Below are 57,671 nucleotides of genomic sequence, written 5' to 3'. Positions count from 1 at the left end.
CACGCCTGTACGAGACCGTAGATCCCCCGTACCTTGTCGAAGATCCAGGTCGTCACGCCGAGTCGACGCGCCTCGTCGGTCGCAGCAGTAAGTCGTGCGAACGTCTCGCCTAAGCTGAAGCCGTAGCTGAAGTGACGTGTTGCCACCTCACCAGGCAGTATTCGCGCACTTGCCGCGTTGCGCCCTGTCTCGATACCCATGATTTTTGCCATCTGCCCGGGCGTCAATCCTGCCTTGGCGCCGGCAACGTACGCTTCGGTCGTGACCGCCAGCAGCGTTGCGAACAGCGACGCATGGATGTTCAGCATCAGATGTGCGGCGCCGGCCGCCGAGCCGATCTGGTAGGCGTCGCGGCACAGATTCACCATTACGTGGCCTGCGGCCTGAATGGCTAACGTGTCCCCTCCCATGATGACCACGCCATCACCTGCCGTAATCTCGCGGTGCGTGCCGGTATGCAGCGCGTCGCAATAGGGGATCTCCGGACCAAGCAGCGCCTTCATCCTGGCGGCCTTGCTCATGGCCATCGCACACATGTTTACAACTGCGGCACCATCATGAGCAGCCTCTACGACGTCGACCGCAATCGACTCTTCAGATTGTTCCTCCGCTACGCCAAGAAGCGTCACGGTGATCCGGGAGGCGTACGGCAATCCCAAACGGATCATGTGTGGATCTTCATCGTCCTGCTGGCTGCTGTATCCTGACGCGACCAGTCTGTCGGCCAGTTCGCGGACATCCGCGAGCGCGCAGATCAACACCAGCGGTCGATGCGCGGGTTCAGCAAATGAGATCCGGCAGGACGGCTCCTCATTGGGGCTGGAAACCTCGATGCCGGCCCACGGTTCGAGGTATGTGATCAGGGAGGTGCCATCGCGGTCGTATCCTCCCTGCGTGGATGCGAACTTCCAGATCTGCTGGACGGTCTGCGCCACCCACATTGGAACGCCGCGACTCTGCGCTTCCTCAACGGACAGACTGATGTCCTTCGCCGTGATCGCCATCCGTGCGCCGAAATCGAAGCGGCGGGGCAACACCGAACGCGCGAACTTGTTCCGCGAGGCACTGGAACTCGCGTCTCCCGAATTGATAATCTCGAGCATGTGTCGCGGCGCAAGTCCACCTTTGACGCCCAGAATAAACGCCTCGCACGTTGACGCCATTCCCGTCGCAGACAGCAGGTTGTTCAGCAATTTAAGGGTCTGCGCCTTGCCCGACTCCTCACCAAGATAGAGCACCGTGGCACTGGCTAGCGTCGCCATGACTGCAGCGACCTTTTCGTATGCCACGCGGGGCCCCGAGCACATGATTCCCAATGTGCCGTTACCTGCGGTCGTGACGTTTCCAGTGATCGGCGAATCGAGCAGCGCAATATTACGGGCCGCGAGTTTTTCCGCGACTTCACTGGCGAAATTCGCTCCCGTCGTTGAAAAATCGACCACGACGCGAACCGCAGAACCACCGGCAACACCGGCTTCACCGAAGACGACATCGCGGATGGCCGGCAACGAAGGCAGACACAGCAGGACAATACTGCATTGATCTGCCACTTCCCTGGGCGAGGCCACCGCCCGCGCGCCGTACCCGACGACCGAATCGACGGCGGAACGGTTGAAGTCGTTGACGACCAGCCTGTAGCCCTGACGGGCAAGGTGGCGCGCCATTGGCGCTCCCATGGCGCCAAGCCCAATGAACCCGATCGACGTGCTGAGATCGAATTCTGCTTTCAGTTCTGCCGTGTCCATGCACTGTTTACCGTGGTTAATTTATGCCCCGGAACCGGGATGATGATCAAATCGAGGTGTCCTGACGTTCCCGTAGCGCAGCGGCCGGCACGCCGACCAGAATGATCACGCCTCCAGCGAGCGCGATTGCCGCAATGGTGTACAACCCGATCGCAATGCTGTGGGTATTCGTCATGAGCCATCCGAGCCATGTTGGCGTGAGCAGCGAACCTGCCTGTCCGAGGCTGCTCATTAACGCTATACCCGCTGCGACCGATGCAGCCGAAAAATATGCGGGCGGAATCGTCCAGAACATCGTGCTACCTGCGTAGTAGGCGATGCCGAGCAACGAGAGGCATCCGATCGTGAGCACGGGGTTGCCGCCCACCTGAGGCAGTAGCACGAGGCCAACTGCTCCGATCAAAATCGAGAAGAAGTAGTGCCAGCGTCTTTCCACGTGCTTGTCGGAATGCCGCGCGATCAAAATCATCCCGATTGCTCCGAAGATCGACGGGATCGATGAAAGCAGCGCCACATGCAGGATGTCTTTCACTCCTGCCCGATGAATGATGGTGGGAATCCAGTAATTCATCACGATGCCAAGCATTGGCGTAACCAGAGAAGCGAGAACAACCACGTAGACCCTTGGATCTCGAAGAACCGCGAGCAGCCCCTGATGACCCGTCGCCCCCTTGAAATTCCTGTCTGCCTGGATGTTGTCGATCAGGATCTGCCTTTCTGTCTCGGTCAGCCACTTCGCGTCCTTTGGCTTGTCGTCGAGATAGAAGTATGCAATGACGCCGAGCAGCACCGCCGGCAGCCCCTCAAGCAGGAAAAGCCACTGCCAGTCACGCAGTCCCGCCACATTGTTGAAGCTGTGAAGGATCCATCCGGCGATGGGGCCGCCGATGATTCCCGAAACGGCGATCGAAAGCAGGAACCGCGAAGTGATCCGCGCGCGTCGGGCCGACGGGAACCAGTAGGTCAGGTAAAGAAGAAGCCCTGGGTAGAAACCAGCCTCGGCAGCACCGAGAAGAATACGCGCAAGGTAAAACTGGGTGGTGTTATGGATGAACATCATCGAACACGTCACTGCGCCCCAGAGAACCATGATGCGGGTCATGGTGAGCCTTGCCCCGATCTTCTCGAGCATCAGATTGCTAGGCACCTCGAAAAGCACGTAGCCAATCGAAAACAGACCGACCCCCAACCCGTAAGCAGCGTCGGAAAGTGCGAGATCCTGGGAGAGCGACATCTTCGCGAAGCCAAGGTTGACCCGGTCAAGGTAATTCACGACCCAGCACAGAAAAAGAAACGGCACGAGTCTGAACGCAACCTTGCGATATGTATGCTGAATCTGCTGGTCGGTTACCACCGAACTGCCTGCGATGCCTTCGCCCCACTTGTCGATGGGCGGCTGCACTGAATGGTTCATGGGTGTCTCCTTCAACCGTCCTACGCGGCTGAGTCGTTTTTGTGCGAACTATCAGCTTCGGGCGCTACAGGCCCTGAAGCCGTCATTCAACCATTGCCTGCATGCTTTTCGTGCCTGCGGTGCGGCTAACAACCGCTACAGGTGTTGCGTGCGGGTTGCGCCCAGCCACTGAACGACACAGACGCCTCTCTCTGAAGACCTAGACCTCCACCATATCGAAATCGGCCTTACCTACCGAGCACTCGGGGCAAACCCAATCGGCCGGCACGTCTTCCCAACGCGTACCCGGCGCAATGCCTTCCGACGGCAGACCTTCTGCCTCATCGTAAATGAAGCCACACAATGCGCATTGCCAGATCCTGAATTCCGCCTGCGGTTGGGGCGCAGCAATTTCCGTCGTCACTTCTTTCACCTGTTCAATCATGATCCTCTCCATGACAGCGCGCCAGCGCTGACAGCCACATACGGACGCCTGGCCATCAGGTGTCGCCTGATCAGCAGCCTCCGGCTCAGGCAGCCGCACCGATGGAGCCGGAAAAATCCGGGTGACAACGACCTGCGGCGACCCTCACTACGCGCGAGTACGTCATTCCACGATTCTGGTCCGTTTCGCAGAAGAACTTTCAAGCGTGAAGCGATGGTATCATGGTTCTGACTGACAGCATTGATTCCACTGATCGGAACTTAAGGGCAGCAAGATACAGTCATCGATTCCCCGAGCATTCCAGGCGACAAGGCGGCTTGACGCGGCGGACGCATCATTGAGACAGGAGACGTAACGTATGACCATCAGAGGTAAGGCTTATATCGTCGGTGCCTACGAGCACCCGTTGCGCAAGGCCCCCCATCACTCGGTTGCCCAGCTTCACGCTGAAGTCGCGAAGGGCGCGATCGAGGACGCCGGTCTTACACGCGACGACATCGACGGTTTTTTTTGCGCGGGCGACGCTCCTGGCGCAAACCCGTGGTCGCTCTCGGACTATCTGAATCTGACAAGGTTGCGCCACATCGATTCGACCGACATGGGCGGCTGCTCATACCTCATCCACGTGGCGCACGCCGCACAGGCAATCGCGGCCGGCAAGTGCAATGTCGCGCTCGTGACGCTTGCGGGCCGGCCCAACTCCGAAGGAAGCGCTGGAACACAGGTGCGCAACCGGGGCACCAATCTTCCCGACGCTCCGTTCGAAATTCCATACAGTCCCGTACCTCTTAACCTGTATGCAATGGCGGCAAAGCGCCATATGCATGAATTCGGGACGACAAATGAACAGCTGGCATGGGTCAAGGTGGCCGCTTCCCATCACGCGCAATACAACGAGCATGCGATGCTGCGTTCCGTTGTGTCCGTCGAGGACGTCCTGGCGTCGCCAATGATCTCGGACCCACTTCACCGGCTTGATTCGTGCGTCGTCAGCGACGGCGGCGGCGCTATCGTCATTGCACGGCCTGAGATAGCAAAGTCGCTTTCACGCCCGCGCGTTCGAGTGCTGGGATGCGGTGAGTCGGCAAAGCACCTGACGGGTGGGGACATTGACCTGACCTACACGACAGCCGCTTGGACGGGGCCACGCGCCTTTGAAGAGGCCGGAGTGACGCCGGCAGACATCCAGTACGCGTCTATCTACGACAGCTTCACCATCACGGTGATCCTGCAACTCGAGGACCTCGGGTTTTGCCCGAAGGGCGAAGGCGGCAGGTTCGTCGCCGACGGCAACCTGATCTCCGGTACGGGGAAGCTTCCCTTCAACACCGACGGGGGCGGCCTGTGTAATAACCACCCGTCGAATCGCGGCGGAATGACGAAAATTATCGAAGCAGTAAGACAGTTGCGCGCTGAAGCCCACCCGTCGGTACAGGTCCCGAACTGCACGCTTGCTCTGGCCACCGGCATCGGCGGCGCCATTGGAAGTCGCCATGGCGGCGCAACCGTGATCCTTGAAAGGGAGTGACCCGCATGACTTCATCCGTCGCAGAACGCGTGATCAAAGATCCCGCTATGAATCCCGGTGACGAGCCTTATTTCGAGGCCGCCGACAAAGGACAGTTGCTGCTCAAGTTCTGCACCAGCTGCAGCCGGCCTCATCACTATCCCCGGTCCCTGTGCCCCTTCTGCTGGAGCACCGATCTGTCGTGGAAGACAGCCGCTGGAACCGGCGAAATTTACTCGTACAGCGTCATGCGGCGAGGCGCCGGGGCGCCCTATTGCATTGCTTATGTCGAGCTGGACGACGGTCCGAAGATGCTCACCAATATCGTCGACACCGACTATGACGCGATTGCAATTGGCCTGCGGGTTCGGGTGGTTTTCAGGAGATCTGAAAGCGGCATCGCCGTCCCGATGTTCACGCCGGTCTGACACGCAATCTTCGGTCGGGCAAGCTGTCACGCAAGAGTGTCAACGACGGCGAACCCGCCTGTTACGCCGCAATCAGGAGCTTTAAAAAATGGGCGTCATTTCGCTTTTCAGCGCCGTCGACGACACCCTGACTCGCTACGATGTCGACGTCGCTTGCGCAACGCTAACCCGGCGGGAAAGTATCCGGACCGCTGCAAAAGTCCAGTATGCCTGGCCCCATCCAGGCGGCGCGTATCTTTACGTGGCGACCAGCGCCGCGGGGCCTCGCGTACCCTCGGACTTCAACCACGTGAGTGCGTACCGGATCGGCGGCGACGGGGCGCTGACCATTCACGGCCCATCACGCCCACTTGATCGACGCGCTGTCCATATCTGCATAGATCCGCAGGGAAAGTACCTGCTGAGCGCGCACAACTTTCCACGCAGCGGTCTGACCATTCATGCGCTGCTGGAAGACGGCAGCATCGGCGAGCCCGTCACTCAGAACAATGCCCTTGACTGCGGAGCCTATCCGCATCAGGTTCGCGTGCTGCCGTCGGCACAGGCAGCGTTGATCGTTGACCGGGGCAACCACGCCGGGCCGGACAAGCCAGAAGATCCTGGTGCGTTGAGGCTGTTCCCGCTTTCGCACGGTGTCCTCTCGTCGGGCGACGTGATCGCACCGGATGGAGGCTACGGTTTCGGCCCAAGACACGCCGACTTTCATCCGACGCAGCCATGGATGTATGTTTCGGACGAGCGCACCAACCAGCTTTACATGTTCCGGATGTCGGACAGTGTCATCGAGAGTGAGCCGACATATCGTTGCAGCCTGCTTGAAGCGCCCGACCACGTAGACGCCCGGCAACTGGGTGGTCCCATCCACGTCCATCCCTCGGGTCGATACGTGTACGTGGCAAACCGCGCCGACCGGACTGAGGAAGTCGACGGCCAGAAGGTTTTTGCAGGCGGCGAGAATAGTATCGCCGTGTTCAGGATCGACTCATCCACGGGCGAACCAACGCTTGTGGAGCATGCCCACACGCGAAGCATTCACGTTCGTACTTTTGCGTGCGATCCGACAGGCAGACTGTTGGTGACGGCAAGCGTCAAGCCGCTCGCGGTGAACGTCGAGGGCGAAATCAAGCCAATCGCGGCGGCTCTCACGGTATTCCGGGTGCGTGACGATGGCTCGCTCGAGTACGTCCGTCAATACCCGGTAGACACGCATGACGGTCAACTGCAGTACTGGATGGGCATTGTCGCGGCACCCTGACGGAAGAAGCGAAGGCAGCTTCCGCGCTGCCTTCGGCCGCCTTCAGATACGGTTCAGAATCCGGCCGCCGTCGACGAGCAATGACACGCCCGTAACGAAGGACGCTTCGTCGGACGCGAGGTAGAGGGCGGCATTCGCGACGTCCCATGCAGTGCCCTGGCGGCCGAGCGGAACTTTGGCATCCCGTTCCGCCAGGACCTGTTCCCGGCTTTGATTCCACTCGCGAGCTCGCGTATCTACCGCCATCGGGGTGGCAATCAACCCAGGCAGGATGCAGTTGGCGCGGATGCCATGTGAGGCGTTCTGCAGCGCAAGCTGCTCCGTGAACGCGATAACGCCTGCCTTGGTCGCCTTGTAAGCGACATAGGGATACTTTCCAGGTCCAGCCGCCGAAGAGACGTTGACGATCACCCCTGATCGCTGCTCGCGCATGATCGCCACCGCATGTTTGCACGCGAACACGGTACCGCGCAGGTTGATGCGGCAGATGTTGTCAAACCGCTCTTCTGTGATGTCCATCAGGTCGGCATCGCCGCCGCCGAGACTGACGCCAACGTTATTGTGCAGTATGTCGACCGCTCCCCACTTTTGTCTGGCGCCATGAATGGCCCTCGCGAGTTGCTCCTCGTGCGCGACGTCAGCGGCGATCGCATCTGCCTCGAAGCCCTCTTTCCTGATGATTCGCGCGGTCTCTTCCGCTGATTCCACCGATCTGTCGACGGCCAGCACGCGCGCGCCTTCCCTCGCGAAACGCATCGCGACCGCCCGTCCGTTACCCACGCCTTCACCCGGACTCTGCCCTGCCCCGATAACAACCGCCACCTTGCCGGCAAGGCGGGCGCGTGAGGTCCAGCCATCAGTATCAGCCACCGCTGTCTCCTTCGAGTTCTAAGTCTCAACGAAACGGGTCGCGCGAAAACAGACCCGCACAAGCTGCATTTGCGTACATCGCCGCGTCGACAGATGCTATCATGGGTTCCTATAATCAATACTGATTCCACTGATCAAAACTTTGGCAATGATTGCCGGCGCGTTTTTTGGGTTTCCCTGGTTGGCTGCTTGCGCTAGCCTACCAACGGGGGCCGTTTAGTAAGGCGGCGGGTAAAACATAAGGAGGCGGAATGACACGGCTTGCATCCATTCTGATAGGCGGCGACTGTGGTCCCACCCATGGGCCAGAGCAAGGGTTCCCCATCGAAGGCTACACGGAGCTGGTAGCGCCCGTCCTGCGGGAGGCCGATTTCCGCTTCGTGAACTGCATGCGGACATACTCCACACGTGGCGTGAAATCGGACCACGCGCCTCAGGTCTGTCAGCCGATCGAAATGTCGACACTTTTTACGAGCGGACTGTTCGACGCGGTAACGATGGCGAACAATCACAGTCTCGACGCCGGTCCGCAAGCGATGCTCGACACACGACAGCTTTTCCTCGAAAACGGCCTGCAGGTTACCGGTGCGGGACGCGATCTGGACGAGGCCCGTCAGCCAGCCATTGTCGAAAAAGCTGGCGTGCGTGTCGGCTATCTCGGCTACACGTCGGTAGCCACCGCCGGAACCGACGCAGGCAAAGGAAAACCCGGGGTGGTCAACATCCGGGTCAAGACGACTTACGAGCCGCGTGGACCCCACCAGCCGGTTCGGGTATGGACCTCACCAAATCCTCAGGATCTTGCGCAGCTCACGGAGGACATCGCGGCTCTGCGCAAACAGGTCGATGTGGTGATCCTTGCGTATCACGCCGGCGCAATACGTCTGCCGAGAATCGTTTCCGACTATCAGGTCGACGTCGCCCACGCAGCGATCGACGCTGGCGCCGATCTTGTCGTCGGGCACGCCCCGCATATCCCCAAGGCCATCGAGGTGTACAGGGGCAAGGTCATCTTCTACAGCCTCGGTGTGTTCGCGATGACCAAGTCGTTTGCCGCCCCCGCCTGGACAAACGAGCCCGCCTGGGCGCAAGGGGCCGTACGCAACTTCATGGACCTCGACCCGGACTATCCCCTGATGCCATACGGCAAGGACTGCACCCTTGCCCTGCTCGCAAAAGCGTACGTTTCCTCGCAGGGAGTCGCGAAGGTCTCGTTTCTTCCGGTCAGATTCGACGGCCGCTATCGCCCAGAGGCGCTTCGCGCAGGCGATCCGCGGTTCGAGGAAGTCGTCGAGTACATGGAATGGGCATCGGAAGACATGCCCCATCGATTCGAGATCGAGGGCGATGAAGTCGTAGTCACCGCGCAGTGAAGCAACGGCAACGGCAACGGCAACCGTTCCATCATCAAAATAAAGGGTAGTTCATCATGGATTTGGGCATCAAGGGTAAAACCGCTCTGGTCACCGCGTCGAGCGGCGGCATGGGTCGCAACATTGCTCACGCGCTCGCGGCAGAGGGAGCAAACGTGGTCCTTTTCGCACGCTCCGAGGACAAACTGGCGGCGGTCGCGAACGAGATCACCCGGGAGCACGGGGTGAGGGCTGTCACGAAAGCTGGAGATATGCGCATAGGCAGCGACGTCGCCGCGCTCGTCGAAGTGGTGAAAGCGGAGTTTGGCGGACTGGACATTGTCGTACTGAACACAGCTCGCCCACCAAACCCTATTCGGGAGACGACCGAGGAGGTAGATATGGCGCGTTGGGACGAGGCATATCAGAATCAACTTGCAGGTGTGTTGCAGGTGGTCAGCCAGACTATTCCGTTGATCACCACGCGCGGATGGGGCCGGGTAATTGCGATCACTTCGGCATCGGTGAAAGCGCCCATGGCTCACCATAGCCTCTCGACGGTCTTCCGGGCCGGTGTAACCGCTTATATGAAGCATCTCGCCAACGAGGTTGGCTCAAGCGGCGTCACGGTCAACTGTGTCGCGCCCGCCCTGATCGAAACCCCGCATCGCGCCGGTTCCGCCGCCTACACTCCCGATCAGGCCGAGGCGCGCAAGAAGTTGACGCCTCTTGGCCGTATGGGCACGCAAGGCGAACTTGCGGGTGTGGTGACTTTTCTGGCGTCGGTACAGGCGGGATTCATCACCGGTGCGACGATCCCGGTTGAAGGCGGCATGCTGGCATCGTTGTTCTGAACCCGTGCCAGTCCCCCCTTATTCTGCGTGCCCCCCAAACTGACGCGAGATATTCACAGCGGCTTCGACTACGAGCTTGATGAAATTCTTCTCATGCATCTCCATGCGTACGGTGGGGGCACCAACGGACAGGCAATAATGGACCTGTTCGTCAACTCCTATGATCGGTGCTGAGATTGCCGAAATACCCATCAGCCGCTCACCGTGCGAGACAGCGTAGCCACGCTCACGGATGCGTTGGAGATCTTCGAGAAACGCCGTCTTGCTCTGCTTGGTGGCTTTCGTCGCGGCTGGTAGCAGCGGCGTCAGATCCGCCTTTGACATATACGCCATCAGCACCTTGGAGCCCGAGCCCGCCTGCAGCGGTATCTGTTCTCCTGCCTGCACCACTGCTCTCAGCGGGGCTGTGACAGTCGATATGGAATCGATGCATACACGGTTGCGGCCGCTCACCGTATGGAGGGAAACAGTTTCTTTCGTCGTTTCCGCGAGTTCCAACATGAACGGACGGGCGATTTCGCGAATACCCAAGGTGCCGCGCACGAGACCGGCAAGCCTCGTGAACCGGAACGACAGACAGTACTGCTGGTCTTCCAGTCGAACCAGATAGCCGGCTCGCTCCAGACTCTGCACAATCCGGAAAGTGGTGGACTTGGGCAGGTCAATGCGTTCGGAGATTTCCTGAAGAGACAGGCTGCTCCTCTCAACGCTAAAACTTTCGAAAACAGCCAGAATACGTTCAACCGAGCGCATCATTTCGTAACGTTCCGTACGGGGTCAAAGACAGGCGTATGGTACATCAGCCACGGTCGCGCCAAGCAATCGGCCTTCTGTAACTTTGGCGCACCGGGAGATCGGTATCCATACAGGAACCCGGTACCCGGCCCTTCCGCACGCACTACAGCCGGCGGAAATCGAAAGCCCCGCATCAGCGGGGCTTTGGCATCATTCCTCGGTCAGCGGAGCATGAGATAACGGAGGCACAGCCACCTCCGGCGCCCCACCCTTCGAGCGCTTGCGCTTGTGCTCACGCCAGGCGAAGTAGCACTGCCCGACGACCAGCACCAGGCAGATCGCCATGAACGCCGCACTGATGGGCCGTTGCGCGAAAATCACGAGGTCGCCGCGCGACAGCAGCAGTGCACGCCGAAAATTTTCCTCGACCATGGGGCCGAGAACGTATCCAAGGAGGATGGTGGCGACTGGGAAATCCAGTGCGAGCAAGACCGCCCCAATAATCCCAAACACCAGCACCTCGCCGACTTCGAAAAGGCTGTTGTTCGTACTGAAGACGCCGACCGCGATGAAAAAGAGCGCAGACGGATACATCAGGCGATAGGGTACCTGCAGGAGTTTTACCCAGACTCCAATCAGCGGAACGTTCAGTAGCACCAGAAGCACATTGCCGATCCAGAAACTCGCTATCAGCCCCCAGAAGAGATCGGCATGCTGCGTGATCAATTGGGGACCCGGCTGGAATCCCTGAATCAGCAAGGCGCCAAGCAGCAGGGCCATTACCGCATCGCCCGGAATACCGAGCGTCATGGTCGGGATGAAATCAACCTGGGTCTTTGCGTGAGTAGACGCTTCAGGACTGGCCACGCCTTCAATGGCACCCTGGCCAAACCGATCTGGTCGCCTGGATATCTTCTTTTCGAGCGCGTACGCAAGGAAAGTGGTGATGGTTGGGCCGGTCCCCGGCATTGCACCAAACAGGGTCCCCACGATTGTGCCCCGGACCATCGGCCAGAAGGCCTGCTTCAGTTCGCCGCGTGTCGGCCGCATGTCTCGAAGACGGACCTTGGTCTGCGTCCCCACGAAACTGATCCGGTTGACGTTGATCAGAAAGTCGGCAACCCCGAACAGCCCCATGGACAGCGCGACGAGTTCAACCTTGTCTGAAAGCTCGGCGAAGCCGAAGGTGAAACGTTCTACGCCGCTGTTGACGTCGGTGCCAACGATCCCAAGGAGCAGCCCAAAGACCGTCATTGCGATTCCTTTCAGCTTTGATCCCCGCGACATGGTCGCGCCGGCGATCAGGCCCAGCATCATGATCGAAACGATCTCGGTCGGACCGAAATCGAACGCGATCTTGACGAGCCAGGGCGAAAGAAAAATCATCACCACGATGCCCACGGATGCGGCGAAGAATGAAGACACCATCGTAATGCCCAGCGCAGCGCCTCCGCGCCCCTGTTTCGTCATTGGATACCCATCGATACAGGTCACCGCGTGCGGTGGATGCGATGGCAGGTTCAGCAGGATCGCACCCAGCGCGCCGCCATACTGCGACCCATAAAAGATCCCGGCAAGCATGAGAAGCGCCGGAACAGGGTGCATTGAATACGTCAGAGGCATAAGCATTGAGATTGCCGAGAGCGCTCCCATGCCAGGAAGCACGCCGATCAGATTGCCAACCAGCACACCGACAAACGACCAGAGCAGGTTCTGCGGCATCGCTGCGACGCTGAACCCATACATGAGATCCTGCAGCGTTTGCGCGATCATACGGCACCCCACTTGAACAACGGCAACTGGATCTGCAGCGCCCACCAGAACACGACTACGGCGATTGTGACCATCGCCAGTGCCAGCAGGCCTGCTGACTTGAGGTTGTTACCCCGATCGCCGAGCGCCGATATAAACACCACCGCAAATGTGCCCGCGACGAGTCCGAGATACTTCGTCAGCACGACAAACGCGACCATGCCCAAGCCAATCAGAATCCACGCCTTCCATTCCGGTCGCAGCGCCTTGTTGGCAGCGGGCTTCTCGGACACGGCCTCAGCATGCACCGAGAGATAGCCCTGAACGGCAATGCCGCAACCAACCAGGGCGAGAATCAGGCCCAGAAAGAACGGAAAAAACCCCGGCCCCATCTGAACCAGCGTACCGATGTGGTAGGCAACGGAATGCGTTAGCACTGCGATTCCTACGATGATCAGCAGTGTGCCGCCGATCAGATCCTTATGTAACAGTTTTCTGTTCACGGTGTCTCCTCCTATGAACGTCAATAACACCCAGTTCTCTCCGCCAGGCAATGATCTGCTCCTGACATGTCGCTGCGTTACCGATGGCGAGGACTTTCTTTGGATAGACTGATGATGTCCACTATCCACCAGCGGCAGCATTTCGCGCGGTCGCCCGGCCTGAAGGCCGGAACTTTGCTTCAGCTTCCTACTTGTGCCATTACTCCTCGACCATTAACGAAGACGGTTTTCGCTTCTCGATCGCCCACCTCAGCAACGCGGCGGATCGATAGATGCCGTGGGCAAACTTCCCATAGGGAAGCGTAATAAAAAGCGCCATCACCACACCCAGATGCACGGCCAGCAGCACTGGCATCGCACCCGTTTCCCGGAGGCCCAGGAGTACCAGCCCTGTGATACCGGCCAGCCAGAGCAACGCAATGAAACCGCGGTCCATCCCCTTCTGCGATGCATCGCCGTGTAGCGGATGGCGCCTGAGATTCAGGATAAACAGCCCACTGCATCCCACGACGAGACTCGTCCCCCCGAGAGACCCCAAAAACACAGGAAGACTGGTCAGGCCGTAAGGTGCTTCCAGGGCAAAGAGATAGTGATAAAGCGTAGCGACGCAAGTCGATGCAAAACAGAGCATGAAGCCGTAGAACGTCAGATGATGAAACCGTCTCCGGGAAAGCGAATAGGTGTCGCTCTCGTTGTTACAGCCCTCGCCGTGTCCACCACCGAGGTATCTGAGCGTCAACACCGATCCCGCTGCTTCTGCCGCTGCATCGACCGAAAGCCCACCCGGACTTTCATTTTTCCAGAATCTGCGCACACCAATCGACAGCGCGACGATGGCGAGAAGAAACACGGACCCGAAGATAAGAGCGAGAAGATTGTGGGGGAACACGCTGTAGAAGTTTGCGCTACCGGGTTGCGGTCTGCCTGCGATCGCGGCGAGGGCGAGAAACAGTGCAAGCCCGCCGGCCAGCGCCAGCGCGACCGTCGTGCCGTTTTTCCTGTACAACGCTCCGAACGACGCGGGCCACGCATACTCCGTATAGGTGTTCAATCGCACCTTCGCCATCGCCTGCGGGACGTTGACAGCGAATTCGTGCGGTGGTGCGTATTGGCAAGCGTGCAGGCATGCGCCACAGTTGTGGCAAAGGTTCGCGAGGAAATGCACGTCCGCCCTGCCGAATTCGAGCCGTCGCGTCATTGCCGGAAATACCGCACAGAACCCTTCGCAATACCGGCAGGCGTTACAGATCTGCATGATGCGGCTGACTTCCTTCTCAGCCTGAGTCATGTCGGTCCGGGCGACGACTTCGTTTGCCGCGAGCGCTGCAGCCTCGCGGGTCAATGCTTCAAGCGACTGCATGATTGATAGCTTCCCTGTAGTGCTGCGCCGCTGCCGCGGCCTGAGTGCCGGCGATCCGGCCAAAGGCAGTTCCAATCGACATCCCCACGCCCGCCGTGTAACCCTTGCCCAGGATGTTGCCGGCCATCATCTCTCCCGCAACGAACAGGTTCCGGGATGGCTCGCCGCCGAAATGAACGGCAGCATTCGAATTCACCTTCAGGCCGAGATAGGTGAACGTGATGCCGGGACGCAGCGCATATGCGTAGAACGGCGACCGGTCCAATGGCTGAGCCCAGTGCGTTTTGGGCGGGGTTAAGCCTTCGGTGTGGCAGTCGTCAAGCACCGCATGATTGAACGTACCGGGCTGGCATGACCGGTTATACGTCTCGATCGTCTCCAGAAATTCGTCCTCGTCGAGGCCGAGTGCCAATGCGAGCTCACGCAGCGAATTCGCTTTGGTACCCGGGAACACTGGCGGCATGAACCGACCGATCGCTTTGGAGTCGATGATCGAATAGGCTATCTGCCCAGGTTGCTGCGCAACCAGGCGGCCCCAGATCGCATAACGCTTGGGCCAGAAATCCTCGCCTTCGTCATAGAACCGCTTGCCGTCGCGGTTGAGCACCACGCCCAGCGAGACACAGTCGACGCGCGTGCAGATTCCGCCGTCGTAGAGCGGCGCGCGCGCATCGATTGCCACGCAATGCGACTGGGACGGGTCACCGATAGCATCCGCGCCAGCATCGATCATGAACTTGAGCAAAGTGCCCTGATTGAACCGGGTGCCGCGGATCAAAAAATTGTCAGCCACCCAGACACCGTTCACCTGTCCCCACGCTTCGCGCAGCCACTCGCGATTCGATTCAAAGCCACCCGCTGCAAGGACACAACTCTTCGCTTCGATGCGCTCATTGCCGATCCTTGCGGCGACAAACCGGCTGCCGTCGAGCTCGATCGAATCGACGGGTGCGTTATACCGGACAGTGACACCGATCGCCTCGGCGCTCCGGTAATAGGCGTTGACCAGCGCTTTTCCCCCGCCCATGAAGAATGCGTTGGTACGGGCTACGTGAAGAGCGCCGGAAAGGGGAGGCTGGAAGTGCACGCCGTGCTTTCGCATCCAGTCGCGGCAACTGGACGATGCGCGAATTGCAATACGAGCCAGCTCCTCGTTCGTGTTGCCGCCCGTTACCTTGAGAAGGTCCTGCCAGAATTCTTCTTCGGGATACGCGTCGACGAGCACGTCCTGTGGTGCGTCATGCATGCAGCGCAGGTTGCGCGTATGTTGCGAATTGCCGCCGCGCCACTCCCGTGGAGCCGCTTCAAGCAGAAGTACACTGGCACCCGCTTCCCGCGCCATTATTGCGGCGCAGAGTGCGGCGTTGCCTCCTCCGATTATGAGAACGTCTACCATAATATTTGTCCTATTCTGAGAGGCCATGCTACGGGCGCATTGGAGTCATCGCCACCAGCCTTCAGACAACACGTGTTCAATTTTTTTGAAGACCCAAATCCGGTCCTCGTGCGCGAATTCCACACGCGCGACTAGTCGCTGCCGCCCGCTTGCTGCAATTGCAAAGTGAACGACGGCCCGCGCCGGGCAGGCGGCAAAACGCTCCATGAGCCGTCCACATGTCGAAACAGGAAGAGTGCGATTTCGCTATCCGGATCTTTTTCGCGGACACAAACACACCTCGCGCCCCATCTCACGCCGGGGGCCCTCGTCACGACGATCCGATCCTGGCACGCCGGTCCGAACCACTTGTCGATGTTCCATCTCAACGAGCGCACGATCTCTTGCATGGTCTGATCTGGTCGAAGTCTGCTTCTGGCCTGGCTGCGAATCTCATGCGAGGGCCGGTCGAACGGGGTACTGAAGGAGCGTCATCGCCCTTTGAATTCGCCCTTACGCTTCTCCTTGTACGCCGTGATCGCTTCACGGTAGTCAGCGGTCGACTGGACCACCGCCATGAGAGCCGAGGTCGTCTCGAGGCTTGTGCGAAGATCCGTACGCATTGACTGGTACATTAGTTTCTTGATGTCGCGCGTCTGAACAGGTGGCCCTTCCGCCAGACGGGTGGCAAATGCCAAGGTCTCGTCCTGGAGGCTTTCGTCCGGCGTCACGCGGTTGACGATACCGAGCCTGTGCGCCTCGTCGGCGTTGACGAAGTCGCCAGTCCATAGCAGTTCCAGCGCCCTGGCGGGGCCAACCAGTCTAGGCAGGAAATAGCAGCCGCCGTTGCCCGGGATCAGGCCAACACGGATATAGGCCTCCGCGAACCGGGCCGATTGGGCGGCAAAGCGGATGTCACACATCAGCGACAGGTCCATACCCGCGCCAACGGCCGCACCGTTCACGGCTGCGATCAACGGCTTCTCGAACTCCTCAATTGCCAGCGCGACCTTGTGAGTGACGCGCTGGAGTCTGTGTTTTCGCTCTAGCGGCGTGGGATCCCCGCCTTCGGCGGCGCGCCGACCAAGATCGCCGCCCGAGCAGAACGCGTCTCCTGCCCCCGTAAGAACGAAACTTCCCACGTCGTCGTCTTCGTTCGCGCTCTTCAGCTCGTTGCGAAGCAGCTCAAGCATGTTTTCGCTCAGCGCGTTCTTTTTCTCCGGTCGATTCAGCGTAGCAACCACTACACGACCCACCCTGCTGATTTCAAGATCCGCCACGTCCGTCTCCGTCTAAATTCGTGATGATGTTCCGCCAGTCGCCGCCCCCTTACTTCGCGACATCTTGCATCTCAGCCCGATGGCGCGCGTGCTCCCGCCGGGCTTCATCGAGCGCGGAGCGCAAGCCCCGATTGATCCAGCGCTTGTTGTCGGCGAATGCCGCGCGGTTCTTGGTTCCCAGTGCCTCTGCGATTTTTCTGGCCGACTGTTCAAGTTCATTTCTCTCGACCACTGCGCTGATCAGGCCGCGATTGAGCGCGTCCAGGGCCCGCAGCCGCCGTCCGGTCTGGACCAGGTCCGCTGCAAGAGCGCGTCCACCGAGTACCGTGAGGATGTTTGCGCCCGAAAACGTGGCGATCCCGATATCGATTTCTGGAAGCGAGAGCGCCGAACCTTCGACGGCGACACATCCGTCAGCCATCAGTGCGAGCATGGCGCCCGCACCGACAGCCAGTCCGTTCAGCGCTACGACGACTGGAATCGGCGTCGCGATTACCGAATCCTGAAGCGCCGCGAGCGCGTGAGAACGTCTCTCCCGCTGACGCGCAGCATCTCCATCCGGGGACTGCTCACGCACGTCCACTCCCGCACAGAAAAGCTTCTCGCCCTTCGCCGTAAGAACCACGGCCTGAGTCCTACCGTCAGCGCCGGCGTGAACAATCGCGGACGTGATCCCTTCCATCATGGCCACCGTCATGGCATTCGCCTTCTCTGTGCGGTCGATCTCGATCCACAGTTGCGAATCCCGTTTGCCGATTTGCAGCCCATCTAACGACATACCAACTCCTCAGTTTTTTGCGTATTCAAGCCGAGGGTTCTGCGCCGGACACGAAAATGTCAGCGAAGAATTCGTCTTCAGGCAGCCCGCATCGCTCTGTAAAGTCGCTCCTGGCCGAGAGCACAACCACTGGCGCTCCGCACGCGTAGACCTGATGCGACGAGAGGTCCGCAAAGTCCTTCATCACCGCTTCGTGAACGAATCCCGCACGCCCTTTCCATTCATCTTCTGTAAGGGCATCGGAGACGACCGGGATGTAGCTGATTCCGTGGTCTGCCCAGGATCGGGCGAGTGAATCCAAGTACAGGTCGTGGGGCCGCCGGCCGCCCCAGTACAGTGTCATCTGTCGGCCAGTGCGCTTTCGCAGTTCATGCTCGATGATGGACTTGATCGGAGCGAATCCGGTGCCACTTGCCAGTAGGATCATTGGCTTGTCGGAATCGTCGCGCACGAAAAACGTCCCAAACGGACCCTCCAGTCGAAGAAGGTCGCTCTCCTTCAACTTGCCGAAGACGAAGGTACTCAACGGTCCGCCGTAATTGCGAAGATGCAATTCGATAAAACCTTCATCCTCTGGCGAGTTGCCTATCGACAGGCTGCGCCTGATTCCACCGGGGATCAGCAGGTCGATATATTGCCCCGGAAGAAATCTGAACTGCGCGTTCACTGGCAGCTTGAGCCGGATCCGCATGACGTCATCGGCGAGCCGTTCCAGCGCAGCCACGCGGCACGGTGTCTTTTTAACCGGATAGCCCTCGATGGACGGGACGGTCCGGCATTCCACCGTCACATCCGATGCCGGCGTTGCCTGACACATCAGGACATAGCCCTGCGCTGCTTCCGAAGCCGACAGGCCCGCATACTGTGCTTCGCCATGCTCGCAGGCCCCCGCCGTCACCCTGGCCTTGCATGATCCGCAGACACCACTCTGGCAGCTGTAGGGAACGGGAAAGTTTGCCGCCAGCGCCGCCGCGAGGATCTTCTCTCCACGACGGACCTCAAGCGCGCGATCGAGCGGCTGGAACGTGACGGTGTGGCGTTCAGCGCGAACTGTTTCGTCATTCATGGAAAGATCAACAGGTAGTTCCACAATGGCCATCCGTTCAATGACCCGGGAACGACACGGGCACGATTAACGCGTCGGCCGCCAGGACGCCTTCCGGCAGAACGAAAAGCGGGTTGACGTCGATCTCGGATACGCCATCGCGGTGCTCCCATGCAAATCGGGAAAGTGCCGCAAGCGCTTTCGAGGTCGCATCGACGTCGAGCGCCGGTTTACCTCGAGCCCCGTCCAGAATCGGACGACATCGCAATTCGTCAAGCATCTGTCGCGCGACCGCTTCATCGAAGGGCGCGAGACGACACGACGAGTCGCGCATCAGCTCGGCGTAAATCCCGCCAGCTCCGACCACCACGACGGGACCAAACACTTCGTCGTTCACTACACCAGCGATCAGTTCGAATCCGTCCTTGACCATCTGGGAGACCATGACGCCTTCGATTCGCGCGTCGGGGACGTGAGACTGCGCGTTCGCGCGAACTTCGGCGATGGCCGCCTCAAGTTCCTTCGGATCACGGACTCCGACCTTGACGCCGCCAATTTCTGTTTTATGAGCGATATCTGGAGATACGATTTTCACGACGACAGGCCATGACAATTGGTCCGGCAAGCTTTTGTCGGCAGCAGTCACCAGCACATCACGAGTGACCGGAATACCTGCGCGCGACAAGATGTCCTTGGATTGCGCTTCGGACAGTTTGCCGGCCCAGCCCGGGAGAACTTCTTTTGATGACTGGGCGGGGCGGGAATCTGCAGAGTCGGAAGTGGCCACCTGGTTTCGTGCGGCGTCGTAGCGGGCAAGCATCGCCAGCGCTTTTGCCGCGCGGGACGGCGATGGGAAGAGAGGCACTGCTGCAGCATCGAGCAGTCTGATGGCGTCGACCAGCTGGTCACGGGGAGCCGATGAAAATACGCAGACAGGCTTGGCCGTCCCCTTTGCCACATCGGCGATCACTTCGGCTGCAGCGGCACTGCCAGCGCTCCCCGTCGTTGCCAGGTTCACGCAAAGGGCATCCACTCCGGGGTCGGCAAGTGTGACCTCGATAGCCGTGCGCAGTTTGTCGCGGTTGCCCGCGGAAAAATAGCCTGCGGTCAGGTCGATCGGGTTGTGCACCGCGCCGATGTTCGGCACCACCTCCGCGAGCAACCTTTCCGTTTCTTCCGCAAGATTCGCGAGATGAAGCCCCTCGGGTTCACCTGCATCCGCAAAAACGATGGCCGAGCCGCCGGAAACACCCATGACCGCCATCCCGCCGCTGGCCGGATATTTCTTTGCCGCGAAAGCCTTGAGGAAGTCGACAGCTTCGTGGATCTCCCTGACTTCGACGATACCGGTCTGCTTGAAGAGCGCACGGTAGAAATCGTAGCTGCCGGTCATGCTTGCGGTATGCGAAGCGGCTGCCCGTGCACCCTCTTCGGTGACTCCGCCCTTCCAGAGCAGAACCGGCTTGCCAGCCGCAAGCGCGCGTCTGCCGACATCGAGCAGTGACCGGCCATCTTTCGTACCTTCGATGTACGCGAGGATGATCTGGGTTCCATCATCGTCCAGCAGCGCGTCGATCAGTTGTACGGTGTCTACGTCCGTCTCGTTACCGGTAGCGATCACATGCCGAAAACCGATGTCTGCCTCGGCACAGGCGAGCGCGAGGCTGTACCCGAAACCACCACTCTGGGTGACGAGGGAAACACCCCCCTTCTTCAGCTTGGGTTCCCGTGTGATGCTCCCGAACGCTGCGAATACCTGTGAGTGAATGTTTGCGAAGCCCAGACAGTTCGGGCCGATGATGCGAATCCCAGCCGCTCTTGCGATCTGCAGCATCTCGCGCTCGCGCTCGACGCCTTCGGGGCCGCTCTCGCGAAAGCCGCCGCTTAGAACCACGACATACGGGACCGCCTTTTCCGCACATGCCTTCAGGACCGGGACAACGCCTTTGGCTGGTACACCGATCACGACCAGGTCGATCGACTCGACGATGTCGCTTACCGCACCGTAACACTTGAGACCATCGAACTCCGCGTACTTCGGATTGACCGGATAGATTTGCCCCTGATAACCGTTCCTGACAAGCGCACGAACAGCTTGCGAACCCGGGCGGCCCGCTTCGTCCGATACCCCGACCACCGCGATCGACCGCGGTTCGAGAAGATATTTGAAATCGTTCATTTCCGATCCGTCTCCAGCTGGTTGTTCCTGAAATGTCTGCAGAGCGATTTCTCCGCGGCCGCTCCATTACTTCGCGAGCGATCCAATGGTTCCGACTGTAGACCTTAGGGCAGTCGTCGTCAACGAAAATGAAATGCGTTCCGTTGAATGAAACCTGCACGCCGACACACGCCACAATACAAGGCGCGATCATTCAGATCATTGGTTCCGCTGACTGGAATCGGTGCTGTTGCTCAAAACTCATGCTACGATGCCATCGTGGTTTGCCAGATGCCGGCGAACGCAACAAGCATCGCAGAGCGATCTGCGGACGATGGCAGATTCAAGGAGACTTAAATGATCTACACACGAAGCGGCGCCGACGCTCTTTCCAGAAGAGACGTCGTAGTTTCTCCGGGCACCGGAAACCAGCATTGGGGAACGGTGTTTTTTGGCCCTCGCAGTTCGAACGCTGCAGGCTCAGGACCGCAGGCCACCATGTCGGAACTGCAACCGCACGAGTCGGTTGTTTCGCATTTTCACGGTGTGACGATGTTCCAGATGTTCATCGCCGGCTCCGGGACGCTCGGGAACAAGCAACAGCCGCTCGAACCGCTGACGGTGCAGTTCAAGGATCACCACACTGCTTACGGCCCGATCGTCGCAGGTCCGCAGGGTCTGTCGTTTGTCGCGATGCGGATGTACACCGGCAACTCGCAGCCGGTGTATCTGAACAAGGAAGGGTATCGGGACCAGCTCAAGCCCAGTAAGCGCCGTCATCTGACCTCGGAACGCGTGCGCTTCTCCATTGAGCCGGTGCTGAAGGAGCGGGCCGAGCCCGTCTGGGAAACGCTTCTGAGAGATGACTCGGACGGCATGCATGCGCAGATCGTTCGACTCGGAGCCGGCCAGAGCGTCGAAGGCCCAGATCCGAAGGCCGCTGCCGGTTACTACGTATTCGTCGGCAACGGCACCCTCCTGCACAACGACGAAGAACTTCCGCTCTGGTCCATGGTTGTCGTCGAGCCGAACGAAGAAAAGTTCACGATCCGCTCCGGCGACAAGGGACTCGAGGCGTTGGTCCTTCAGTACCCGCGCGAGGAAAACAACGCCTGACCCTGCGAGCTTTCGCGCCGGACCCCGGAGACACGTAAGCTGTCTCCGGGGTCTTAACTTTTCGTTTGGCGAAGGTTCGGACGGCGCTTGCGGCACGCGTCTGCCTCACCGACCCAACGAGGCAGGATCAGCCGATTACCTGACCGTCGAGCATCTATCGGGAAATGACTGCAGCGGCAGTGTCAGATATGAGCGATGCCGGTGTTGCCGGGCCGGCAGACATACAGCATTCATCACAACGCTGAAGGTTGGTGCGACGAGACCTTCGATCCCCTGTCACATGAACCGAAGGTCATTGGCCACGCGATATCAGACGCCCGGCGCGCGGAGGTCGCGCAGCTGAGATCCCGCAGCCGCAGCTTCGAGCAGGAGGCGTCCCGGCTTCCAGCGTTTGCCGAACTGCTCGTACCATGCCTGAACCTGCTGGCCAACCTTGCCTGCCCCGACGGTATCCGCCCAATACATCAGGCCGCCCCGGTGTCGAGGAAATCCGAAGCCGTACAGCCACATCACGTCGACGTCGCTCGCGCGGTACGCTTTTCCATCCTCGAGAATCTTGCAGACCTCGTTGACTGACGCGAAGAGCAGGCGTTGAAGAATCTCGTCGTCCGGGAACTCCCGCCGTTCGATGCCGAGTTCGCGTGCCACGCCCGCAATGATGGTGTCGACCTCAGGGTCCACGATCGGTTTCCGGTCGCCAGGGTTGTATCGGTACCAGCCGGTGCCGTTTTTCTGACCTTTGCGGCCAAGTTCAACCATTCGGTCAGGCACGTGAAGTTTGCGATAGGTGGGATCGGCAGCCGCCCGCCGTTTCCGGGTGTCGTAGCTGACATCGAGACCTGACAGGTCGCTGACCGCGAACGGCCCCATCGGGTAGCCGAACGTCTTCATGACGCGATCGATCTGGTCTGGTCGAGCACCTTCTTCGAGCAGCAGCATCGCCTCCGTGACCAGCGGCGCACGGCTGCGGTTCGCGGCAAAACCGTCGCACGATCCCGCAACGACGCTTACCTTGTTGAGGTCGCGTCCGAGCCGGGCGGTACGCAGGATGGTCTCGACAGAGCTGCTAGTGCCTCGCACCACCTCACACAGCTTCATGACGTTTGCCGGAGCAAAGAAGTGTGCGCCCGCCACGTCGCCTGGCCGGCGCGTCACGTTGGCCATCGTATCGATATCGATCGCCGAGGAGTTGGTCAGCAAGAGCGCACCCTCCTTCATTACGCTATCGATTTCTCCGAAAATTTCTTTCTTGAGGTCGATGCGCTCGAAAACCGCCTCAATCACCACATCCGCGTCACCGATCTGTTCATAGTCCATCACGGGTTGGATGTACGCGAGGCTCTCGTCCATCTCGCCCTGTGTCAGACTGCCTCGGCTCACCCTCGTCGCATAAGTGTCCCTGATTTTCTGCATTCCGCGATCGATACCCTCCTGACTTGCTTCCAGCACTTTCACAGGAATGCGGGCGTCGGCGAAACAGATGGCAATCCCTCCGCCCATCGTTCCTGCTCCAATCACGGCAGCGCTGCGAACTGGCTCGGGCTTGTAGTGATCGGGCTTGCCCGGAATCTTTGCGGCTTCGCGCTCCGCAAAAAATGCATACCGGAGCGCCTTTGCCTCATCGGAACTTTCGAGTTCCGCAAAAAGCGACTGTTCAAGCGCGATGCCTTCCTCGAAGGATCCATTCACCGCCATTTCGATACAGGCCAACGCGCCGTGTGATGCCTTGACGGATCGCGCCTTCCTGGCGGCTTCGTCACGCGCAGGTGTCCACTCCCGCGGATTGCCTTTCGCATGCTCGATCCGCTCGCGCATGTCGCGAACGCGGCGCACGCTCTGACCCTGAGGGAGCCTTTTTACAAAGTCCAGGGCTTGCGCGAGGACGAGTTCGCCGGCCACGACGCGATCGATCAGACCCAATTCCAGAGCGTCTTTTGCAGACACGTGGCGGCCACTAACGATGATGTCGATGGCCGCTTTCGGCCCAACAAGCCGTGTAAGCCGTTGCGTGCCTCCGCCTGCAGGGATGACGCCGATCTTCACCTCGGGCAAACCCAGTTTCGCGTCCGGAGAGGCGAACCGGTAGTGACATGCGAGCGCATGCTCCAGACCTGCGCCCAATGCGTAGCCGCGGATCACCGCCACGACCGGCTTCTGGCTGGCGTCCAGCGCTGCAGTGCTGACCGACGATGAGACTTTGCGCTCTTTGCCGAACTGCCGGATATCGGCCCCCGCCACGAAATTGCTCCCGCCGCCTGTTAGAACGACGCCTTTCACTGAGTCGTCGGCATTCGCGCGCTCGAGACATTCGATCAGGCCCTCACGCATGCCGGGCGCGAGCGCGTTCACCGGGGGATTACTTAGCGTTATCACCGCTACGCCATCAACGACCTTATATCCAACTAACGTTTCTTCCGACATCGCCGGTCTCCTTTCAGCAAAAATCCGGTTCCGAGCGCGCGATACCCGATAGCAAAGTCCCTGCAGTGTGTGTCGACGTACGCCGAACCACCGTGAGGGCACCTTCCCGCCCGCATACAAATGCGTTCGATGTTATCACGCGTTCTACTGAACAGCATTGGTTTCATTGGATGAAACTAGAACAAAGATTTTTGTGGATTCAGCCGCTGATGCGATGGGTGATCTTTCCTGTATCTTTCGCGAGAAACTGTGTTGCCTCATGAAAATCCACCGTCGCGGCGCCGAACTGGCGTGAGATATCAGCTGCGGCAACCAGGATGCTGCGTACGATTTCATCCTCGTTGATCTTCATCCGAACGGTGGGAGCGCCAACCGAAATGCAATATCTGACCTGGTCCTCCGAATCGCGAATCGGCGCAGAAATCGCTGAAATGCCGAGAAGACGCTCCCCATGAGACACAGCAAACCCCTGAGTGCGGATCTTCTCCAGCTCCCTCTCAATCTCGGCCCTCGGCCTTCTTGTCACTCGCGCGACGTCGACAACCATCGCAGACAGCTTCTCCGGTGGCATGTACGCCATCAAGACCTTCGAACCAGCTCCCGCAACCATTGGCACCTGCTCGCCAGGTTGGGCGACCATCCTGAGCGGCGCGGCGACAGTTGCCACCGCGTCGATACAAATCCGATAGCTACCGGAAAGCGTGTGCAACGATGCCGTCTCGCGAGTGCGATCGGCAAGCTGAAGGAGGACCGGCCGAGATATCTCACGAATCCCCAAAGTGCTGCGGACGTGTCCCGCCAGACGGGTGAACTGGAACGACAGGCAATACTGTTGATCTTCAAGGCGCACCAGATATCCCGCTTTCTCCAGGCTCTGGACGATACGGAACGCCGTCGACTTGGGAAGTGCGATGCGGTCCGCTATTTCCTGAAGCATCAGACTCGTCCGGTCCACGCTGAAACTTTCAAACACTGCCAGGATGCGTTGCACCGAGCGCATGGTCTCTTTCACGGAAAAACCTCTCGAAATATTCGACTCCAGCTTCGCGTGGCACATCACGCAACCCACCGCAACCGGAAAGCCAACTCCTCAATGAGCGTGCGCGCTGGTTAGATCAGCGCGGTCACCCCGAGCCAGTGGCCGTCATCTACCTGCTTCAGTGCCACCTCCCGTAACACAAGACGCGCCGCCAGACCGGACGGTGTCAACTCCTCATCCACCAGAGACGCGACAAGATTGAGGCGACTGAGTGTGGTCCCAAGGATCGGCACCGTGTGTAGCTTTGATCCCTTGCAGCGCTCCAGGGCTGCGGCTGGTTGAATCGTCACGCCCATGCCACTGCTGACAGCCTCCATCAGCGTTGCGAGTCCGTCTATTTCGGCAGTCACGTTCATCGCGGAGCCGACCCGCGAAAATGCGCCATCCACCAGCGATCGCAGTCCGTGAGGACTGCTGGGGAGGATCAGCGGAAATTGCGCCAACTCGGCGATGTCATACCCGGATGGGTCGGCGGGGACTGGCAATGTGTCAGCCGAAATCACATAAAGCTGCTCGGAAAGCAGTGGAACGGTCTGGACACGCTTGGCCCGCGATCCGCCGAAGATGATCGCTACGTCGATCTGTCGCGACGAGAGCAACGATTCGAGGTTGCCGGACAGGCTCTCGACGATGCGAACACCGACGTCTGGATACCGGCATCTCATCTCTCGAAGGAAGGGCAGCGCAACCACGCCTGAGGTGCTCGGCGCGAGTCCCACCGACGCCTCGCCCGACAGACGCCCCAGCTGCGCTGCCCTTGCTGCTTCGTCGGTCATGCGCAGGATCAATTGCGCTTTGTGCCAGAAAGCGAGACCCGCGTTTGTGGGCTGCACTCCATTCTTGGTGCGTTTCAGAAGTCGCACGCAAAGCTCGCTTTCCAGACGACTGACCTGCTGGCTTAGCGCAGATGTAACGAGATCGAGCTCAATGGCAGCTCGCCCCATGCTACCGCTCTGGACGACCTGCACGAAATAGCGAAGCTGCCGGATTTCCATATGCATTGCCTTATTCAGCGCCACCCGACGGGTCGGTGCGTCATCGCCGTCGCAGCGAGAGCCGACACAATCACCCGTCGATGCGACATCGCGAATACCTAACCCAGCGCGAATCACGATCGCTCTCGCGCCACACACGCGTTAGTTTCGACTATCGGAACTCGTACCATTTTAAATACTTTACCGCATCAATCAGGCAAACTGTGAGAAATTTAATTGACCGTGATCGGAGGAGGGAGGCATGCGCAGGCTTTCGAGATTCAGGGCTTTTGGACCCTTGCTTGGAGTGAGTATGTGGATGTGGATTCTCGCAGCCGCGTTCATCTCGGGACACGCACACGCAGAAAGCTATCCGGTCCGACCGGTGAGGCTACTCGTGGGATTCAATGCGGCAGGCGCCACTGATACGATCGCCCGATACTATGCGTCAAAACTCAGCGACGTCCTGCGGGCAAACGTCTACATCGAGAACCGCCCTGGCGCGTATCAGATGATTGCGATACGGAATCTAAAGTCCGCGCCGGCCGACGGGTACACGCTGTTCCTGATCACCGGTAGCGCCGCGTCCCAGTACCCCGGCCTGCAGAAGGACCTTCCGTACGATCCGGTTAGAGATTTTTCGTTCATCGGTCTGGTCGGCGAGGCGCCAGGCGTGATCGTTGCCAGCCCGTCCGTCCCCGTCGCCGGCATTTCAGAGCTTGTGAAGTATTGCAAGGCCCACCCCGCCTCGCTGAACTTCGGGTCGTCCGGCATCGGCTCGGCCAGCCATATACAGATGGAGTATCTGTCGAGCCTCGCCGGAATACGGATGACGCACATTCCGTTCAAGGCTGACGCCGAAATCATCACGGCCTTACTCTCCGGTTCGGTACAGATCGGGATGACGCCAATTCAGGGAGCGCTCCCGTCGATTCAGAACGGCATGGTGCGCGCCCTTGCAGTTACGGGTAACAGACGCGTCGCTTCGCTGCCCAATGTCCCCGCGCTAGGGGAAGCGAAGATCGCCGGCCTGGGGAACGTCGACCCTTACACATACTACGTGCTGGTTGGGCCAAAGGGGCTTCCTGCGGACGTTATCCAGAAACTTAACAGTGCGATCAACACGGTGTCCCATATGCCCGAGACGGTAACCTATATGCACAAGCTCGGGTACGAGCCAGGTATCAGCACGCCCGAATCTGTGAAGGACTACGTCCTTCGGGATACGAAAAAATGGACCGACTTCCACGCAGCGACTAACTTTGATCTACACATTGGCCAGTAAACCATGGTTCCGATCAACGGAATCAATACCGATAAATGATTCGCGTGTTACGATCCCTTCAAAGAAGCTAGAGCTTCTGGGTTACGGGATCATCTTCGCGGGAAGCATCCCGACAAGAACCAGATACCATCATGTGAGGCGACAATGAACATCGGATACATAGGGCTCGGTGCGCTGGGTGGCCAGCTTGCCCGGCGATTCCTGAAAGACCATCAATTGACGGTTTGGGACATCAGTACCACTGCGGTGGGAGAACTCGCGTCCCTTGGCGCCAGCGTGGCGCCCACTGCGGCTGAGCTCGCGAAGCGCTCTGACGTGGTCTTCCTCTGCCTGCCGCGCAGCGCCGATGTAAAGAACGCGGTGTTCGCCCCGGATGGGCTCGCAGCGGGGTTAAGCCCCGGAAAAATCGTGGTCGATCAGACTAGCGGTGTGCCCGAAGAAACCCGCGAGATCGCGGCCGCGCTCTTTGAGTCTGGCGTACTGATGATGGACGCGGCGGTATCGGCAAGTCCACAGATAGTCCCGACGGGAAATGCAAACCTTATGGTGTCGGCGCCTGCCGAGGTTCTGGATCGGGCAGACCCGGCGCTTCGGGCGATCACGGACAAGATTTTTCGCTGTGGATCGCGGGTGGGTGACGGCCAGGCCATGAAAACCGTCAACAACGCGATGAACGCGGGCAACCGTCTCGGCGTCCTTGAGGTGCTGGCATTTGGCCGGAAATCCGGACTTACGCTCGAGGCAATGGCGGACCACCTTGCAGACGGCGAAGCGCGCTGTCAGATAACCGACCGTATGTTGCCAGCCCTTCTTCAAGGCAAGGCATCGACCGATTTTGCGCTGTCCCTGATGCTGAAGGACATCTATCAGGCGCTGTCGCTTGGCATGAAGCACCACACTCCAATGCCAATCACCGGTATTGCCCAAGGTCTCCTGCAGATTGGTGGGAATCTGCAGGGTCCCCAAGCTCGCCTCGAAGATATGGTGAAGATCATTGGGTCAATGGCAGGCTCGATCATTGCCGGCGATGCAGCTGAGTCCGCAGTCGCACAGCGCGTAACCGGCGGGGCCGGCATGCTGGAAACCATCGCCAGTATCATTGCGTCGCAGTCCCGCGCGATTTCCTACGAATGCATCTCTGCTGGCCTGAATTACGGGCTGCAACTGAAAGACATGAGCCAGGTCCTGCATAGCAGTTCGGGCTGGAGTATCGGGTCACGAAACATCTTTAGCGAACTGATCAACGGCGAACAACCGAGCAGCTTGTCTGTCGACGATGCAGTACAGCATCTTCAGGAAGGGTGTTCACTCGCTGGCCGAATCGGTGTTCCGTTGATGATCGCAAACGGGACACGCACTATCTTCGAGCAGATGCGCGGCGAGTTCGGACATGGAAAGCGCGTCCATGAGCTCTCTCTGCTCTACCCCGCTACCGCTCGCGATGCGACTTGATACACCCGGTGCAGATGATGCCGGCTTAACACGAGTCTTTAACCGAACCGCATGGTCTCTGTAGAGAGAGCCAGCGGTTCTTCGACCTTCATTTTCTTTTCTACGGCTGCCCATCGAATTCCTCCGTGCCTTCGATGGGAGGCAGCCACGCGAACTTCCTCTTCGTCCAGATCTGCCGCACTGGCTTCTGCAATTCATATCTCTGTTCGAGCGCGCCCACTCGCAGCGAATAAGCCTGTGCGTTTTCTGCTGCCGACGAATAAACAGGCCCACCGCACGTTTCGCAGAACGCGTGGATGCGCCTGTTTCCTCGCTCCGAGATCTTCAGATAAGTCTTGGGCGTCCCTTTTACCAGGCGGAATGTGTCTGCAGGCGCAGATATGTTCATCCTGAACACGGAACCCGACTGACGTTGGCAATCCGAACAATGACAGATGGAAGCTGTACCAGGCTCCACCTCTGCCTCATAAACAATCGCGCCACACAGACATCGACCATCGACTCGCATGCTCGCCTCCCTCTATCGTGATTGGATTCCTGGCGAGAAATTGTCTCACCGGCTTTCACTATAGGAGCGGGATCGCTGCAGAGACAAGTCGATTTCCTGCCGGCGGTGTTGTCGAGTCCGGTTGCGCCATTCCGTTCGTCGAAGCTGAATGTCTTATGCACGTTATTGTGCTCGGTGCACAGGCAGCGATCGGACTGAGGCCGCGTGGCGGACCGATTCGCTGCCGGCGGGGGAAGGTATCACTATACGTTCGTTATCCGAGCAAGGATTCGGCGAATCCCGCATCGGTGCGGCCATTGACAAGGAACTTCTGCGTGTCGTCGAGCCGATTGGCAATCGAAGCCTGCCCAGCAGGCTGAGCAAATGCACACCGATATTCCGAATAGGCACCGACGGATTGTGGAACTCGAGCTACCGCGAACCAACGTAACGAAGTTGGGATGACGGAACACATCCACAGTCCCCCGCAATCATCCCGGCCTATGCCGTACCGTTTGCCGGCACAGTCGCTCCCAGTTCAGATGAGCAAACCTGGCCTTATCGGCGCTATCGAGGGCGAGTCCGTCCACGAAACAAATCACGCCCAGCGGATAGTGCAAGCGCTTGAGAACCTTGCCGATCCCCGCAGGAGATGTCGCACGCCATGAATTCTTCGTTTTGCCCATCTCGTTCGTAATCCGTGAGGGAATGCAAGTTCTAGCGCACCGCGTTAGCGCGACAGAACCCTGGAACGTCGCCCCCTTGCTGCACGCCTCCGCGCACATCGATCCCATCCGCTAGCAGTAAGGCCTCTCTTGCGCCAACACCAATCGTAACGCAGGGCTTGGTGAATAAATTTCTCGAACGCGGATGCGGAAATGGACAGCATGCAGTCGTGAAAGTCGAGCGCCGTGTCCTTCCGTATGCTCAGCAGCCCTTGCTTGAACCCCACCATGCGCTCGGCGGAGACATTGCGCTCGAGAATCGACGGGAAGACGCTAGCGAGTCGGCACAACAACGGGCGTGCCGCCACCGTTGCGGAGAACGCCCGCGCGATGTGTTTGATGGTTCCCCGACGTCGCGCTTCGCGGCTTAGTGCTGCGCGCAGTTCGGTGCGCCAAATCATGAACTCCTCAACGAGCACAGTGAGCAGAACGGCTTCGCTGCTATCGAAGTAGCGATATACATTCGATTTGGTCATCTGCGCGCACCGCGCCAACTCATTGATGCCTAGATCGTGCACGTCCGGGGTCTCCAGCAGCAACTTCGCGGTGTCAAGCAGGTGTCGCCGACGCTCCTCCTTCTGCTCGTCAGACCTCGCCCTTAAAAACGTCGATGTAGTCATATTTGAGGCCGCCCTTTCATTCGACAGAAGCGGGTACGCCCCAAGGCGGTATCATCTCGCCAACGTTGATGAACATGACTCTCGATGGGTTATAACGAACACTTCTTGCGACGCTATGCAGATGCAGTCGAAATTCGTCAAATGTCAACGTCGTTCGATATGCAAATGACTTTATTATCACCGGCGCGGCGCTAGAAGTGCTAGTGGACGAAGTCATGCCACTGGTCGTGCGGTTCCTCGCACAGCGAGGATTATTGCTGCCGCAGGAGAAGACCAGGATCACACACATCAACGATGGTGCGGACGACATGCGATCTTATCGCCCGGCTTCTTGTCTGAACCGCGCGTTAGATCAACGCCCACCCCTTTCCGGATCTTCCAAACCAAGTTCGATGCCAGCGACTTGTTTGTCGAGCCAATCAAAGTCGCGCAAGAGGCCGCTTAGCGAGTCAACCAGCAATGCTTGCACGCGACCCTTAGCTCCCCCACCGGCGGCATCTCAAATGGGCTTGGACTGCCCTCTCATTCACGGGCTAGTTCAAAGCCGAAACTCAATCTGATGGTCATTCTTTTCCATCATGGAAGCCGCCATCGTCATAGGTCCACGATATCCTCACTGTGAATAACGAACTCCGATTTGTCGCACGTCTTCCGAACGGATCTACTTCGTTAAGCTAACTCGCCACCAAAGCGAGTACACGGAGCGGACTACCCGAGCCATTCTTTATCTTAAGCGGGGCCGAAATGACGATCGCGCCGGTTGGAGGCAGGAGATCGAGGTTGGTCAAGCATTGAAGACCGTAGCGATTTGCGCCGTGCATCAACGTATGACATGGGTAAGGAATTGACCAGCCATAGGCCTGTCCAGCATCGGTATTGATTGTCTCCACACCAAAACCATGAACGTCACGTTCGTGAATCATCCACTCCACCGCTTCCTGCGTCGGGCCTGGCGTGTGCGCCCCATCGTCTCTCAGATTTAGAAATTCAGTCGGATCGGTACGCTTTGACCAGTCAGTACGGAACAGAACCCACGCCTGCGCAGGTATCCGGCCGTGCTGCTCTTCCCACTTCTCGAGATAGTCGACCGTCAGCAGCCAGTCCGGATTCTCAGCGACCTCCGCGCTCGCATCGACTACGACCGCCGGCGCTACGAAGTTGCGTGCATCGATTGTATCGACCGAGTTGCGCGGATGATCCTTTCCAGTTACCCAATGCACAGGCGCATCGAAATGCGTTCCCGTATGCTCTCCACAGGAGAAATTGTTCCAATACCAGCCCGGCCCCTTCTCGTCATAGTGGCTGATCGTTTCCATCTTGAACGCCCATACCTGCCCGAACTGCGGAGGGAGTTGAAGCGCGGGGAACTCGGGCGACAGTGTCTGTGTAAGGTCGACCACTCGCACGTCTCCACGAGCAAGGCCGGAAACTAATTCACTGAGAGCGGAATACATCCATTAATCTCCTTGGCTGAGAAGCTATTACGCGCATACGGAGCAAGCACTTCGCTCGTTCCGGTCGAGCTTATGCGAGAGCGTACCGGCGCAGCGCTTCATGCAGCCGGTTGCCGTGTTCATCGGCGAGAGCGGCGTCGCGCAATTCGCGCAGCGTGGCAGGTGCAATTCTCGCCCCCGCCCGGCCGACCGCCGCCATCACCGTCTGGTAGTTCTTCAGGCCACGCGCGTGCGTGTCGCTATAGCCCTTCACGAGACGCTGACACTGCGCGACCTCGATAGCAAGCGCTGGATTAAGTTTCGCGGTCTCGATGATTCGCTCCAGCCAGTCTTCAATGCGCGCATTCTCGAGCTGGTAGCGTAGCGTGCGGCGGCGCATGCCGCGCAGTCGCGAAACCGCATACAGCGTCAGATAACCGCGCAACGAACTCGTTGTCACGACGCGTCCCGACCGCGTGAACCGCCGCACTAGACGATTTACCCAATGCGGCTGAGCGAGCCAACGGCCAAGCGCAGCCGGCAGCGTTTCGCAGATTTCCTCGATACGCGGATGCATGAACTCGTTGATCGCAAGCAATTGACTCTCGTCGGCGCGCACTTCGTCGCGCACCCGCGCGAAGCGCGAACCACGCGTCTTGAGATCCGCGACACGAATCGTGTCTTCGTACGACATCCACAGCGCGAGATAACGTGCGATTTCGCGCAGCAGCGTCGTGTCGTCGACTGGCAGCGCACGGCGCAGTTCGGAGAGCCGGTTCAGATAGAACGCAGCGTAAGCGGTGTCCTGGTAGTCGATCAGGCGCCGCACCCCTTCGATCGAGAAAGCCTGCGCTTCGGGCGGCAATTCGGACCGCACGCGCGCGAGCAGTTTCACAGTCGCCGGATGCGTGGAGATGGCCGGCGGTGCAACCTCGGCCTCGGCGCCTTCCGTTGGTGCATCGAACCCTCCTCGACGATAGGCCAGGTCGAACGCTCGCAAGCTCGGCTTCACACCGACACCGCCACGCTCGATCGTTTCCTCGAACTGCTTGCGGCTAAACGGCAGCACACCCGTTCCGGCGAGCGCGCCGAACAGCACCGCGCTGATCACGCTGCCAGTCGCCTCGGCGGCCTCTGCCATGTCGAAGCGGACGAAGCGCTTTGCCGCCTGCTTCGCGTGGGCGATCAACGTATCGCTGTCCACGCGGCCATCGCCCATTGCAGCCTTTTCAGCGATCGAATAGACGCGGTGCGTGGACGTCACCAGCGTCGTGCGGTCCGCCGTTACGAGACCACGCTGCACTGCGCGCCCAGCCTCCATAAGCTCAGACGCGAGCACAACGTCAACATCTCCGGGCAACGGCATCAGCGCGAGTACCGGCGTGCGGCTGTTCGAGCCGGTCAAGTCGCGCGGGAACAGTTCGACATAATAGATCGTTGCACCGGTCCGTTGCGCGACGCCCGGCACGGACGTGGTTTGCGCGTAGTATCCGTTGTGCTCGCCGAGATCGACAATCCAGTCGGCCAGCACCCCGCCGCCTTCGCCACCCATGGCGAGAACGGCAACCTTGATGGGCTGAACGTTGCTCATCTATTTCCTTCCAGAATCAGAACGCGAGGCGTGCGCGACGCTGAGCATCACGACGTTGCAACCAGCCGATCACCGCATTGCGTACTCGTTGGCGCAGCTTGTCGACGCGGGTCGGATTGCTGACGATCTGCGCGCGATAGAACGACGGGCACAAGACAGCCGCATGCGATACCTCGCCGCATAGCCCGCAACCGACGCAACTGTCGAGCACGCTCGCAACCGGGTCGGTACGTAACGGATCGGGATTCGGCTTGATCGACAGCGACGGACAGCCGGATAAGCGGATGCACGAGTGGTCGCCAGTACAGGTGTCAGAGTCGACACCGAAGCGCTCGCGCACTACGCGCTCGCCCGCGGCAATCGCCTTGCGGGTCTTCGGTTTCTCACGGCGCTGCTTGTTCAGCATGCATTCGCTCTGCGCGATCAGTACCTTGGGTCCTTTCGAGCTGGTCGTGAGCGCTTCCTTCAGCGTCGCCATCATCGACTTCAGGTCGTAAGTACGACGCACCGTTTTCACCCACTTCACGCCGACCCCGCGTACCGCCTGCTCTATCTCGTGACCGGTGCTGCGTGTCGGATTCAGTGCTGTCGACGACAGAATGTCCTGGCCGCCCGTGGCCGACGTGTAGCTGTTGTCGACCACAATCGTCAGGTTGTCACTCCTGTTGAACACCGCGTTCGCAATACCGCTCGTGAGCCCGTTATGCCAGAAACCACCGTCCCCCATCACAGAGATCGCGCGCTTGTCAGCGCTCGCGTTGAGCGCGGAAGCACTCGCGCCGCCGAGACCATAACCCATGGTCGTCGCGCCCAGGTTGAACGGAGGCAGAATCGAAAACAGATGGCAGCCGATGTCGGCGCTCACATGATGCTCGCCGAGCTCACGTTCGACGAGCTTCATCGCCGTAAAGATCGGGCGCTCCGGACAGCCGGTGCAGAACCCGGGTGGACGAGCATGCACATTGGCGTCGAGCGACGCGACAGGATCGAGCAGAGTGATCTCAGCGTCCACCGCTTCAGCGGGCTCCGCGATTGCGAGAGGCGTGGAAGAGACGGCCAATACCGGAATGACTTTTCGGGGAACAGATCGCGGTTCGAGCATGCCATAGCACTCGAAGAATGCGCGCAAGCCCTTGAGCACGGTAGCAGTGTTGTACTCACCAGCAAGTGGCAGCATGTCCTTGCCGTGCAATGCCACGGTCGAACCGCACTGCCGCAGAATCGAACTCGCATTTTGCTCGACGAAATTCGGCTGGCCTTCTTCGATCACCAGCACGGCACGCTTGCCTTTGCAAAAACGCTCCCATTCGGAATCGATGAGCGGATACGCAACGTTCATCACGTACAGCGGAATTTCCGAATCGCCGTACACGTCGGCGAAGCCAAGGCGTTCCAGTGCGCGCATAACCGTATTGTAGCTGCCGCCCTGCATGGCAATACCGATCTCGCCGGCGTCCGCCGAGAAGACCTCGTTGAGTTGCCGTTCTTCGATGAACTTGACCGCGGCCGGCCAACGCTCATGAATCTTCTCGCGCTCATGCATAAAGCTCGCGGGCGGCAACACGATACGGTTAACATCGCGGCTCGGATTTTCGAGTGCATCCTTGATCGAGAACGTCGCGCGGCGATTGTCCGACGCGATGAACTGGCCATGCACATGGCAAGCGCGGATGCGCAGTTGCAGCATGACCGGTGTATGGCTCGCCTCCGACAAATCAAAGCCGTCCTTCACCGCCTGCACGATGCAAGGCAAGTTCGGCCGCGGGTCCAGCAACCAGATCTGCGACTTCATCGCGAACGCGTGACTGCGCTCCTGCATGATCGATGAACCTTCGCCGTAGTCTTCGCCAACGATGATGAGCGCGCCGCCCGTCACGCCACCCGACGCCAGGTTCGCAAGCGCGTCGGAGGCGACGTTAGTACCGACCGTCGCCTTGAACGTCACGGCCCCGCGCAACGGATAGTTGACCGACGCGGCCAGCGATGCGGCAGCCGTGGCCTCGCTCGCACTATTCTCGAAGCGGATGCCGTGATCGCTGAGGATATCCTGCGCATCAGCCAGCACGTCCATCAGGTGTGAAATGGGCGCGCCCTGATACCCGCCCACGTACGCGACTCCGGATTCCAGCAGCGCCTTCGTCACTGCCAGGATGCCCTCGCCGCTGAATAGTTCGCCTGTACCCAGACGCAGTTTCTTCACCTCTTCGACAAACGACCGCTCAGCCATGGCGCCTCTCTACCTTCCAGATTTTTGCCGTGCAGATGCCTGCAAGAGCTTTCAACGCCATCCTTCCTGTGCGGACTCATCCAGACTTGTGGGTCAGTCCGCACCGATGCGTCGTTCAATGCAGCCCAGTATAGGTGGCGAAGGAGAGTCAGCCTAATCAATCAAATTCGAGTCGTGCATAAGATCGTTTATGACGGCCGCGCACTATCAGTCTTCGTGAAGGCTATCGATAATCACCGAGCGAAGCCAACGATTGCCTTCCTCTGACTCGAATGCATCGTGCCAATGCACGGTGACTTCGACTTCCGGAATCTGAACCGGGAGCGGATAAATGACGAACTCGCCTCGCTCGTTGAACAGGCGCGCCACCCGCAGCGGCAACGTAACCATCCAGTCCGTGCGCCGAATGATCTGCGGGACCACCGTGAAGTGAGGCACACGTAGCGCGATTCGCCGCTGCAAACCTTCCGCCTGCAGCAGGTGTTCTATGTTGCGGTGGCTACTCTCGCTCGAGCCAACGGAGATGTGCGACAGGGAAAGAAATTTCTCGCGGGATATCTGTTTGGCGGGCAAGCCTGTGCGCTTTCGCGTCATGCAAACATAAGGCTCATGAAACAGCAGCGCATATTGCGTCGTCAGCTTGAGGGCCGGCATATTGCCGACTGCAAAATCCAGTTGCCCGAGCCTGAGCCTTTCTTCAGCGTCAGCGATGGGAATCTGCTGCACCGAGAGCCTGACGGACGGTGCGATTTGCTGAAGCCTGGTGCACAGGATCGGCAGAAACACCTGTTCGCCGACGTCGGACATCGAGAGATGAAATTCTCGGCCACTGGCAGCCGGGTCAAAGCGGTCGCCATGACGGAATACTTCACGAAGCGAAGAGATCGCCTGGTTGACAGGCACGGAGAGCTCCATTGCGGTTGGGGTGGGCAACATCTCCCCGGTGGTACGCACAAAGAGCGGATCGTCGAAGAGTGAGCGAAGCCTGCCGAGCGAGTAACTGACTGCGGGCTGTGACAGACCCAGCCGCTGCCCGGCACGCGTCAGGCTGCGCTCCTCCAGAATTGCCTGAAAGACACGCAGGAGGTTCAGATCAACGTCGTTGAAGTCCACCACAATGGATTCCTTGCTCTTGAAGATCACTGGCGTGACGATTACACGCCCGTGTTTCTTTCAAACGCATGGGGCGATCGCCGATCAGGAACCGCCTGAAATGAAAATGACGGCGCTGGCGCGCGCCGAGGCCACGTCGTCCACGCCAATGCGGAACGGCGGCGCAGGTCATTATTGTAGACGCGTCAAGTGATGGTGGGGTCGTATGATCCGGCGACGAGAGTGCTTCTTGCAAACTGAACCCTGGCAAGTCGTAGCGCTAATCGCGCCGACTTTTTCATTGTGAGCTGGCCTGGAAGCGCAGACCAGCTTGGTGTTCATTCAATCGAATGATATGCATTCGGTCGTGGTTACCGCTAGAGCGGATATCGTCCCACCCGAGACTCAGAATTTCTTTCGAATCCCGATCCGCAATGCCACCTGGTTGGCCGAACTCGACGCCGCCAGCACGGGAGCGAGATCGGCAACCGCGCCGCCCCCAGCTCGCATATAGGTCGCGCTTGCGTAGACATCGGTCGACTTCGACAGGAAATAGTCCGCGCTGGCGTCCGCCTCGTGGTAGTGCGGCGCTTGCCCGGTTGCGGACACGTTGCCTTCGGTATAGCTATACGCGACGCCGAGCTGCAACGCGGGCGTGATCATATAGCTGCCCACGATTTCAGCGATGTTGAAGGTCACGTGCCCACCGATCTTCGCACCCACACTGGGATCGAGATCGCCGAACTGTGTGTGGGTCCAGTCCGCGGTGATGCGCGCGGGTCCCGTCGTATAGGACGCCGCGATACCGAACACCTTGTAGCTTCCCGCCGCGAGACCGTAGTTGCCGTCCACTGTATTTCCGGCTGTCCAGACGCCGTCCGGCACCGCGGTAGCGGGATGATCGATCGATGTATACGCGCCGACGAGCTGAAGGTTACCCGTCGCGTATTGCAGGGCGAACGACTTCGCGCTGTTGCTGGCGAAGTTGCCCGGCGTGCCGCCGAAACTGTAGATGCCGACGCCCGTCAGACCCGCGAAGTTCGGCGAAACGTACTTAACCGCGTTCTGCAGACGGAAGTCGATGCCGTTGTTGTCGAGATCCCCGGGATGCGGGAACAGTATCCCCCCGGGCAAGGTTCCGTTGGCTGACAGCGCACCGATATAGTCGCCTATCGCCTCGCCCTGGCGGCCAAGCGTCAGGGTGCCGTAACGATCATTCGACAACCCCACATAAGCGAGGCGACCGAACTCGCGCCCGCCCTGGCTGAGCGCGCCGTTGTTGACGTTAAAGCCGCTCTCCAGCCGGAACAGCGCGGACGTGCCGCCGCCGAGGTCCTCGACGCCTTTCATCCCCCAACGATTGCCTTGCGAGATACTGCCTTGCATTTGCCACGCGCTGTGTCCACCCTGATTGCTGGACCACGTGAGACCATCGTCAATGATGCCGTAAATGCTGACGCTGCTCTGCGCGTGCGCCACATGACAGATTGATAGGATACCGAATGAACAGGCAAGCAGATTTTTCATGAATTTTCCAATTCCCGGTGAGCGTTTTTAGCGTGGTTTTACTGAACGACTGATAACACCGCGCCGCATCGCTAAAGCGACCGCGCGGCGACAGGTCAACCTCGTCGGGCAACGATCCGGTGTTGTGCATCCAGCGCGAGACTGACTGCGTCTCCGCTCTCCACAGGAGAGTCGAGACGCGCGACGACAATCGGTCCGGCTTCTGTTGCAACGCTCGCCAGATGGATGTCGTCGCTGTTATCCGTGCCCACGCGACGCCGGACGGCCGTCGCCGCGGTCACGACGCCGCGCTCTGCGTCGAGCGCCGACCACTCGGTGCCTCCACAAGACGGGCACAGGTAGCGAGCCGGAAATAGCGTGGTGCCGCAGTGCGTACAGCGGAAAATTTTTATGCTCATTGCACGCCTCGATCGAAAGCCTCGAGCACCACCGCATTCGCACACATACCGTAGCGATACTCGACCATGCCGTAGCCACTGACGAGCGCCCGCCGGGCACCCGCTACCTGGCGCTCGCCTGCCTCGCCGCGCAACTGCGTCAAGGCTTCGACCAGCCCGTGCATTCCACCCGCCGCTCCTGCCTGCCCCGCCGAAAGCTGTCCACCCGATGTATTGACCGGCAATTGTTCCGACGCAATGCGCGCGATCAACGCCCGCATGTCGCCGTCCGGCGCGAAGCCCAGGTCTGCCAGTTGAACGAGCACCATCACCGGATAGTCGTCATACACGGACACCAGATCCATGTCGGCGGGCGTCAAGCCCGCGTCGCGCCACAGGGCCGGTGCAAGTGCGGCAAGCGACGTCTGCAACCCGTCGCCCATCTGGTGGTCGGGGTTATAGCCGCAGCGCAGCGCACGCACCGCGACATGCCGGTCGTGCTTCACGAGGTCGGTTCGCGCGAGAACGATCGCGTTCGCACCGCTGACGACCGGAACGCAATCGAAGCGTCCTAGCGGTTCCGCAACAAGAGGCGCGTCCAGGTAAGCCTCGACGGTCAGTGGCGCACGATAGACGGCGTGCGGGTTGCGCGACGCCCATGCCCGCTGCGCAACGCACAATGCACCGTAATCCGCGCGCGACAGACCGTAACGTCGCGCATGCAACTGCGTCATCATCGCGAACAGTGCGTTCGGCCCGCCGCTTTCGAGCGGGCGCAGCCAGGTGCGCGTCGTCAGGTTGTAATGGTCGACGAGTTGCTTGAAATCCGCCGGCTCGAAGCGATCCCCCGATACGAGCACGATCACGTTGGCGTCGCCGCACTGGATCGCGCGCACCGCATGTTGCAGCAGGTTGATCGCGCTGGCGCCGCCGTGACAGTCGTCCATGCACCAGCGTGGCGAGAGTCCAAGGCGCCAGGCCATGTCGATCGCGTGGTCCGGCGCAAGGGTGAACGATGCAACGCCCAGCCCATCTACTTCCTGTGCGGCAAAGCCTGATTGCGCCAGCGCCGCGGCGAACGCTTCCGCGAGCAGGTCGCCTGTCGTGCCTTCTGGAGCTTGCCGGCGATAGGGAACTTCCACCCCGCCGCACAGCATCACCCCCGCATGGTCGCGTGACTGCATGGTCGATCTCTCCTTTAGCGTGCGGTGCGTTGCGCTGTTTCCCGCGCACAGAGAAGCGCCACGACGGTAATCGCGCCCATCGCCATGAGCATCAGCGCAACCGGCCATGCCGCGTGGTACTTCGCGAGCAGCGCGGTGGCCACGAGCGGCGACAGGCCGCCGGCGAACACCGAGGCGATCTCGTGGCCCAGCGCCATGCCTGAATAGCGGACCTCCGTGCTGAACAGTTCGCCCATCAGGCTCGGCTGGGTCCCGATCATCGCGCCATGACACACGCCGTTGGCCAGCAGGAAAGCGAGCCAGATGAGGCCCGGCACCTTCGTGTCGATCAGCCAGAAGAAGGGCAGCGCAATGACGATGAGCCCCGCCGCGCCGATCATGTACACCGGCTTGCGGCCGATGCGATCGGATAGCCGGCCCCACAGCAGCATCATGCCCAGCTCAACGGTCATCGACACCATCACACCCGCGAGCATGACCGAACTCGGCACGCCGATGAACTTCCCATACACAAGCGAGAAAGCCAGAAAGATATACGAGCCGCCGTTCTCCGCCACGCGCAGGCCCATTGCGATCAGCAACTCCTTCGGGTGGCGGCGGATCGCTTCGAGCACTGGCGTGTGAGTCGTCTTGCCCGCCGCCGCTGCCTTTGCGAATTCAGTGCTTTCCGGCAACTTCGAGCGGATGTAGACGCCGACGCCGAAGATCACGATGGATAGCAGAAACGGTACGCGCCAGCCCCAGCTCATGAACGTGTCGTGTGGCAGCTTCTGCACGACAAAGAAAACCGCCGCCGACAACACAAAGCCGCCACCCACACCGATCTGGCTCCATGACGCGTACATGCCGCGCTTTTCCGGTGGTGCCGACTCGCTGATCATCAACACGCCACCGCCCCACTCACCGCCTGAGGCGACGCCTTGCAGCACGCGCAGTACGAGAAGCAGTGCGGGTGCCCACAGCCCGGCCTGCCCATAGGTCGGCAGCAGGCCGATCAGAAACGTCGCGCCGCCCATGATCGATAGCGTCCACACAAGCGCGCCCTTGCGTCCGTAGCGGTCACCGATGTGACCGAACAGCACGCCACCGAACGGCCGCGCAGCAAAACCCACGGCAAACCCTGCGAAAGCAGCCAGCGTCCCGATCAGCGGGTCGGTGCCTTTCGGAAAAAACAGTTCGCCGAATACCAGCGCGGCCGCCGTGCTGTAGAGAAAGAAGTCATACCATTCGAGCGCATTGCCTGCGACCGATGCCATGACGATGCGCCGCAACGACTTCTGATCGATCCCACCGCTGACCGCTTGCACGTCAGGCGCGGGAAAGGTTTGCGTGCTTGCCATACTGTCTCCGGTATGCCGCAATGCGGCACGATATTGAGCTGGTGCGACGACTTGTTGGCTGCGAAACGGCTGAAGCCTGAGCGGCTCGCGTCGCGCGAGGCTGATGACGTAGTTGGGTAGCTCGCCAGGCTAGGCCGCTAGGAACGCTTGAGCCGGTAGCCGGATTTTTCGAGGTCCCACGTGCTCTCTGTCACACCGGCCTCGCGCAGTTTGTATTTCTGGATCTTGCCGTTTTCCGTTCTGGGCAGCTCGCGCACGAAGTCGAGAAAGCGTGGCACGGCGAAGTACGGCAAACGCGGCTCGCAGTACTGGATCAAGTCCAGTGGCTCAAGCGTCGCGTTATCGCACAGCACGAGTGCTGCCATCACCTCATCTTCGGCGAGTTCTGAGCACACCGCGAATACCGCGGCGATCTCAACCGAAGGATGGCTCAGCAAAGCCTGCTCGACCTCGTAGGACGAAATGTTCTCTCCACGCCGCCGGATCGCGTCCTTTTGCCGGTCGATGAAACGGTAGTAGCCGTCGGCTTCGCGTACCACGCGGTCCCCCGTGTGGAACCACAGATTGCGCCACGCTTCAACGGTCTTCTCCGGCATGCCGAAGTAGCCGCTAGCGAATGCGCACGGTTCGTCCGCCCGGACAATCAGCTCGCCAGCTTCGCCGTCCGGGACAGGATGGTCGCGCTCGTCGACGACGCGCGCATCGAAGCCCTCCGTAAGCTTGCCCATGAAGCCGGGACGCTGTGCGTCGATGTGAGCGCCGATCACGAAGTTCGTTTCCGTCGAACCGTAACCGTCCAGCAATGCAATTCCGCAACGCTCGGTGAACTCATGCTGGAAATGACCCGGCACGCCTGGCGCCAGCGCAATGCGTACCCTGTGTGCGCGTTCGTTCGGCGACACGGCGCGGCCGAGCAGAATCGGCACCATCGCACCCAACACGGACGTGATGGTCGCTTTGCTCTCAACGAGCGAGTCAAAGAAACCGCTCGCCGAAAAGCGACGATCGACGACAAGCTCGGCATCGCACGTGAGAGCCTGAAAGAAGAAGTTCAGCGCATTCGTGTGGAAGAGTGGCAGGCAGGTGTAGAGCACGTCACCAGCCGTGACCCCAAGATAATCCGCCGTATGCCTGCCCCACCAATAGAACTGCGCGTGCGAACAGATCACGCCTTTTGACAATCCCGACGTCCCCGACGTGTACAGAATCGCGAGCGGATCGCTATCGGCAAGCTCTGCGGGTGCGACCGCTTCACCTCGCGGCGGCAGCGGCACGGTTGGCACACTGAATGCCGACGCTTCGCCCGGTTCTTGCCCAATCAGCCATACGGATTCGACTGCCAGGCCGCCGGGATCGAGTGCGCAAACGGCGTCGACGAGATGGGTTTCGGCAACGACCAGCCGGGCGCCAGAGTTGCGCAGAATGTGTTCGAGTTGCAAGCCGCGCGAAGCCGTATTGATCGGCACCGCGATCGCACCGAGCCACGCGCATCCCAGAATGATTTCCATGAACTCGCTGCGATTCGTGCAAAGCAGCGCCACGCGGTCACCGCGTTCCACGCCTTGAGCAGCAAGCGAACCCGCACGGCGCGCAGCGATATCGAGCGCCTCGGCGCCGGTCCATTGCGTTGCGCGATCAGAGAAAAGCGCTGCGTGCGGGTTTCGGGCCGCACGAGCGGCCAGCATTTCCGGCAGGGTAAGTCTCGTGGTTTTACTCCCTGGCGCCTCCCTGCATATCGCAGCTGGCATGTGGATATTGCTCATGTCGTCCCCGCCTGAATGTATGCAGACGAGTCTAGGATTCGCATCGGACATGTGTCAAATTCATCAATTTTGCTCTCGCTATCAATCTGGCGGATTTTGGGTTGATACTCGGCAGTTGCATCGGTCGAGGAAGAAGTACGTAGCATCTCCCAATGCGCCGGCTATTGGATGCGCTGTTCGCTCACGTTCATCCGAGCGTCTCCCGCGACGACCGTGCAGGCTATCGAACGTGTTCTACGAAACGTTGTCGACGAGCCGCATGCGGCGACGTCGATCGAGTACGAACACTGCGATGAATGAGATCAGATTGGCTCCGAGCAAGTACCACGCAGGCGCCATCGGGTTAGGCGTGACCGTTGCAAGCCAAGCCACCACCAGTTGCGCCGTGCCGCCGAAGATAGTCGTCGGCACGCTGTAGCAAATCGACACGCACGTGCTGCGCACGGCCTGCGGAAATATTTCCGGAATGACGCAAAGGTGGAACGGCGACATCAGCACGCGCAACAAGGTCAGAAATGCGACCATGCCCAGAAAGACGCTGCCCGTGCCCGCTTGCAATACCCATGCGAACATGGGCAGCACCGCGAGAATCGACAGGAACTGCGGCACGACCAGCAAACGGCTGCGTGGAAAGCGGTCGAAGTAAATCCCCGCGCCGAGCGACGCGACAATGCCGACGCCGCCCGTGACGAAGCCCACGAGCATCGAAGTCGAGGTCGGCAGATGCAGCACGCGGATGCCATACGTGGTCATGTAGTGGCCAACCACATACACGGTGATGGTCGGACCGATCAGCACGCAACAGGCGAGTAGGAGTTCGGACAGATGCGCATTGAGGATGCCGCGCAGCAGTTCGCCATTGCTCTTCACCGCGTGTTCGGCGTTGAGCGTCTCATGCAGCCGGCTGCGGATGTAGATGCCGAGCGGCGCGATAAGCAACCCGAGCATGAACGGAATTCGCCATCCCCATGCGCTCAGTGCTTCGGCGGTTAACACCGACGACACGGTATAGCCAACCAGTCCACCCACCAGCGCGGCGATGCCCTGCGTCGCGAGTTGCCAGCTCGTATAGAGGCCGCGGCGGCCCGCCGTCGCCGTTTCGAGCAGATAGGACGTGGCCGGTCCGGCCTCGCCCCCAGCGGATAGTCCTTGCAGCAGACGTCCTACGACAACGAGCAACGGCGCGTAGATGCCAATGTGCGCATAAGTCGGCGTAAACGCGATGATCGCCGTGCCCAGTGCCATCAGGCCGAACGTCAACGTCAGCGCCGCTTTGCGACCCCGCCTGTCCGCGTACGCCCCGATCACCACGCCGCCGAGCGGGCGGGCAACGAAGCCAACACCGAACACGGCCACGGAGGCAATGATTTGTGTCGCCGGCGTGAAGGATGGAAAAAACGCCCGGCCGATGAATACGGAGAAAAATGCGTAGACGGTAAAGTCGTAAAACTCAAGCGCATTGCCGGCGACAACGGCGATGACATCGCGTATGGATGGCGAAGCGCGAACCTCGGATCGCCCCGCAGACGCTGCCTGAGTACCAGCGGAAAGTTGCGACACAAACTGTCTCCCGTTTATTCGAAATGCCGACGGCCCGTGCCGTCCGCTTGAAAAAATAGTGATATTCGGCACGAACACTGTCAACGCGACGCCAAAATTCCTCAGAAAAAGGAAGTGATGGCGCGACTCTTGCATAGCGGCGCGACGACGGTTGCCAGTGTGACCTCGCGCGACGCCTCACGATGCATGCGACCGCTTTGGCCACATAGCGCCGCGTTCGAGCGATCGGCTGTCTTTACGTGATTGCGTGCATTCATATTCGGTTCAGCAATACTCACGAGCCGTCGCACGACTGAGGCTGGATTTCCCTGCGCGCGCCGTCACTTACTCGATACACCACGCGGAGAGTCGCGCTCTTTCGCGCATTGCCGATATCGCACGCCAATCGCGTCACGCGCCGATCGATCCGCGCACAACCAAAAGTGAACGGCACCACCGGAACCGTCCTTCCGCTCGCCATCATCACGCAATACGCTAGAAAAAGGAGCGGCCGACACGCCACCCTTTTCCTTCATCGCATGTGCGGTAGGCGCGTGCAACAACGCCAGGAGCCGTAGTGAAACATATTGCAAAGGTGGTGGAACTCGTCGAGTCGAAGACGGACGACTACATCGCGCTCGCCGACGACATCTGGTCACTTGCTGAAATGCGCTATGCCGAATTCGAATCCGCGGAACGGCACGCGTCGGCGATCGAAGCGGCCGGCTTTACGGTTACGCGCGGCGTGGCCGGCATGCCGACAGCGTTCATGGCGCAAGCCGGCAGCGGCGGACCCGTGATCGGTTTTCTCGGCGAATACGATGCGCTTGCGGGCCTGAACCAGGAGAGCGGCGCGACGGCGTGCAGGCCGGCCGCGGGCGCGGCGAATGGCAACGGTCACGGCTGCGGACATCATCTGCTCGGCACGGCATCGCATCTGGCCGCCGTCGTGGCGCGCGACTACTTCGCGGCGCACGGTATCGAAGCCACCGTTCGCTTCTACGGCTGCCCCGCGGAAGAAGCTGCGGCGGGCAAGACCTTCATGGCCCGCGCCGGTCTGTTCGACGATCTCGATGTTGCACTCTGCTGGCACCCGTCGGTGGCCAACTCTGTTTTCATGAATGCCACGCTGGCCAACGTGCAGGCATATTTCCGCTTTCACGGAAAGGCATCGCATGCGGCACTCGCGCCACACTTGGGCCGCAGTGCGCTCGACGCGGCCGAGCTAATGAACATTGGCGTCAACTATCTGCGCGAGCACATGCCCGATCAGGCTCGTGTGCATTTCGCGTACATCAACGCCGGCGGCATCTCGACCAATGTCGTGCCGGCACTCGCCGAGACCCTTTATACGATTCGTGCGCGAACGAGCGCCGAGGCGATCGACCTGTTTGAGCGCGTGAAGCAGATCGCCGAGGGCGCCGCACTGATGACGGGTACGCGCGTCGAGATGGTGTTCGACAAGGCCTGCTCGAACGTCCTGCACAACGACACGCTCGACACTGTGCTCGATCGGAACATGCAGGCCATCGGCAGCATGATCGTGACGGCTGAGGAAGTCGCTTTCGCCGCGGAGATTCAGAAGACCATCAACCCTGACGATCTTGCGAATGCGTCGCGGCATTTCGCGGCGGCACTGCGTGATCCGCGTCCCATCATTGCGGAGATCCTGCCCTATCGCCCGGACGCGGAGCGGCCCGTCACGGGCTCGACGGACGTTGGCGACGTGAGCTGGGCAGCGCCGACAACTCAATGCCTGACGGCCTGTTATGCGTGGGGCACAGGCTTTCATTCATGGCAGATGGTTTCGCAAGGAAAGCTTTCGCTGGCTCACAAGGGCATGCTGCTCGCCGCCAAGACGCTCGCGGCCACCGGCATCGATCTCGCCGGACAACCGGAGACATTGCGTGCGGCACGCGAAGAACTGCATCGTAAACGCATGATGAAGCCGTATCAGTGTCCGATACCCGGCGACATCGCGCCGCCGCCGGCACGCGCTGCGGGCGCAACGGAGCGCGCGCCGCAAGCGGCGCCTGCCTGATTCCCGTTCTGGGTTCGATTGCTTATTGCAACAGCTCGCCTCACGCCGACGCGTGAGGCGAGCTTGTTCCTTTCGGAGCGCTCGCGGTGTGATTAGAAACGCTTGCGGATGCCGACGGCAACGATGCTTTGATCGTCTCCGGGTGCGCTCAACGAACCGTTCGCCAAAGTGGCAATCGCATTCTTCTGGTTGACGACATAGCCGAGGCGGACATAAAGCGCGGTCACTTTCGACAGGTTGTAGTCGTAACCAAGCCCGAACGCCAGTGAATTCGATGCGGGCTTGCCGGCGACGTTGCGATAGACAGCGGAGAACTTCACGTCGTTGGTCCCCTGGCGCGCGTTCACGCCGATCATATGCGTCGTGGCAACGCAATAGTTCGCATAGTCCGGGACCGTCATGTTGAACTCATACGAGAGTTTCACGCCGCCGAAGTCGTACATCGCACCCGCGCCGAGCCATTTGTTCTTGATGGAAGGCAAGGCCGCCGTCGGGTCCGTACGGATGACGTCGTAGAACACGCCGAGATAGAGCGGCCCGTTCAGGTATTCCAGTTGGGCGCCCTGAAAGTAGCTTTCCGGATAGCCCGGCGTCGTGACGCCGCGCGGCGCGCCCATCACTTCGAGCTGAAAGCCGCCTATAACAGGCGTCATATACGCGACCGCATTGCTGATACGGGAGTCACCGATTGTCGCCGCCGCGCCGAGGTCCAGGCTGAGCGCCGCAAGCGAACCATACGGAGAAAAAGCGCCGACGCCATAGAACGGGTCGAGCGCAAGTGAAAGCTCCGTGGGATACTGGCGGCCCATTTTGATGCGCCCCCAGTCATTCGAAATGAGTGAGATATTTGCTTCGCGGCTGAAAAAAGTACTCTCGTTCTGCGCCGTCGTGCTGCCCGCCGTGCCGTTCGTCAGTTTGATGGCCGACTCCAGATTAAAGCGCACGTAAAAGCCGCCGCCGAGCTGCTCGACGCCGAGAAAGCCGAACCGCGACGTCGCCCCCGCGCCGCTTTCCATGCCCAGAACGTCCCTGCTGCCGGCGTGGCTGTATTGCAGGCCAGCATCGGCGACGCCATACAGGATCGTTCCACTCGTTCCCAAGAACGCATCCGGCACAAGGATCTGGAATGACTCATCGGCCCATGCATGCGATGCGCAAAGCAATTCCGCGACGGCTAACGCGACGATGGTTTTTCCGCATTTATTCATTTATATGTACTCCAAACCAATTGATTTATTAATAATTATTTGAAGCCAACCTTCTCGCAACTGGTCAGATTCCGTTCACGAACGACGTGCGCATTGCGAAGTGCGTTGCCCCGCCGGTAAACTCGGGAAAGTTCTGGTTATCCGCCCGCATCCGCGCGCGCACGGGTGACTCGAGCGCGCACATCAACGCGTCGATCGAAGGAAACGTCAGCTGGTTGCGCTGCATGTACGAGACGCGCTCGAAAGGCATTGCGTCGCACCAGTCAAGACATGTGAAGACCTGAACCTGCATCACGTCGGGATAGTCGAGCATGATTTGCGGATGGTGATTGACGTAGTAGCGCAGCCACGCATTGAGGTCTTCAGCCCGCCCTGGGTAATGCACGAGATAGCTGCATGTTTCCTCGCTATCGGCACCGATGGGCACGCGGCCCGACGGTAGGTAAGTCCGCGTGAGCATGGCTTGCTGCGTCATCTGCTCGCCTGCCACATGTCGCCATAGCGCGGAGCCGGTGAGTTCGAGCAGTCGGGCTCCGGGCATCAATTGCGACTCCAGCGCCTCGATCGAATCGAATACCAGTCTCATCGCGGCGCGCGGCGCGGCGCCGTCGCGATGATAAGTTTCGACGCCGGCTGGTCTGTGCAATTCGGCAAAGCGCAGCTGCGGAATCCGTGCGAGCTCCGTCCGGAGTTCTGCAAAAGCATCCGCCTCCGCCGGCAACGTCTGTTCCCGGGCGGTCAGGAAATAGGAAATCATGTTTGCGTCAGACCTTCTCTGGTTCAGTGGATGGATGCACCGTCGCTCTCACGGGCGGCGCCAGCACGTCAGGGGGAATCGGGCTGACGTAGGGACGCGCACCCGTATGAACCGCAAGCTCGGCCCTGGCAGCATCGAGATGAGCGGGGTTAAGACACAACTCGACGGCCGTGACGGCCATGACCTTCGCAGCGTGCACCATGCCTTTGTGCGCCGCCGGCAGCTTGCCCTGCGCGACAAGCTGCCACGTGTGCATGTTGGTGCCAATCGCGTAGCACGCGCCGAGGTGCTGCGCTGTCGGCACAATCCAGCTCACATCGCCGACATCGCTCGAACCCGTCAGCGTTCCCGGCTCGTCGTGCAGCGCAAGTGCGCGCATGCTCAGGCCTCGTTCGTTCGGATCGCCGCGATACGACTCGATGCATTCACGCACATCCGCTTCGGTGGTCCGCAGCGTCATTTCGCTCGCGAATGCCTGGTCGATTTCGTCGAAGGGCGGCGCGCCGAGCATTGTGAGCGCGTCCGCCATCAATCGTTCGATTACGCTGTTGCGCAGCACGTTCGAGCATGCGCGGTCGAATTCGACGCTAACCTGCGTATCCGTCATCAACGCCGCGGCGCGTCCAATCTGCTCGACGCGCGCCGCGAGCTGGCGCGCGTCGTCGAGGTTCGGAGACCGCGCAACGTACAACACCTCGGCATTGGCCTGCACCACGTTCGGCGCGTAGCCGCCGGCATCGGTGATCGCGTAATGCACGCGCGCGTCCGATGGCATGTGCTCGCGCATGAAGTTCACGCCGACATTCATGAGTTCGACCGCATCCAGTGCGCTGCGGCCGAGATGCGGCGACGCGGCTGCATGCGACGCAATCCCCGTGAAACGGAACGCCATCTGAATGACGGCGAGGGACTTGTACTTGAACACGCCTGAGTAGGGCCCCGGATGCCAGGTCAGTGCCGCGTCGACGTCATCGAACGCATTGGCGCGCGCCATGTAGGTCTTGCCTGCGCCGCCCTCTTCCGCCGGACACCCGTAATAGCGCACAATGCCCGGAAGCTGGTGGCGCGCAAGATAGTCGCGCGTCGCAATCGCCGCGAGCATTGCGCCGGCGCCGAGCAAATGGTGACCGCATCCATGACCACTCGCGCCATCGCAAGCCGGCATCGGCTCAACTGCACCAGCCACCTGACTCATTTCCGACAGCGCGTCGTATTCACCGAGAAAGCCGATAACGGACCCGCCGTCTCCCCACTGTGCGCTGAACGCCGTCGGAATGCCGCCAACCTTGCGCGTCACACGAAATCCTTCTCGCTCCAGCACCGCGATCTGGGCTTCAACGGATTGAAACTCCTGCCAGCGCGTTTCGGCGAGCCCCCATATCTCGTCGGAGAGCCGGACCAAACCATCCTTCTTCGCATCGACGAGCGCCGCTACTTCCGTCGTGCGATCAATCGACAACTGACTCACGATTGGACTCCTGCGTACTGTGACGGAAACGCGCCGCGAAACGTGGCGCGCGGGCGCGCATCGCCGGCGGCAATGGTGGCATTGGCAACGGGCGGCTCGACGTCGGGCGGAATGGGACACCGGTACGCCGCGTCGCCCGACTGCTCCCGCAGCGCCTCTTTGGCGGCGGCAAGTGCAGCCGGATGGTGATACAGCGCCGCCGCCGTGATGGCGAGCACCTTCGCCGTATGCGTCATCCCCTTGTGGGCCAGCGACGACTTGCCCTGCGCGACCAGCTGCCAGGAATGGAACGGCGTGCCGAGCGCGAAGCAAGGCACGAGGCAGCGCGCCGTCGGCACCACCCAGCTCACGTCGCCCACGTCCGTCGATGCGGTCAGTACGGGCGGCATGCGCTCGGCCGGCAAGATTGCGTCATGAAGTTCGCCTCTCAGATGAGCGGCGCCGAAAATGGCGAGGCTCGCGCGCGCTTCTTCGTTCGAAATAGCCTGCTGCATCTGGCGTGCGAAAGCGCGGTCGTCGTCGTCGAACGGCACGGGTCCGAGAGCCTCCATACGTGCGTACATCAGATCCGATAACGCGGGATTCGGACGCATATTCGACATCGCCTTCTCGACACGAACGCGCATCGTCGTCTCGGTCATCATCGCGGCGCCTTCGGCGATCCGTAAGAGGCGCGCCTGGATCGAGTGCACGACATCGAGCTCGGGCGCACGAATCTGGTAGACCACCTCCGCGCGGGCCTGCACCACGTTCGGCGCACGGCCGCCCGTATCGTGAATCGCGTAGTGCAGACGCGCGTCGGACGGAACGTGCTCGCGCAGATAATTGGCCGCTACGTTCATCAATGCGACCGCGTCGAGTGCGCTGCGTCCGAGGTGCGGCGCCGCGGCCGCATGCGCGGCGTGGCCCGAAAACGTGAAGCGTGCGTGCAGCGCGGCGAGCGTCGACATCGCCTCGATCGCATAGATGCTGGACGGGTGCCACGTCAGTACGGCATCGACGTCGTCGAACACACCGGCGCGCGTCATGAACGTCTTGCCCGCGCCGCCCTCCTCCGCGGGACAGCCGTAATAGCGGATGCGGCCGGCGGCACCCGTGTCGCGCAAATGGTCACGAACCGCCAGCGTGGCGAGGAGCGCCGCGCCGCCCAGCAAATTGTGGCCGCAACCATGACCATTGCCGGCACTCACAACCGGTGCGCGCGTCGTGGAACCCGCAACCTGACTCAGTTGAGGCAAGGCATCGTACTCTCCCAGCAATCCGATTACCGGCCCATGTTCGCCCCATTCGGCAACGAACGCGGTCGGAATGCCCGCGAGGCCGTGCGTTACTCGAAAGCCTTCACGCGTCAGCTCTCTTATCTGAAGGTCGGCGGATGCGTGTTCCGCGTAGGCGGTCTCCGCGAGGTCCCAGAGCCTGTCGCTCAGGTGTGTGCACAGCGGGCGATAAAGCTCGATGCGAGCAACCACGTCCCGTTCTGCTTCGTTCAACTTCGACATAGTCTGACTGATTGAAAGGTGTTGTAGTGCAGCGCAAGATGATTGCTCTGCAATATCGAAAGCGATGACCTGCGCGGTAGGGTGAGACGGCTCAAAGGACACTTCGCTCAGGCGAGGAAAAGTTCGCGGCACTCCGTCTCTTCGCAATAAGCGCCGATGCAGTGTTACCGACTTGAAGAATGGTTATGTTTATTCTTTAACGGGTCAAACGGCGAAAAAAAAGACGCACATGTAGCGTGCGTCTTTTTGCTGTGGTCCGGCTCTTGCTTATGCGTCCGGTCAGTGCGTTGCTAGGGTTGGGTCAAGATGCATTCGACCGCTTGAAAGACACGTCTGCTCATTGGATCGGACGTATTGGCTTCGTCGAGAATGGTGTCCTTCAGGCTTCGAATAAACACCTTTGCTGCTGCGCTTAGCGGCGTTCCGCGCCGGTACATCAGGTTCACCTGCACTTCAGGAATCGTTTCCGTGACGGGCAACACGCACAGCCCCTCTTTCGCGACGAGCAGTTCCGCGAGCGGCCAGGGCATGATCGAGAGCACGTCGGTATTGCAGATGAGGCCGATCATCATGGACGACGAATGCGCGACATGCACGCGCGGCTTGTAGCGGCGAAAGTATTCGCCGAACGGGCCGTCGCCTTCGGCGTCGTTTTCCGTGAAATCGCGGTTCAACACCCAGCTCACGCCCTTCAGTTGCGCCAACGTGCGGCATTTCGCGAGCGGATGTCCAGCGCGCCCCACGACCGCGTAGCCCGAGAGAAAGAGCGGCACCTGCTGAAATTCGTCGCGCCATGAAGGCGGGCAGGCGCGGCTCACGGAGAGGTCCAGTGTGCCGTCACGCAGCTTCGGCACAGCGACGCTCAGCAGGCTCTCGTAGAAAACGAGCCGTGTATCGGGCATTTCCTGCTCGAAGCGTTTCATGATGCCGCCAAGCAGCGCGATGGCGATCCACGTCGGCAGCGCCACCGTCAGCCGCTCCCTGCCCGCGCCGGAGAAGCGATCCATTTCGTCTTGCGCACGTCGCAACTGCTCGATCATCAAGCGTGCGTGCGCCAGCAAAGCTCGGCCAGCCTCGGTCAGGATGATCCCGGAGGCTTCCCGGACGATCAATGCGACACCCACTTGTGCTTCGAGTTCGCGCATCGCCTTGGTGACCGCCGCCGGCGAAAGTTCGAGCGCCTTCGCTGCGTTGCGAACGCTTCCCGTATCGGAAATCGCAACGAGCGTGCGCAGTTGATGAATCTTCATGTTGCCAGTTTCTCCACATCCTGTTCGCAACCAAAAGTGAACGGGCTTACTTCCATTGATGCTCACAACAGCCCGCGGAACACGCTGCAAAGGTAATGCAGTTTCGTGCGCCAATAAAGCGGAAAGCGCGGCCTTGCCGGATTGGCTGACCGCGTAACGTGTAGAGGGAATGACACGAGCGCAAGCAGGCGGGCAAACTCTGTTGGCGTTGATGATTGCAGGAATGAAGACGCCGAGAGCTTGGTAGCCCCCTTCATGCCGGGCTCACGCGCTCGTGCAGCATCAGAAGAAGTGCTGCACGCCAAAGCGCAGCGATGCCTGCGAACTCGTCGATGAAGGCGTGAGCGACCGCTGAAGGATCTATTTCAGTAAGGCGCTCCGTCACGATGTGCGGAACGACGCGAACAACAGACAATTCGATGAAGACAGTGGCTCCGCTATTCGCCGGAGTACTCAAGCGCCTGCGTTATCCGTTGGACGTGATCCCAACCTGCGTGCGTTGGTACGTGGCCTATCCGCTGAGCCTGCCGTCGGCAAGGCAGCACTATCGACCGGCTCTCTGAAACAGGCATTGGCCGAGCAAACCATCGCGACGGAAATAGCGGCGTAAAGCGTCACACTGCTTTGTGCGTGCGCAGAAGCAGACTAGCGGAATCAATGTTTCGGCAGCGGACTTTAAAAAAAAGATGCCTAACTAGTTTTTTCTGGCGAGATGGCAGACGAATTCGTGTAACCGGCGTGAGAGACATCGTTGTGCAAGCGCGTGTGGCGGCAGCCCGTCGATGCTCTTCTGCGTAACGGGAGTCCCACCGCCAGCACGTTGTATTTGTCACGGGTAGTCGAAACGTCTAGGCGTCGTGCTGCTTCGCGTTGCTCAACGCGATTGCCAGCGCAGCTACGAGACCGGATACAGCAAACGCCACGAAATTGAGCCGGACGTCCAGATGGGACGACGCAAACCAGGCGCCGACCATCGGGCCGGCCATGGCACCGAAACGCCCGACGCCCACGGCCCATCCCGTGGCACTCGCACGGGCGAACGGCCGGTAGAAGTTCGCGATGTAGCCAAGCTGGACCATCGCGACGCCAATGCTGCCCAGCCCGGCAAGCGCCACGAGCACGTAATTCGTCGTCACGCTGCCTTTGATCGTAAGACCGCAGATCGCGAGCGCGCCGATCACGTACCCGCCCACGATTGTCTTGCGCGGCCCGATCCGGTCACTCACCTGTCCGATCAGAATCCCGCCAATCGCCGACGACAGCATGAATACCGCGAGAAATGTCAGGCTCGAACCGAGGTCGTAGCCGAGCTTGCGCATCAATTGCGGCAACCACGTACCAAGTCCGTAGATCACCAGCACGGCGGCAATCTGCGCGACCCATAAGCAAAGAGTCGACCAGAGATTGCCGCGCGAAAACACCTCGCCGAACACGCTTTTAATCGACGGCGCGGCTGTCTTGCCGGCGGGAAACGCGTCGATTGCGTACAGCGACAAGCCAAGCCGCTCGGCCAACGTCTGTGCGTCGCGAGTTCTTCCACTCGCCATCAGATAGGCAAGCGATTCGGGCAGCATGGCGATCAGAAATGGAATGGCGATCAACGGAAGCGCGCCGATACCCACGACAAAACGCCAACCGTGCGATCCCAGGAAGGCTATACCGACCACGGCCGAAATGAGCGCGCCGATCGCATAACCGGAGTACATGATCGCAAAATTCAGGTTGCGTTTAGCGGCTGGCGAGTATTCGACGGTCAGCGCAGCCGCTGCGGAAATAACGCCGCCAAGCCCAAGCCCTCCGATGAACCGCATTACGCCGAAGACGAATGGAGTCGTAGAAAGCGACGCACCGAGCATTGACAGGGAAAACAACGCCACACAGGCAATCAGCAGGCGCTTGCGTCCAATCAGATCCGTCAGCACGCTGATGAAATAGGAACCGAACAACGTGCCGAACAACGCGGCGCTGCTCATTGCGCCGACTTCGATCGGCGTGAGCTTCCAGACCGGATCGGCAAGCATCGATGGGACGATGGTGCCCATCACACCGATGTCGTAACCCTCGGTGACGATGGTCAGAAAGCAAAGAGCCAGAACGCGATTGGTCGTGCTCGCGGGCGGATCGACCGCGAGCGAATGGGGACTTTCGGAGATTGCCGCCATGGGAAACCTTTGTCGAACGGAGCTGCCGGATAAATTAGTCAGGCAAATCCAGTGCCAGCATGCTGCTTTCCGCCCGCGCCTTGACGCTCGACAGTGATGATGTCGGCGAACGCCCCGGCTCCTGCGAGCATGCTGTCACGATTGCCAGCCCGGCGCAGGCATAGGGTTCGTCCCGCGCTTTAATAAAGAATGTCATTCCATATTGAGCGCGTCAAAGGTTTTCAAAAAATTTGCAGCCGGACCAGGGTTTGTCCGGACGCCATGTCATGGCGATTCGTCGGGCTCCTCGCCAAGCAACAGCGTGGCGACCATCTGTGTGATGTGCTGGATATCGCGATGATCGCCGATTCGCTGGTTGATCACGAATCCGTCAAAGGCCATCCAGATCACGTGCGCGAACAGGTCGCCGCCGAGCGCGCCAATGCGTTCGGGCGGCAACGCGTCCTTCAGCAATTGCGTCAGGAAGTTCTCGACGGATACCAGTAGATTGTTGGGCTTAGAAAGACCGACGGGCGCGCTTGCGAGCGCGTCGATCAGCGCATTGGCGAAGGCGTTATCGGCGGCCGGAATGTCGCCCCATATGCCGGCCAGAATACGTTCGACCTTCTTGCGGGGACCATTGAGCAAGGCCACTTCCGCGCGCAATCGGTGCAGTTGCTCGATCAGCCACGGTTCGTAGATCTCGTACAGGATGATCAGTTTCGAATCGAAATAGACATAAAGATTCGCGACCGTGGTGCCCGCCAGACGGGCAATTTCGGTCATCGTGGTCGCTGAGTAACCTTTTTCGCTGAATGCGTTGAAAGCGGCCGTCAGAATGGCTTCGCGCTTCACGGCTTTCTTGATCTGCGGCACAGAGGACTCTTGTTCGAAAGGGAGAGGGTCGGATGTCGCGCAATTTTAGCAAGCCGCCATCTCCGGCCGAGACTTTCTCGTGCACAGCGAACGGCGGCGACCTCTCGTTTCCAGCCAGCGGCCACGACGTAACTCGCGTGGCGACGAGTTCGCTATCGCGAGCGTCGCCGCGACGCCTGTTCCCTCCCCCCACGCACGACGCGCAAATTCCACACGCAACTGCTTGACTTCGGATTCTTTTCAAAACAGAATGCCATTCATTATTAAACGACATTCGTTTTTGAGGTGTTGCCATCGTGTCCACAATCCAAGTCCCTTCCGATGTCCCCGCGCCGGCAGGCACGCTGACCGGTCGTTACCCCGAACTCGGCAGCGGACCGATTCCGGTCCAACCGTACATCTCGCCCGAGTACTACGAGCGCGAGAAGGAACACATCTTCAAGAAGACGTGGCTGCAGGTCGGACGCGTCGAGGAAATCCCGAAGGCCGGCGATTATTTCGTCAAGGATCTGGCCGCTTGCGATACGTCGATCATCGTCGTCCGCAATCGTCAGGGCGAAATCCGGGCGATGCACAACGTCTGCGCGCACCGGATGAACGAAATCGTCTATGACAAATGCGGCAATGCGCGCAAATTCTTCTGCAAGTTCCACGGCTGGGCCTACGACCTGGACGGCAAGCTGACTGGCGTGCCGGACGAAAAGTGCTTTTTCGGCCTCGATCGCGAACAGTTCGGTCTGTCGCGTGTCGCCTGCGAGGTCTGGCAAGGGTTCATTTTCGTCAACATGGATCCGAATCCGGCCATCTCGCTCGTCGAGTATATGAAGCCGATGTTCGGCGACGTCGAAGGCTATCCGTTCGAGAAAATGATTTCGGGCTTCGGCTGGCAGACCGTCGTCAACTGCAACTGGAAGCTTGCGCTCGACGCGTTCCAGGAGGCGTACCACGTCGCCTATGTGCACGGAAACTCGATCGCCGACGCCATCGACAAAGCCGATAACGAAAGCATGCCGCCGCTCGACGCGCTGTGCGGCGAGTTCCACCGCCGCCTGTCGTTGGCCGGCAACCAGAAATCGGTCTACGGCAATCCGAAAGCACTGACCGAAGGCGGTGCCGCCGCGAAAAACGCGCTCTCCGACGCGGGACAGAAGCGCCCGATCGCGGCGGCCGCGTTGCGTGCCGGCATCGGCAGCGCGAAGCACGCGTTTCCAATGGACGCGTTGCCGTCCGGTGTCAACTGGACGAAGAGTCCGAACTGGCTGTTCGACATGAACATCATGTTCCCGGACTTCTACGTGTCGCTGCGCCCGAACTATTGCCAGGCCTACAACTTCCGTCCCATCTCGCACAACCAGACACTCGTCGACGCGCGCGTTTTCTACCCGGAAATGACGACGCCCGGTG

The 57,671-nt window shown here is 60.0% G+C and carries 47 protein-coding genes and 2 pseudogenes (2 of these 49 cut by a window edge); 11 read left to right on the top strand and 38 right to left on the bottom strand.

Annotated features, from left to right (window positions below; genetic code table 11):
* From ACFSNN_RS18315 to ACFSNN_RS18305, 3 genes are all read right to left on the bottom strand, one after another.
* Positions 1–1,745 carry the 5' portion of an NAD-binding protein gene (locus ACFSNN_RS18315; RefSeq protein WP_134462697.1) on the bottom strand. It extends 106 nt beyond the left edge of the window, so the window shows 1,745 of its 1,851 coding nt (coding positions 1–1,745); it begins with the start codon at positions 1,743–1,745; the stop codon falls past the left edge of the window.
* A gap of 46 nt (positions 1,746–1,791) precedes the next feature.
* Positions 1,792–3,159, bottom strand: a complete 1,368-nt coding sequence (locus ACFSNN_RS18310; RefSeq protein WP_244322926.1) for an MFS transporter — start codon at positions 3,157–3,159, stop codon at positions 1,792–1,794.
* A 199-nt stretch (positions 3,160–3,358) separates the two neighbouring features.
* Positions 3,359–3,583, bottom strand: a complete 225-nt coding sequence (locus ACFSNN_RS18305) for a rubredoxin (protein ID WP_166799349.1) — start codon at positions 3,581–3,583, stop codon at positions 3,359–3,361.
* A gap of 358 nt (positions 3,584–3,941) precedes the next feature.
* On the opposite strand from ACFSNN_RS18305, the gene ACFSNN_RS18300 reads away from it, so the two are divergent.
* From ACFSNN_RS18300 to ACFSNN_RS18290, 3 genes are all read left to right on the top strand, one after another.
* Positions 3,942–5,111: a thiolase domain-containing protein gene (locus ACFSNN_RS18300; protein ID WP_134462695.1), complete on the top strand. Its 1,170-nt coding sequence runs from the start codon at positions 3,942–3,944 to the stop codon at positions 5,109–5,111.
* A 5-nt stretch (positions 5,112–5,116) separates the two neighbouring features.
* Positions 5,117–5,518, top strand: a complete 402-nt coding sequence (locus ACFSNN_RS18295) for a Zn-ribbon domain-containing OB-fold protein (RefSeq protein ID WP_134462693.1) — start codon at positions 5,117–5,119, stop codon at positions 5,516–5,518.
* Between the two features lie 88 nt (positions 5,519–5,606).
* A complete protein-coding gene (locus tag ACFSNN_RS18290) occupies positions 5,607–6,773 on the top strand; it encodes a lactonase family protein (RefSeq protein WP_134462691.1) in 1,167 nt (388 codons plus the stop codon).
* Positions 6,774–6,815: 42 nt separating this feature from the next.
* Here the strand turns inward: ACFSNN_RS18290 and ACFSNN_RS18285 are convergent, their stop codons facing one another.
* Positions 6,816–7,643, bottom strand: a complete 828-nt coding sequence (locus ACFSNN_RS18285; RefSeq protein WP_134462689.1) for an SDR family NAD(P)-dependent oxidoreductase — start codon at positions 7,641–7,643, stop codon at positions 6,816–6,818.
* A 251-nt stretch (positions 7,644–7,894) separates the two neighbouring features.
* On the opposite strand from ACFSNN_RS18285, the gene ACFSNN_RS18280 reads away from it, so the two are divergent.
* Both ACFSNN_RS18280 and ACFSNN_RS18275 read left to right on the top strand, forming a co-directional pair.
* The gene (locus ACFSNN_RS18280; protein WP_134462687.1) at positions 7,895–9,016 is read left to right on the top strand and encodes a CapA family protein; all 1,122 of its coding nucleotides are present in this window, start codon (positions 7,895–7,897) and stop codon (positions 9,014–9,016) included.
* A 56-nt stretch (positions 9,017–9,072) separates the two neighbouring features.
* Complete coding sequence (locus ACFSNN_RS18275) at positions 9,073–9,849, top strand: SDR family oxidoreductase (RefSeq protein ID WP_134462685.1); 777 nt, start codon at positions 9,073–9,075, stop codon at positions 9,847–9,849.
* Between the two features lie 18 nt (positions 9,850–9,867).
* Here the strand turns inward: ACFSNN_RS18275 and ACFSNN_RS18270 are convergent, their stop codons facing one another.
* From ACFSNN_RS18270 to ACFSNN_RS18225, 10 genes are all read right to left on the bottom strand, one after another.
* Complete coding sequence (locus ACFSNN_RS18270) at positions 9,868–10,605, bottom strand: IclR family transcriptional regulator (protein ID WP_208949563.1); 738 nt, start codon at positions 10,603–10,605, stop codon at positions 9,868–9,870.
* A 189-nt stretch (positions 10,606–10,794) separates the two neighbouring features.
* Positions 10,795–12,357, bottom strand: coding sequence for a tripartite tricarboxylate transporter permease (locus ACFSNN_RS18265; RefSeq protein ID WP_134462683.1), 1,563 nt, complete (start codon positions 12,355–12,357; stop codon positions 10,795–10,797).
* Positions 12,354–12,839: a tripartite tricarboxylate transporter TctB family protein gene (locus ACFSNN_RS18260; RefSeq protein WP_134462681.1), complete on the bottom strand. Its 486-nt coding sequence runs from the start codon at positions 12,837–12,839 to the stop codon at positions 12,354–12,356. The genes ACFSNN_RS18265 and ACFSNN_RS18260 overlap by 4 nt, the downstream gene beginning before the upstream one ends.
* 199 nt (positions 12,840–13,038) lie before the next feature.
* A complete protein-coding gene (tcuB, locus tag ACFSNN_RS18255; RefSeq protein ID WP_377764978.1) occupies positions 13,039–14,199 on the bottom strand; it encodes a tricarballylate utilization 4Fe-4S protein TcuB in 1,161 nt (386 codons plus the stop codon).
* Positions 14,186–15,595: an FAD-dependent tricarballylate dehydrogenase TcuA gene (tcuA, locus tag ACFSNN_RS18250; RefSeq protein WP_134462679.1), complete on the bottom strand. Its 1,410-nt coding sequence runs from the start codon at positions 15,593–15,595 to the stop codon at positions 14,186–14,188. The genes tcuB and tcuA overlap by 14 nt, the downstream gene beginning before the upstream one ends.
* Before the next feature lie 45 nt (positions 15,596–15,640).
* A complete protein-coding gene (locus tag ACFSNN_RS18245; protein WP_166799347.1) occupies positions 15,641–15,802 on the bottom strand; it encodes a hypothetical protein in 162 nt (53 codons plus the stop codon).
* 263 nt (positions 15,803–16,065) lie between these two features.
* Entirely contained in the window at positions 16,066–16,854 is a 789-nt protein-coding gene (locus ACFSNN_RS18240) for an enoyl-CoA hydratase/isomerase family protein (protein ID WP_244322925.1), read from the bottom strand.
* 49 nt (positions 16,855–16,903) lie between these two features.
* Complete coding sequence (locus ACFSNN_RS18235) at positions 16,904–17,632, bottom strand: enoyl-CoA hydratase/isomerase family protein (protein WP_134462677.1); 729 nt, start codon at positions 17,630–17,632, stop codon at positions 16,904–16,906.
* Positions 17,633–17,657: 25 nt separating this feature from the next.
* Positions 17,658–18,698, bottom strand: a complete 1,041-nt coding sequence (locus ACFSNN_RS18230; protein WP_134462675.1) for a CDP-6-deoxy-delta-3,4-glucoseen reductase — start codon at positions 18,696–18,698, stop codon at positions 17,658–17,660.
* A gap of 37 nt (positions 18,699–18,735) precedes the next feature.
* On the bottom strand, positions 18,736–20,856 hold the full coding sequence (locus ACFSNN_RS18225) for an acetate--CoA ligase family protein (RefSeq protein WP_134462673.1): 2,121 nt from the start codon (positions 20,854–20,856) through the stop codon (positions 18,736–18,738).
* Positions 20,857–21,333: 477 nt separating this feature from the next.
* On the opposite strand from ACFSNN_RS18225, the gene ACFSNN_RS18220 reads away from it, so the two are divergent.
* A complete protein-coding gene (locus ACFSNN_RS18220) occupies positions 21,334–21,951 on the top strand; it encodes a cupin domain-containing protein (protein ID WP_121307692.1) in 618 nt (205 codons plus the stop codon).
* Between the two features lie 309 nt (positions 21,952–22,260).
* Here ACFSNN_RS18220 and ACFSNN_RS18215 read toward each other — a convergent pair whose 3' ends face one another.
* The 3 genes from ACFSNN_RS18215 to ACFSNN_RS18205 all read right to left on the bottom strand — a co-directional run bounded on the left by ACFSNN_RS18215 (position 22,261) and on the right by ACFSNN_RS18205 (position 26,406).
* Positions 22,261–24,372 (bottom strand): 3-hydroxyacyl-CoA dehydrogenase NAD-binding domain-containing protein, encoded by a 2,112-nt coding sequence (locus ACFSNN_RS18215; RefSeq protein WP_134462671.1) that lies wholly within the window; start codon positions 24,370–24,372, stop codon positions 22,261–22,263.
* 199 nt (positions 24,373–24,571) lie between these two features.
* Positions 24,572–25,384, bottom strand: coding sequence for an IclR family transcriptional regulator (locus tag ACFSNN_RS18210; RefSeq protein ID WP_244322924.1), 813 nt, complete (start codon positions 25,382–25,384; stop codon positions 24,572–24,574).
* 98 nt (positions 25,385–25,482) lie between these two features.
* On the bottom strand, positions 25,483–26,406 hold the full coding sequence (locus ACFSNN_RS18205) for a LysR substrate-binding domain-containing protein (RefSeq protein WP_134465553.1): 924 nt from the start codon (positions 26,404–26,406) through the stop codon (positions 25,483–25,485).
* Positions 26,407–26,698: 292 nt separating this feature from the next.
* Here ACFSNN_RS18205 and ACFSNN_RS18200 point away from each other — a divergent pair, with 292 nt between their 5' ends.
* Entirely contained in the window at positions 26,699–27,670 is a 972-nt protein-coding gene (locus ACFSNN_RS18200) for a Bug family tripartite tricarboxylate transporter substrate binding protein (protein ID WP_244322923.1), read from the top strand.
* A 144-nt stretch (positions 27,671–27,814) separates the two neighbouring features.
* Positions 27,815–29,122 (top strand): NAD(P)-dependent oxidoreductase, encoded by a 1,308-nt coding sequence (locus ACFSNN_RS18195; RefSeq protein WP_134462667.1) that lies wholly within the window; start codon positions 27,815–27,817, stop codon positions 29,120–29,122.
* 100 nt (positions 29,123–29,222) lie between these two features.
* Here ACFSNN_RS18195 and ACFSNN_RS18190 read toward each other — a convergent pair whose 3' ends face one another.
* From ACFSNN_RS18190 to ACFSNN_RS18130, 13 genes and pseudogenes are all read right to left on the bottom strand, one after another.
* Positions 29,223–29,630: a GFA family protein gene (locus ACFSNN_RS18190; RefSeq protein WP_134462665.1), complete on the bottom strand. Its 408-nt coding sequence runs from the start codon at positions 29,628–29,630 to the stop codon at positions 29,223–29,225.
* Positions 29,631–30,205: 575 nt separating this feature from the next.
* Positions 30,206–30,295, bottom strand: a pseudogene (locus ACFSNN_RS18185) (IS6 family transposase); the annotation flags it as partial.
* Positions 30,296–30,339: 44 nt separating this feature from the next.
* Positions 30,340–30,954, bottom strand: coding sequence for a TetR/AcrR family transcriptional regulator (locus ACFSNN_RS18180; RefSeq protein ID WP_134462663.1), 615 nt, complete (start codon positions 30,952–30,954; stop codon positions 30,340–30,342).
* A 674-nt stretch (positions 30,955–31,628) separates the two neighbouring features.
* Positions 31,629–32,408 (bottom strand): cyclase family protein, encoded by a 780-nt coding sequence (locus ACFSNN_RS18175; protein WP_134462661.1) that lies wholly within the window; start codon positions 32,406–32,408, stop codon positions 31,629–31,631.
* Positions 32,409–32,478: 70 nt separating this feature from the next.
* Positions 32,479–33,978 (bottom strand): indolepyruvate oxidoreductase subunit beta family protein, encoded by a 1,500-nt coding sequence (locus tag ACFSNN_RS18170; RefSeq protein ID WP_134462659.1) that lies wholly within the window; start codon positions 33,976–33,978, stop codon positions 32,479–32,481.
* A gap of 16 nt (positions 33,979–33,994) precedes the next feature.
* Positions 33,995–36,205 carry a thiamine pyrophosphate-dependent enzyme gene (locus ACFSNN_RS18165; RefSeq protein ID WP_134462657.1) on the bottom strand — a complete coding sequence of 737 codons (2,211 nt, stop codon included), beginning with the start codon at positions 36,203–36,205 and terminating at the stop codon, positions 33,995–33,997.
* Between the two features lie 207 nt (positions 36,206–36,412).
* Positions 36,413–37,321 (bottom strand): LysR family transcriptional regulator, encoded by a 909-nt coding sequence (locus ACFSNN_RS18160; RefSeq protein WP_134465552.1) that lies wholly within the window; start codon positions 37,319–37,321, stop codon positions 36,413–36,415.
* A gap of 381 nt (positions 37,322–37,702) precedes the next feature.
* Positions 37,703–38,824 (bottom strand): porin, encoded by a 1,122-nt coding sequence (locus ACFSNN_RS18155; RefSeq protein ID WP_244322922.1) that lies wholly within the window; start codon positions 38,822–38,824, stop codon positions 37,703–37,705.
* Positions 38,825–38,919: 95 nt separating this feature from the next.
* Positions 38,920–39,222 carry a Zn-ribbon domain-containing OB-fold protein gene (locus tag ACFSNN_RS18150; protein ID WP_134462655.1) on the bottom strand — a complete coding sequence of 101 codons (303 nt, stop codon included), beginning with the start codon at positions 39,220–39,222 and terminating at the stop codon, positions 38,920–38,922.
* Positions 39,219–40,385 (bottom strand): thiolase family protein, encoded by a 1,167-nt coding sequence (locus ACFSNN_RS18145; RefSeq protein ID WP_134462653.1) that lies wholly within the window; start codon positions 40,383–40,385, stop codon positions 39,219–39,221. Before ACFSNN_RS18145 ends, ACFSNN_RS18150 begins: the two co-directional genes overlap by 4 nt.
* Before the next feature lie 14 nt (positions 40,386–40,399).
* Positions 40,400–41,725, bottom strand: coding sequence for an MFS transporter (locus ACFSNN_RS18140; protein WP_134462651.1), 1,326 nt, complete (start codon positions 41,723–41,725; stop codon positions 40,400–40,402).
* 137 nt (positions 41,726–41,862) lie between these two features.
* Positions 41,863–43,473 (bottom strand): ATP-dependent acyl-CoA ligase, encoded by a 1,611-nt coding sequence (locus tag ACFSNN_RS18135; protein ID WP_134465550.1) that lies wholly within the window; start codon positions 43,471–43,473, stop codon positions 41,863–41,865.
* A 249-nt stretch (positions 43,474–43,722) separates the two neighbouring features.
* The gene (locus ACFSNN_RS18130; RefSeq protein WP_244322921.1) at positions 43,723–45,048 is read right to left on the bottom strand and encodes an MFS transporter; all 1,326 of its coding nucleotides are present in this window, start codon (positions 45,046–45,048) and stop codon (positions 43,723–43,725) included.
* Positions 45,049–45,604: 556 nt separating this feature from the next.
* On the opposite strand from ACFSNN_RS18130, the gene ACFSNN_RS18125 reads away from it, so the two are divergent.
* Positions 45,605–47,068, top strand: a complete 1,464-nt coding sequence (locus ACFSNN_RS18125) for an amidohydrolase (RefSeq protein ID WP_134462649.1) — start codon at positions 45,605–45,607, stop codon at positions 47,066–47,068.
* 92 nt (positions 47,069–47,160) lie between these two features.
* Here ACFSNN_RS18125 and ACFSNN_RS18120 read toward each other — a convergent pair whose 3' ends face one another.
* The 6 genes from ACFSNN_RS18120 to ACFSNN_RS18095 all read right to left on the bottom strand — a co-directional run bounded on the left by ACFSNN_RS18120 (position 47,161) and on the right by ACFSNN_RS18095 (position 53,707).
* Positions 47,161–48,276, bottom strand: coding sequence for a porin (locus tag ACFSNN_RS18120; RefSeq protein ID WP_134462647.1), 1,116 nt, complete (start codon positions 48,274–48,276; stop codon positions 47,161–47,163).
* A gap of 64 nt (positions 48,277–48,340) precedes the next feature.
* Positions 48,341–49,033, bottom strand: a complete 693-nt coding sequence (locus tag ACFSNN_RS18115; RefSeq protein ID WP_134462645.1) for an ethyl tert-butyl ether degradation protein EthD — start codon at positions 49,031–49,033, stop codon at positions 48,341–48,343.
* Between the two features lie 7 nt (positions 49,034–49,040).
* Positions 49,041–50,501, bottom strand: coding sequence for a M20 family metallopeptidase (locus tag ACFSNN_RS18110; RefSeq protein WP_134462643.1), 1,461 nt, complete (start codon positions 50,499–50,501; stop codon positions 49,041–49,043).
* Entirely contained in the window at positions 50,498–52,000 is a 1,503-nt protein-coding gene (locus ACFSNN_RS18105) for an amidohydrolase (protein WP_134462641.1), read from the bottom strand. Before ACFSNN_RS18105 ends, ACFSNN_RS18110 begins: the two co-directional genes overlap by 4 nt.
* Before the next feature lie 290 nt (positions 52,001–52,290).
* The gene (locus ACFSNN_RS18100; protein ID WP_134462639.1) at positions 52,291–53,250 is read right to left on the bottom strand and encodes a LysR family transcriptional regulator; all 960 of its coding nucleotides are present in this window, start codon (positions 53,248–53,250) and stop codon (positions 52,291–52,293) included.
* A 253-nt stretch (positions 53,251–53,503) separates the two neighbouring features.
* Positions 53,504–53,707, bottom strand: a complete 204-nt coding sequence (locus ACFSNN_RS18095) for a hypothetical protein (protein WP_166799346.1) — start codon at positions 53,705–53,707, stop codon at positions 53,504–53,506.
* On the opposite strand from ACFSNN_RS18095, the pseudogene ACFSNN_RS18090 reads away from it, so the two are divergent.
* A pseudogene (locus ACFSNN_RS18090) lies at positions 53,670–53,777 on the top strand (IS6 family transposase); the annotation flags it as partial. The gene ACFSNN_RS18095 and the pseudogene ACFSNN_RS18090 sit on opposite strands and share 38 nt — an antisense overlap.
* Positions 53,778–54,098: 321 nt before the next feature.
* Here ACFSNN_RS18090 and ACFSNN_RS18085 read toward each other — a convergent pair.
* Both ACFSNN_RS18085 and ACFSNN_RS18080 read right to left on the bottom strand, forming a co-directional pair.
* Positions 54,099–55,412, bottom strand: a complete 1,314-nt coding sequence (locus ACFSNN_RS18085) for an MFS transporter (RefSeq protein WP_134462637.1) — start codon at positions 55,410–55,412, stop codon at positions 54,099–54,101.
* A gap of 264 nt (positions 55,413–55,676) precedes the next feature.
* Positions 55,677–56,267: a TetR/AcrR family transcriptional regulator gene (locus tag ACFSNN_RS18080; protein WP_134462635.1), complete on the bottom strand. Its 591-nt coding sequence runs from the start codon at positions 56,265–56,267 to the stop codon at positions 55,677–55,679.
* A gap of 296 nt (positions 56,268–56,563) precedes the next feature.
* Between ACFSNN_RS18080 and ACFSNN_RS18075 the strand changes: the two genes are divergently transcribed.
* A protein-coding gene (locus ACFSNN_RS18075; RefSeq protein WP_244322920.1) for an aromatic ring-hydroxylating oxygenase subunit alpha crosses the window boundary here: on the top strand, positions 56,564–57,671 show its 5' portion. 209 nt of this gene lie beyond the right edge of the window; the window shows 1,108 of its 1,317 coding nt (coding positions 1–1,108); it begins with the start codon at positions 56,564–56,566; its stop codon lies off the right edge, out of view.

Source organism: Paraburkholderia dipogonis (assembly GCF_042680985.1).
Taxonomy (GTDB): domain Bacteria; phylum Pseudomonadota; class Gammaproteobacteria; order Burkholderiales; family Burkholderiaceae; genus Paraburkholderia; species Paraburkholderia phytofirmans.
This window is presented reverse-complemented; position numbering and strand designations above follow the sequence as displayed.

What these genes read in the sequence shown, in the direction of transcription:
- ACFSNN_RS18140 (WP_134462651.1), bottom strand. Translation starts at nt 41,725, where the DNA reads ATGGCAAGCACGCAAACCTTTCCCGCGCCTGACGTGCAAGCGGTCAGC.
- ACFSNN_RS18300 (WP_134462695.1), top strand. Translation starts at nt 3,942, where the DNA reads ATGACCATCAGAGGTAAGGCTTATATCGTCGGTGCCTACGAGCACCCG.
- ACFSNN_RS18115 (WP_134462645.1), bottom strand. Translation starts at nt 49,033, where the DNA reads ATGATTTCCTATTTCCTGACCGCCCGGGAACAGACGTTGCCGGCGGAG.
- ACFSNN_RS18220 (WP_121307692.1), top strand. Translation starts at nt 21,334, where the DNA reads ATGTCGGAACTGCAACCGCACGAGTCGGTTGTTTCGCATTTTCACGGT.
- ACFSNN_RS18165 (WP_134462657.1), bottom strand. Translation starts at nt 36,205, where the DNA reads ATGGCTGAGCGGTCGTTTGTCGAAGAGGTGAAGAAACTGCGTCTGGGT.
- tcuA (WP_134462679.1), bottom strand. Translation starts at nt 15,595, where the DNA reads ATGGTAGACGTTCTCATAATCGGAGGAGGCAACGCCGCACTCTGCGCC.
- ACFSNN_RS18100 (WP_134462639.1), bottom strand. Translation starts at nt 53,250, where the DNA reads ATGAAGATTCATCAACTGCGCACGCTCGTTGCGATTTCCGATACGGGA.
- ACFSNN_RS18275 (WP_134462685.1), top strand. Translation starts at nt 9,073, where the DNA reads ATGGATTTGGGCATCAAGGGTAAAACCGCTCTGGTCACCGCGTCGAGC.
- ACFSNN_RS18205 (WP_134465553.1), bottom strand. Translation starts at nt 26,406, where the DNA reads ATGGAAATCCGGCAGCTTCGCTATTTCGTGCAGGTCGTCCAGAGCGGT.
- ACFSNN_RS18085 (WP_134462637.1), bottom strand. Translation starts at nt 55,412, where the DNA reads ATGGCGGCAATCTCCGAAAGTCCCCATTCGCTCGCGGTCGATCCGCCC.
- ACFSNN_RS18310 (WP_244322926.1), bottom strand. Translation starts at nt 3,159, where the DNA reads ATGAACCATTCAGTGCAGCCGCCCATCGACAAGTGGGGCGAAGGCATC.
- ACFSNN_RS18305 (WP_166799349.1), bottom strand. Translation starts at nt 3,583, where the DNA reads ATGATTGAACAGGTGAAAGAAGTGACGACGGAAATTGCTGCGCCCCAA.
- ACFSNN_RS18190 (WP_134462665.1), bottom strand. Translation starts at nt 29,630, where the DNA reads ATGCGAGTCGATGGTCGATGTCTGTGTGGCGCGATTGTTTATGAGGCA.
- ACFSNN_RS18230 (WP_134462675.1), bottom strand. Translation starts at nt 18,698, where the DNA reads ATGAATGACGAAACAGTTCGCGCTGAACGCCACACCGTCACGTTCCAG.
- ACFSNN_RS18200 (WP_244322923.1), top strand. Translation starts at nt 26,699, where the DNA reads ATGTGGATGTGGATTCTCGCAGCCGCGTTCATCTCGGGACACGCACAC.
- ACFSNN_RS18270 (WP_208949563.1), bottom strand. Translation starts at nt 10,605, where the DNA reads ATGATGCGCTCGGTTGAACGTATTCTGGCTGTTTTCGAAAGTTTTAGC.
- ACFSNN_RS18170 (WP_134462659.1), bottom strand. Translation starts at nt 33,978, where the DNA reads ATGAGCAACGTTCAGCCCATCAAGGTTGCCGTTCTCGCCATGGGTGGC.
- tcuB (WP_377764978.1), bottom strand. Translation starts at nt 14,199, where the DNA reads ATGCAGTCGCTTGAAGCATTGACCCGCGAGGCTGCAGCGCTCGCGGCA.
- ACFSNN_RS18225 (WP_134462673.1), bottom strand. Translation starts at nt 20,856, where the DNA reads ATGAACGATTTCAAATATCTTCTCGAACCGCGGTCGATCGCGGTGGTC.
- ACFSNN_RS18295 (WP_134462693.1), top strand. Translation starts at nt 5,117, where the DNA reads ATGACTTCATCCGTCGCAGAACGCGTGATCAAAGATCCCGCTATGAAT.
- ACFSNN_RS18120 (WP_134462647.1), bottom strand. Translation starts at nt 48,276, where the DNA reads ATGAATAAATGCGGAAAAACCATCGTCGCGTTAGCCGTCGCGGAATTG.
- ACFSNN_RS18215 (WP_134462671.1), bottom strand. Translation starts at nt 24,372, where the DNA reads ATGTCGGAAGAAACGTTAGTTGGATATAAGGTCGTTGATGGCGTAGCG.
- ACFSNN_RS18145 (WP_134462653.1), bottom strand. Translation starts at nt 40,385, where the DNA reads ATGCAGTCACGCGACCATGCGGGGGTGATGCTGTGCGGCGGGGTGGAA.
- ACFSNN_RS18135 (WP_134465550.1), bottom strand. Translation starts at nt 43,473, where the DNA reads ATGCCAGCTGCGATATGCAGGGAGGCGCCAGGGAGTAAAACCACGAGA.
- ACFSNN_RS18245 (WP_166799347.1), bottom strand. Translation starts at nt 15,802, where the DNA reads ATGGAGCGTTTTGCCGCCTGCCCGGCGCGGGCCGTCGTTCACTTTGCA.
- ACFSNN_RS18280 (WP_134462687.1), top strand. Translation starts at nt 7,895, where the DNA reads ATGACACGGCTTGCATCCATTCTGATAGGCGGCGACTGTGGTCCCACC.
- ACFSNN_RS18265 (WP_134462683.1), bottom strand. Translation starts at nt 12,357, where the DNA reads ATGATCGCGCAAACGCTGCAGGATCTCATGTATGGGTTCAGCGTCGCA.
- ACFSNN_RS18155 (WP_244322922.1), bottom strand. Translation starts at nt 38,824, where the DNA reads ATGAAAAATCTGCTTGCCTGTTCATTCGGTATCCTATCAATCTGTCAT.
- ACFSNN_RS18290 (WP_134462691.1), top strand. Translation starts at nt 5,607, where the DNA reads ATGGGCGTCATTTCGCTTTTCAGCGCCGTCGACGACACCCTGACTCGC.
- ACFSNN_RS18105 (WP_134462641.1), bottom strand. Translation starts at nt 52,000, where the DNA reads ATGTCGAAGTTGAACGAAGCAGAACGGGACGTGGTTGCTCGCATCGAG.
- ACFSNN_RS18150 (WP_134462655.1), bottom strand. Translation starts at nt 39,222, where the DNA reads ATGAGCATAAAAATTTTCCGCTGTACGCACTGCGGCACCACGCTATTT.
- ACFSNN_RS18195 (WP_134462667.1), top strand. Translation starts at nt 27,815, where the DNA reads ATGAACATCGGATACATAGGGCTCGGTGCGCTGGGTGGCCAGCTTGCC.
- ACFSNN_RS18180 (WP_134462663.1), bottom strand. Translation starts at nt 30,954, where the DNA reads ATGACTACATCGACGTTTTTAAGGGCGAGGTCTGACGAGCAGAAGGAG.
- ACFSNN_RS18235 (WP_134462677.1), bottom strand. Translation starts at nt 17,632, where the DNA reads ATGTCGTTAGATGGGCTGCAAATCGGCAAACGGGATTCGCAACTGTGG.
- ACFSNN_RS18175 (WP_134462661.1), bottom strand. Translation starts at nt 32,408, where the DNA reads ATGTATTCCGCTCTCAGTGAATTAGTTTCCGGCCTTGCTCGTGGAGAC.